Annotated in this window: 41 protein-coding genes and 3 pseudogenes (2 of these 44 only partly in view); 26 read left to right on the forward strand and 18 right to left on the reverse strand. The window is 67.7% G+C overall.

Features of this window, described 5'->3' with window-relative positions:
• Nucleotides 1-342: the 3' end of an AAA family ATPase gene (locus OG912_RS33080; RefSeq protein WP_327712486.1), read on the forward strand. The gene continues 456 nt to the left of window position 1, outside the view; the window shows 342 of its 798 coding nt (coding positions 457-798); the start codon falls outside the window, past its left edge; its stop codon occupies nucleotides 340-342.
• A 634-nt stretch (nucleotides 343-976) separates the two neighbouring features.
• Nucleotides 977-1,240 (forward strand): hypothetical protein, encoded by a 264-nt coding sequence (locus OG912_RS33085; protein ID WP_327712487.1) that lies wholly within the window; start codon nucleotides 977-979, stop codon nucleotides 1,238-1,240.
• A gap of 233 nt (nucleotides 1,241-1,473) precedes the next feature.
• On the opposite strand, the gene OG912_RS33090 is transcribed toward OG912_RS33085, so the two are convergent.
• The 9 genes from OG912_RS33090 to OG912_RS33130 form a co-directional block, all read right to left on the reverse strand.
• Nucleotides 1,474-2,004: a hypothetical protein gene (locus OG912_RS33090; RefSeq protein WP_327712488.1), complete on the reverse strand. Its 531-nt coding sequence runs from the start codon at nucleotides 2,002-2,004 to the stop codon at nucleotides 1,474-1,476.
• Between the two features lie 231 nt (nucleotides 2,005-2,235).
• Nucleotides 2,236-4,038 (reverse strand): DNA-binding protein, encoded by a 1,803-nt coding sequence (locus OG912_RS33095; protein WP_327712489.1) that lies wholly within the window; start codon nucleotides 4,036-4,038, stop codon nucleotides 2,236-2,238.
• A 51-nt stretch (nucleotides 4,039-4,089) separates the two neighbouring features.
• On the reverse strand, nucleotides 4,090-4,326 hold the full coding sequence (locus OG912_RS33100) for a transposase (RefSeq protein ID WP_307128255.1): 237 nt from the start codon (nucleotides 4,324-4,326) through the stop codon (nucleotides 4,090-4,092).
• A 254-nt stretch (nucleotides 4,327-4,580) separates the two neighbouring features.
• Nucleotides 4,581-6,038, reverse strand: coding sequence for a hypothetical protein (locus OG912_RS33105; protein WP_327712490.1), 1,458 nt, complete (start codon nucleotides 6,036-6,038; stop codon nucleotides 4,581-4,583).
• A 649-nt stretch (nucleotides 6,039-6,687) separates the two neighbouring features.
• On the reverse strand, nucleotides 6,688-7,968 hold the full coding sequence (locus OG912_RS33110) for a TIGR02679 family protein (protein WP_327712491.1): 1,281 nt from the start codon (nucleotides 7,966-7,968) through the stop codon (nucleotides 6,688-6,690).
• On the reverse strand, nucleotides 7,965-12,221 hold the full coding sequence (locus OG912_RS33115) for a TIGR02680 family protein (RefSeq protein ID WP_327712492.1): 4,257 nt from the start codon (nucleotides 12,219-12,221) through the stop codon (nucleotides 7,965-7,967). Before OG912_RS33115 ends, OG912_RS33110 begins: the two co-directional genes overlap by 4 nt.
• Nucleotides 12,218-13,543, reverse strand: a complete 1,326-nt coding sequence (locus tag OG912_RS33120; RefSeq protein WP_327712493.1) for a TIGR02678 family protein — start codon at nucleotides 13,541-13,543, stop codon at nucleotides 12,218-12,220. Before OG912_RS33120 ends, OG912_RS33115 begins: the two co-directional genes overlap by 4 nt.
• Nucleotides 13,540-15,168: a TIGR02677 family protein gene (locus tag OG912_RS33125; protein ID WP_327712494.1), complete on the reverse strand. Its 1,629-nt coding sequence runs from the start codon at nucleotides 15,166-15,168 to the stop codon at nucleotides 13,540-13,542. Before OG912_RS33125 ends, OG912_RS33120 begins: the two co-directional genes overlap by 4 nt.
• The gene (locus OG912_RS33130; RefSeq protein ID WP_327712495.1) at nucleotides 15,108-15,614 is read right to left on the reverse strand and encodes a transposase; all 507 of its coding nucleotides are present in this window, start codon (nucleotides 15,612-15,614) and stop codon (nucleotides 15,108-15,110) included. Before OG912_RS33130 ends, OG912_RS33125 begins: the two co-directional genes overlap by 61 nt.
• Nucleotides 15,615-15,955: 341 nt before the next feature.
• Here OG912_RS33130 and OG912_RS33135 point away from each other — a divergent pair, with 341 nt between their 5' ends.
• The 13 genes and pseudogenes from OG912_RS33135 (at nucleotide 15,956) to OG912_RS33195 (ending at nucleotide 29,739) form a co-directional block, all read left to right on the forward strand.
• The gene (locus OG912_RS33135; RefSeq protein ID WP_327712496.1) at nucleotides 15,956-16,876 is read left to right on the forward strand and encodes a hypothetical protein; all 921 of its coding nucleotides are present in this window, start codon (nucleotides 15,956-15,958) and stop codon (nucleotides 16,874-16,876) included.
• 305 nt (nucleotides 16,877-17,181) lie between these two features.
• Nucleotides 17,182-18,012, forward strand: coding sequence for a PIN domain-containing protein (locus OG912_RS33140; protein WP_327712497.1), 831 nt, complete (start codon nucleotides 17,182-17,184; stop codon nucleotides 18,010-18,012).
• Between the two features lie 350 nt (nucleotides 18,013-18,362).
• Nucleotides 18,363-19,085 (forward strand): hypothetical protein, encoded by a 723-nt coding sequence (locus OG912_RS33145; RefSeq protein ID WP_327712498.1) that lies wholly within the window; start codon nucleotides 18,363-18,365, stop codon nucleotides 19,083-19,085.
• Nucleotides 19,027-19,329, forward strand: coding sequence for a transposase (locus OG912_RS33150; RefSeq protein ID WP_371604326.1), 303 nt, complete (start codon nucleotides 19,027-19,029; stop codon nucleotides 19,327-19,329). Before OG912_RS33145 ends, OG912_RS33150 begins: the two co-directional genes overlap by 59 nt.
• Nucleotides 19,326-20,072 carry an IS3 family transposase gene (locus tag OG912_RS33155; RefSeq protein WP_327712499.1) on the forward strand — a complete coding sequence of 249 codons (747 nt, stop codon included), beginning with the start codon at nucleotides 19,326-19,328 and terminating at the stop codon, nucleotides 20,070-20,072. The genes OG912_RS33150 and OG912_RS33155 overlap by 4 nt, the downstream gene beginning before the upstream one ends.
• A gap of 57 nt (nucleotides 20,073-20,129) precedes the next feature.
• Nucleotides 20,130-20,198 (forward strand): hypothetical protein, encoded by a 69-nt coding sequence (locus tag OG912_RS33160; protein ID WP_327713599.1) that lies wholly within the window; start codon nucleotides 20,130-20,132, stop codon nucleotides 20,196-20,198.
• Between the two features lie 72 nt (nucleotides 20,199-20,270).
• A complete protein-coding gene (locus OG912_RS33165; protein WP_432762330.1) occupies nucleotides 20,271-20,489 on the forward strand; it encodes a hypothetical protein in 219 nt (72 codons plus the stop codon).
• A pseudogene (locus tag OG912_RS33170) lies at nucleotides 20,462-21,021 on the forward strand (transposase); the annotation flags it as partial. The gene OG912_RS33165 and the pseudogene OG912_RS33170, both read left to right, overlap by 28 nt.
• A 573-nt stretch (nucleotides 21,022-21,594) precedes the next feature.
• The gene (locus OG912_RS33175; protein WP_327713600.1) at nucleotides 21,595-24,510 is read left to right on the forward strand and encodes a helix-turn-helix transcriptional regulator; all 2,916 of its coding nucleotides are present in this window, start codon (nucleotides 21,595-21,597) and stop codon (nucleotides 24,508-24,510) included.
• A 101-nt stretch (nucleotides 24,511-24,611) separates the two neighbouring features.
• The gene (locus OG912_RS33180; protein WP_327712500.1) at nucleotides 24,612-24,752 is read left to right on the forward strand and encodes a hypothetical protein; all 141 of its coding nucleotides are present in this window, start codon (nucleotides 24,612-24,614) and stop codon (nucleotides 24,750-24,752) included.
• A gap of 49 nt (nucleotides 24,753-24,801) precedes the next feature.
• On the forward strand, nucleotides 24,802-28,839 hold the full coding sequence (locus OG912_RS33185; protein WP_327712501.1) for a S8 family serine peptidase: 4,038 nt from the start codon (nucleotides 24,802-24,804) through the stop codon (nucleotides 28,837-28,839).
• Nucleotides 28,840-28,924: 85 nt separating this feature from the next.
• Nucleotides 28,925-29,074 (forward strand): annotated as a pseudogene (locus OG912_RS33190) (IS630 family transposase); the annotation flags it as partial.
• Nucleotides 29,075-29,283: 209 nt separating this feature from the next.
• Complete coding sequence (locus tag OG912_RS33195) at nucleotides 29,284-29,739, forward strand: recombinase family protein (RefSeq protein ID WP_327712502.1); 456 nt, start codon at nucleotides 29,284-29,286, stop codon at nucleotides 29,737-29,739.
• Here the strand turns inward: OG912_RS33195 and OG912_RS33200 are convergent.
• Nucleotides 29,729-30,272: pseudogene (locus OG912_RS33200) on the reverse strand (transposase family protein); the annotation flags it as partial. The gene OG912_RS33195 and the pseudogene OG912_RS33200 sit on opposite strands and share 11 nt — an antisense overlap.
• 212 nt (nucleotides 30,273-30,484) lie before the next feature.
• On the opposite strand from OG912_RS33200, the gene OG912_RS33205 reads away from it, so the two are divergent.
• The 6 genes from OG912_RS33205 to OG912_RS33230 all read left to right on the forward strand — a co-directional run bounded on the left by OG912_RS33205 (nucleotide 30,485) and on the right by OG912_RS33230 (nucleotide 37,885).
• Nucleotides 30,485-32,860, forward strand: a complete 2,376-nt coding sequence (locus tag OG912_RS33205) for a beta-galactosidase (RefSeq protein ID WP_443061045.1) — start codon at nucleotides 30,485-30,487, stop codon at nucleotides 32,858-32,860.
• Nucleotides 32,853-34,181, forward strand: coding sequence for an ABC transporter substrate-binding protein (locus tag OG912_RS33210; protein WP_327712503.1), 1,329 nt, complete (start codon nucleotides 32,853-32,855; stop codon nucleotides 34,179-34,181). Before OG912_RS33205 ends, OG912_RS33210 begins: the two co-directional genes overlap by 8 nt.
• Nucleotides 34,178-35,149: a carbohydrate ABC transporter permease gene (locus tag OG912_RS33215; protein ID WP_327712504.1), complete on the forward strand. Its 972-nt coding sequence runs from the start codon at nucleotides 34,178-34,180 to the stop codon at nucleotides 35,147-35,149. The genes OG912_RS33210 and OG912_RS33215 overlap by 4 nt, the downstream gene beginning before the upstream one ends.
• Nucleotides 35,146-35,604, forward strand: coding sequence for a hypothetical protein (locus OG912_RS33220; protein ID WP_327712505.1), 459 nt, complete (start codon nucleotides 35,146-35,148; stop codon nucleotides 35,602-35,604). The genes OG912_RS33215 and OG912_RS33220 overlap by 4 nt, the downstream gene beginning before the upstream one ends.
• Nucleotides 35,583-36,029, forward strand: a complete 447-nt coding sequence (locus OG912_RS33225) for a carbohydrate ABC transporter permease (RefSeq protein ID WP_327712506.1) — start codon at nucleotides 35,583-35,585, stop codon at nucleotides 36,027-36,029. The genes OG912_RS33220 and OG912_RS33225 overlap by 22 nt, the downstream gene beginning before the upstream one ends.
• 263 nt (nucleotides 36,030-36,292) lie before the next feature.
• Complete coding sequence (locus OG912_RS33230) at nucleotides 36,293-37,885, forward strand: family 43 glycosylhydrolase (protein WP_327712507.1); 1,593 nt, start codon at nucleotides 36,293-36,295, stop codon at nucleotides 37,883-37,885.
• Nucleotides 37,886-38,219: 334 nt separating this feature from the next.
• Here the strand turns inward: OG912_RS33230 and OG912_RS33235 are convergent, their stop codons facing one another.
• From OG912_RS33235 to OG912_RS33265, 7 genes are all read right to left on the reverse strand, one after another.
• Nucleotides 38,220-39,920: an acyltransferase gene (locus tag OG912_RS33235; RefSeq protein ID WP_327712508.1), complete on the reverse strand. Its 1,701-nt coding sequence runs from the start codon at nucleotides 39,918-39,920 to the stop codon at nucleotides 38,220-38,222.
• A gap of 235 nt (nucleotides 39,921-40,155) precedes the next feature.
• Nucleotides 40,156-42,153 carry a DUF2264 domain-containing protein gene (locus OG912_RS33240; RefSeq protein WP_327712509.1) on the reverse strand — a complete coding sequence of 666 codons (1,998 nt, stop codon included), beginning with the start codon at nucleotides 42,151-42,153 and terminating at the stop codon, nucleotides 40,156-40,158.
• Nucleotides 42,150-43,235, reverse strand: coding sequence for a LacI family DNA-binding transcriptional regulator (locus OG912_RS33245; protein WP_327712510.1), 1,086 nt, complete (start codon nucleotides 43,233-43,235; stop codon nucleotides 42,150-42,152). The genes OG912_RS33240 and OG912_RS33245 overlap by 4 nt, the downstream gene beginning before the upstream one ends.
• 41 nt (nucleotides 43,236-43,276) lie before the next feature.
• The gene (locus OG912_RS33250) at nucleotides 43,277-44,923 is read right to left on the reverse strand and encodes an extracellular solute-binding protein (RefSeq protein ID WP_327712511.1); all 1,647 of its coding nucleotides are present in this window, start codon (nucleotides 44,921-44,923) and stop codon (nucleotides 43,277-43,279) included.
• A gap of 41 nt (nucleotides 44,924-44,964) precedes the next feature.
• On the reverse strand, nucleotides 44,965-45,852 hold the full coding sequence (locus OG912_RS33255; protein WP_327712512.1) for a carbohydrate ABC transporter permease: 888 nt from the start codon (nucleotides 45,850-45,852) through the stop codon (nucleotides 44,965-44,967).
• Entirely contained in the window at nucleotides 45,849-46,703 is an 855-nt protein-coding gene (locus OG912_RS33260; RefSeq protein WP_327713602.1) for an ABC transporter permease, read from the reverse strand. The genes OG912_RS33255 and OG912_RS33260 overlap by 4 nt, the downstream gene beginning before the upstream one ends.
• A 224-nt stretch (nucleotides 46,704-46,927) precedes the next feature.
• Nucleotides 46,928-47,935 (reverse strand): hydroxyacid dehydrogenase, encoded by a 1,008-nt coding sequence (locus OG912_RS33265; protein ID WP_327712513.1) that lies wholly within the window; start codon nucleotides 47,933-47,935, stop codon nucleotides 46,928-46,930.
• Nucleotides 47,936-48,610: 675 nt separating this feature from the next.
• Between OG912_RS33265 and OG912_RS33270 the strand changes: the two genes are divergently transcribed.
• The 3 genes from OG912_RS33270 (at nucleotide 48,611) to OG912_RS33280 (ending at nucleotide 54,674) form a co-directional block, all read left to right on the forward strand.
• Nucleotides 48,611-51,349 (forward strand): exo-rhamnogalacturonan lyase family protein, encoded by a 2,739-nt coding sequence (locus tag OG912_RS33270; protein ID WP_327712514.1) that lies wholly within the window; start codon nucleotides 48,611-48,613, stop codon nucleotides 51,347-51,349.
• 87 nt (nucleotides 51,350-51,436) lie between these two features.
• Nucleotides 51,437-52,540, forward strand: coding sequence for a LacI family DNA-binding transcriptional regulator (locus OG912_RS33275; RefSeq protein ID WP_327712515.1), 1,104 nt, complete (start codon nucleotides 51,437-51,439; stop codon nucleotides 52,538-52,540).
• Between the two features lie 238 nt (nucleotides 52,541-52,778).
• Nucleotides 52,779-54,674 (forward strand): rhamnogalacturonan lyase family protein, encoded by a 1,896-nt coding sequence (locus OG912_RS33280; RefSeq protein WP_327712516.1) that lies wholly within the window; start codon nucleotides 52,779-52,781, stop codon nucleotides 54,672-54,674.
• Between the two features lie 113 nt (nucleotides 54,675-54,787).
• On the opposite strand, the gene OG912_RS33285 is transcribed toward OG912_RS33280, so the two are convergent.
• A complete protein-coding gene (locus OG912_RS33285) occupies nucleotides 54,788-55,861 on the reverse strand; it encodes a rhamnogalacturonan acetylesterase (protein WP_443061046.1) in 1,074 nt (357 codons plus the stop codon).
• A 442-nt stretch (nucleotides 55,862-56,303) separates the two neighbouring features.
• Between OG912_RS33285 and OG912_RS33290 the strand changes: the two genes are divergently transcribed.
• Together OG912_RS33290 and dgoD are read left to right on the forward strand one after the other, a co-directional pair.
• Nucleotides 56,304-57,026, forward strand: a complete 723-nt coding sequence (locus OG912_RS33290) for an SDR family NAD(P)-dependent oxidoreductase (protein ID WP_327712518.1) — start codon at nucleotides 56,304-56,306, stop codon at nucleotides 57,024-57,026.
• A 90-nt stretch (nucleotides 57,027-57,116) separates the two neighbouring features.
• A protein-coding gene (dgoD, locus tag OG912_RS33295) for a galactonate dehydratase (RefSeq protein WP_327712519.1) crosses the window boundary here: on the forward strand, nucleotides 57,117-57,671 show its beginning. 591 nt of this gene lie beyond the right edge of the window; only the first 555 of its 1,146 coding nucleotides appear in the window; its start codon is at nucleotides 57,117-57,119; its stop codon lies off the right edge, out of view.

Below are 57,671 nucleotides of genomic sequence, written 5' to 3' on the forward strand. Positions count from 1 at the left end.
GAACTACTGAGGGACCGCAACGGCATCGCTATCATCGCTACCCACTCGCCCGTGGTACTCCAGGAGACCCCACGCGAGGCAGTTTGGGCCCTACGCAGGGCAGGCGACGACCTGCGTGTCGACCACCCTGAGATCGAGACATTCGGGGAAAACGTCGGAGTGATCACCCGGGAGATCTTCGGATTGGAGGTGCGCCGCACAGGGTTCAACCGGCTGATCCAATCCCTCGCCGAGGCTGGCATGTCCTTCGAGGACATTCTCGCTGAGTTCGATGACCAACTGGGTGCCGAAGGGCGAGCGCTGGCCCGCTCCGCGACCCGCCGCCGCGAAGGCGAACGCTGATGCGTCGACTCGATCCGCCCCGGACCAGCGCGCGCGAAGCCTTCCGCATGTGCACCAGCGAGGAGATCAGCCTCTCCACGAAGACCCTGCTCGAAAGTTACGAGCTGCGGGTAGAGATCGCCGCTGGCGATTACGAGCAGGCATGCCGCACTGCCACGGTTCACCACCTGAATCCTGGCGCTTTTGCACCCCTATCGGCTCAGAAGGACCACAAAAAGGCGCTGATCGCCATGTACAAACAGCGGATGCGGCCAGACCATCCTGGCCGACCGGTGTACGAAGAGACCCTCAACCGCGCGATCAAGTGCCCCAGCTGCGGTGTCGGCGCCGTACGCCAGGTCGACCACCACATGCCCAAGTCTCTCTTCCCCTACCTCGCTGTCGTACCGAGCAACCTGCTGCCGATTTGCTCGGACTGCAATTTCGCTAAGAACGACAACGCACCGACGTGCTATGAGGAACAGACCCTCCACCCCTACTTCGACAGCATCGACGACGACCGTGGGCGGAGGGCGCGACTCATAACCCGCTCTGCTGACGGCCGGGCCTATCGGGCAAAGCCACTGGACACCCAGCCGACTGGGAGATCGAGTTCTATGTTGATCCACCTTCAGCATGGAGCGCACAGCTCGCCATGCGCGTCCAGCATCACTTCGACACCTTCGGGCTCAGTCGGCTGTACGAGGACCAGGCCGCCGACGACCTGCCAGGCATCGAGCTTTCGATCGAGGAAGCCTTCCAGGCTGGCGGGGCACGGGACGTCCGTGTGCACTTGGAAGGGCAGGCACGCTCCCGTGCACGCCACTACAAGAACTCCTGGATGCTGGCCCTGTATGAAGCGCTAGCTGACGACCAATGGTTCTGCAGCGGCGGCTTTCGTCAAGTAGTAGCCGGTTGACGGCTTTCCCGTAGCAGGACCTGCGGCTACCGAGCGCTGCAGTTCACCAGCGCATGCCCAACCGACATGTCAGCCTCACGAGCGGGGAGAGAGGTAGCCGGGACAGGCACGGCATAGCCGTTCGGAGGCGACGGCTATGCCGCGCCCGCCCCACGCCCGCAGACGAACGCGATGACCGTCACCTCACCGGTGGCCAGGCGGCAGACAACGTACACGGCCGTTGCTGCCGCTCTTCACCGGATGCTTTGCAGGAGCGCCCCCGTGGTCGTGACGGTCCAGAACGACCACCCGTTGCGGTTCGGATTGACGTGCGGGTTGAGGGCCCGAACCATGGCCACTGCCGCCCCGCTGGGGGATTCGTACACACCGCGGCCCGGGCCGGAGGGGATCGTCACGGTGTGGGACGGCGGATCGTAGTAGGCGGTGGTGCGCCGGCCTTCGTAGACGGCGTGCAGCTCGATGCCTTGCTCCGTGCGCAAGGCCTGCACGTCTGCCTTGACCAGCGCGGGCGCGGAAGTATCCTCCGCTATCACGGTCTCGTCGGCGGGCATCTCGTCGGCGTCCTGACGGACGGCCCTCCCGTCGTAGGCGGGCAGACCCAGGAGCTCGTTGAGAACGTTGGCCAGCAGGCTCCTGCGCGCGGCCAGGAAGTCGGGGAATCGGTCCAGGGCCCGCAGCTCTTGGTCGCTGGGGATCCACTGTTCCGCCAGGCGCTCCGGCGCGATGCCCGCCATGTACTCGGCGGGCAACCTGGAGGAGATCATCTTGTTGGTCTGGCGGGTGACGAAGGCCAGGTTGGCGAGGCGTCCCAGAGAGTCAGAATCCCAACCGGTCGCTCGTTGGCGTGGTCGGCTAGCCTCAGGGTTGCCTTAACGGAGTTTGGTGGAGTCGACGGTCACCAACTCAGGCAACAGCGGTGCATGCGCCGAGCGCTTAATGGCGCACCCGTTCGGCGCCGTGTTGTACGCGCGGTGCTCCCCGGAGGCGGTCGCTTCTCAGATGTCGAGTAGTTGCCGGAGGGCGTCCGGGCCGAGGCGCTTGTCCGCATCGGCGACAGCCCCGTTGAAGCGGACTCCTTCGGTTCCGAGGATTTCTGCGGGGGTGTCCGTTCGGGTATGGTCCGCCCACTGGAAGCCGTTGCTGACGCGTCCTGCTGCATTCAAGACACGCCAGGGGCTGGGACATTGGCCGCAGGTACTCAGGTGTCTTCCGACCGGAACGGCGTGGCTGCCTATCACTGCTGCCACGTCACCGTAGGTGGTCCATCGTCCGGCAGGGACTGCGCCCAGCAGGGTGTGCAGCTCCGTCCAGTCTTTGCGGGTGCCGTTGAGTTGCTTGGCCAGCCCGGAGAGGTTGAGTCCTGCCAAGGTTGCCCATTCTTCGCTGTCGACATCGCTGGGAACCTGACTGGTGTCGACGTCCCACCATGTTGTGCCCTGTATGCCGTCGGCGGTGCGGCTCGTCACGCTCGTGAAGATGTGGTTGGCGAGTCCGGTGGGGGAGTAGGACGCGCCGTCGGCGTCCCAGATCAGTGGCTGGGCAGTGTTGTTGGTCCAGATGGCGGTTGCTCTGTTGCTGTTCTCTTCTACCCACGCGTTGATGGCATTGCGGATGGCTTCCGTAGTGCCGTGGCGCGGTGTCATGAGCAGTTTGGTGCCTTCGGGCAGCAGGCCAGCACTGACGAGTACGTGGACGGCGTTGCGTGAGCGTGCGCGTTCCTGCAGCTTCTTGGCTGCCGCCTCGCCTTCGACTCGGGCAGGTGCGAGCGTGAACTCCTCTACCTCCGGGGTCGGATAGACCTTGGTGAAGCCGGCGACGACGTGTCCCTCCACCTTCCACAGCCCCACCTGAATGAGGTCGATGTCGAGGCTCATTTCCGACAGCCAGACCACGGCGTGGGTGACCTGCTTGGGGAAGTCAGCGGCGATGATCACCTGTCGGGGGCGCTGGAGCAGCTCCGGGCTCCACTCCCCGTCCACATGATCGAGCAGGCGCTGCTTGCATGCATCCAAGTCGAGGTTTTGTCCCCTGCGCGACAGGAAGTCGCGGTGCGCCTGGGTCAGGGTGCTGAGGTCGAACCGGGACACCAGGGCGGCGTAGGTGATCGCCTGGAGGTGCACGTCCCGATCAGCCGTTCCGCGCTTCAGCTCGACCACGACGAGGCGCCCTGTTGCGTCCAGTCCCAGGACGTCCAGCCGGTCGCGCGCCGGTACGCCGTCCGTGTCGGCCCACCGGTCGTACTCCGCTGTAACGACGAGCACCGACTCCCCGAGCACCTGCGGATGGGCGATCACCCACTCCTGCAAGTGCTGCCTCTCAAGGAATCCTTCCGTAGCCAACCCGGTGCGCGCGACCGGTGTGGCCGCCTCGCCCATGACGGTGAAGAGATGATCCACGATGGCCTCCTGGTGCAACCGGCAGCGCGACGCTCGACGTTCAGAACTTACGTGGGCCGAAACCGGCGGGCCGGCCTTGACGCTCTTCCCGCGGCCCCGGCGCTTGCGGAACGCGCTCCACCAGCGGTTGTCGCGGCTGATCTTCCAGGCGGTCCGCTCGGTCATCGGCTCACCGGCCGCGCGGGCCTCGTGGGCTAGGAAACGGTGGCCGAACTCCGGGTCGTCGCGATGCGCGTCGAACAGGGCGTTCGCCCGGTACGCCTCGGCGAGTTCGGTGTCGGTGACCGGTGCGGCCAGCCACCGGTAGTAAGGCTGGCGGGCCATCTTGAGTACCCAGCACGTCACCGCCGCCGGCACCCTGTGAGGGGCAGCGGCCAGCTCGCGGGCGAGCGGGTACATCATTTTGACGGCAGGTTCGCCTGCGACAGGTACGCCCCAGCCCTGCGCAGGACCTCATTCTCCTGCTCCGGGAGCCGGATGCCTTGCGGGCCTCGCGCAGCTCGGCCGACTCGCCCGACACGGTGCGGGCCCGGCGTCCTGGTCGGTGTCGGCGCGGCGCAGCCACTTCGACAGGGTGATCGGGTGGACGCCGAAGTCGGCGGCGATCTGTTCCAGCGTGACGCCGGGCTCACGGTTACGCGCGACCCGCAAGACGTCCTCGCGGAACTCCTTGGGATACGGCTTGGGCACTGCAACATCCTTCCAGGTCGCCTCTCAGCAAGCCAGGTCAGGTGTGACCTGATCATGCAGCAGTCGCTTCTTCCTGTTCAGAGCGTCGGGGTGTCGCGGGCGCGGGTGGTTTCGAAGGGGCCCGGGAAGCGGGTTGGCTCCCCGATGGCTCCCAGGGATCGAACCGCCCGCACCCTGCCATTGACGCCTCTCCGCACGTGGCGCGGCGATCGGGTGTAGGTCCACGAGGCTGAGGCTGATCGACACGGAGGCCGTCAGCGTCCTGGCGGAGGTGCCGGCCACGCGACTCCGTCGACCGCCGCGCCGAGGAGGTCGCCCAGCCGATGCCAGGCGCCCGGGCCGGCGTGCGACATGGGGCTTGCTGCGAACCGCTGCCAAGCCGCGTCACTGTCGCCGAGCACCTCGGAGACGTAGGCCGCGACTGCAGGATGAGTGGTGTCATAGCGCGGGCCGCGTGCTTTGACTGCTGACCAGGCAGGCAGCAGCCGGAGCAGCTCCGGAGGGCACTCGGGCCGGGCCAGCATGATCTCGGCCCAGCTTCCGCGCAGTTCGGGACCGCCGCCCAGGCGCCTGCGCAGGTGCAGGGTGAGGTCGAGCAGAGTGTGCTGCGGGGCGGAGTGGCGGGCCAGTACGTCGTCGAAGGCCAGGGACTTTCGGTAGGAGCGGGCGGCGAAGGAGAGCAGGGCCTCCTCGACGAGCGCGTCGTTCCCCGTGTGCCGGTCCAGGTACGCGACGAGAACGGCCTCGTCGGCGTCGGCAAGCTGTCTGAACCGGATGCTTTGAGGGTCGCCGAGGGAGGCCGTGCGTCGGCCCGGCAGGGCAGGGACGGGATCCGTGACGAGCGGCATGATGGTGGCCATCAGTTTCTCGGCCCGTTGGTTCTCTTCCCACGCGGAATGGTTGGAGGGGTAGCCGTATGCGCTGGACCGGGTAGCCAGAGACCGCCTGGTGTCCTCAACTACAAGACGCGCCCTCTGCCGCGTCTCCTCCGTGACTTCGGGGAGATGGACGAGGAGTGCGTGCAACCAGCCGAGGTCGCGCACGACCCGATAGCGCGAGGCGGGTTCCGGTTCCCAGAGGTTCAGAGCAGAAAGGCAGATGGTTGCGAACCGCGTGGCGAGGGCGGCGACGAGCTCCTGGGACGCCAGCCATTCTCGGGGCCGGCCGTAACGCCGGGCCTCTCCGGGGTTGAGGAGGAACCGCCAGGTCTGACTTCCTGCCCGCTCCACCCAGTCGACGGCGAGGCGGCAAAGAACGGTCTGGATGGACTCGGACTGCATCTCCTCGTCGAGGAATCGTTCCACGTAGTCGCGCTCGTCCTGGGACGCGGCCGCCAACGCGTCGGCGTAGCGCTCCCGAGCCTGCGTGGGCGTCAGCCCGTCCCGGCAGGACCGGGAAATTCGGGTGACGAGGACCGCACGCTCGAAGGACTCCAGGTTGTGTGCCGCGACTTCCTCCAACAAGGCTGGTTCTACGTGCCACGGTATGGATCCGAGCAGGTGCTCACGCACCACGCGGTCGGCTGCGGGGTGCGTTGCGGACCATTCCAGCAGGCGGCGGTGATGTTCGGTCTGGACCCGTAGGACGCCGTCCCACATGCTTTCCCAGGCGTCGGATGCGGCGCGGTGACGCTCCATCCACGCGTCGACGTCTTCTTCGCCGTCAAGCTTGTCCGGCCCGAGCGGTAGGCAGTCGATGGCTGCGACGAACACGTCCTCGTGCAGGCCGTGTTCACCAAGAACGACCTGGGCGGGCGTCGGAACCTTTAGCAGCTCGGGGGCGATGGGCAGGCGCGATGTCGACCGCCGGCGGAGCTCAGCGACGACGGCGTGGATGAGTGCTGCGCCACCCTCTCTCCGGCCAAGGGCACCGAGTCGCGGCTCAGGGCACTTCTGCAGGACCTGCGCCCTGTATGCCTCCGGGCAGGCTTGGTGCGACAGAGCGACGCGGGTCAGGTCCATGCGCTCGGACGTCGTGTGCGGGCGCGGTTCGCGACTGAGATCGCTCTCCACTGCCATGGCCAACAGCCACTCGGGCGCGGACTTTGCGAGCGGTCCTGTAAGAAGGGACATGGCCAGGCCGTCCCGATCCGTGCCCGGGGGCGCCGCGCGAATCGCCTCGACAGCCATGCGGGTAGGCGGGGAATCGTCGGACGCCCGCGCGATGACCGTACGCAGGAAGTCGTGAGGAAGAGACAGGCGTGGTTTGGCCGCGGCCATCGGACTCCAATCGTCGGCACCGACCCGCGACGTGATCCTCTGGTCAGCGCCACCCGGGCACGGTGTCGTATCAGGTGTGAGCGTCAATGATGCCGAAAGGGACTGACAGTCCAGGTGAGTTCGGCATGATGCTGACGTCGCACTACACCTGGCATGACAGGTCTGCCACCAACAGATCGAGGGTGGCCTCCTCGTGGAGCGCGACGCCGAGGGCGGTCATGGCGGGGGCGAGGTCTGGGTCCCAGTCTGCGTCGACCGGCCCGCCGTCGAGAGCCAGTTGAGGGATGGCCTCGGATTGACTGCGAGCGGCCAGGCGCTCGTAGTCCGCAGTGTCCATGCGCCACGGCAGGGCTTCGTAGCGGCGGATCACCCGGTTGGCCAGCGCGATCCCCGGCCAGTCGAAGTCGCCATGGTACGCGAAGCGGCAACCCGTGGCGGCGAGGGCGTCGAGAAGCGTGAAGACCACGGTGGCGGCACTGCCGGAGGTGCACACGATGGGCCGGACGCAGGCGGCGTCCGCCGCGGCTTCCACAACACGCGGATTCTCACAGATGTGGATGAGCGTTGCGGCGGGGAGCTGCAGCCGGAAGTCACGGAGGTCGCGTGGTGTGACATGAACTTCGCAGTGATGGTCGGCCCGCTCCCGCAGAGCACGCTCCCGCCAGCCCTCGCCGACGGGTCGCAGCCCGTAGGTGAGCACCGTGCTGGAGACCTCGTCCGGCGTGACGGACACCAGCCGCCACAGAGCGCGTCGGCCGGCGGCGTCGTCGGGGAACTCGGTGCCATGGGCGAGGGCGACGCCGCGTTGGACGACGCGTGCGAGCCAGGTGCCGTCGTCAAGGCCGTGGGCGGAGCCGGTCGTCATGGCTGCGAGTTCTCCTCGGCCGCGCGTGCCGTTGCGTTCAGTGCCTTCGGGGCCGAGGAGAGCGGTGAGGACTTGGACCGCCTGCTGGAGTGTCCATATCGCCGCTTCAGGTGTCACTCCTCTCGGAACACCGGTACGGCGCAGCAGGTCGTACCACTGCTGAGGCCATTCCTGGTCAGCGAGCGGGGAGGCGTCCAGTGACGAAGAAAGGGACGACCACACCCGCTCCCGCCGCGCCGCCACGTCCGCGCGGGCGGCACGGCGGTCGGTGAGTGGCGGTCCGAGTTCTTCCAGAGTCCGTCTGAGTCCGAGTCCGGCGGCTGAAGCGCGTAGCCGTGCGTCGAGCACGTCGAGCCGTATGGTCGCAGCGGCACCTGTGAGGGGTTTGCCCAGTAGGAGGGACAGATCGTTGCGTTCCTGGGCGTTCATCGCGGTCAGCCGGAGCGAACCCGTGGCCTGTACGCCGTTGCTCTCCAGGCGTTTACGTGCTCCCTGCCACAGCCGGGCGAGTCCGGGTCCCTTCAGCCAGTCGCGCGTTGCGGCGGGCAGCCCGCTCATACGGACACCAGACGCCGGTGCCGACCGTTCCAGGTGTAGTGCAGGGTGGCCACCCCGCGTACGTGGGGATCACGAAGGCACTCGTAGATGTGCAGGGACGGAACCTCGGGCCAGTTGCCCATGAGCCGCTCGCTGGTGAGGACGAAGTCGAGATCGAGGTCGACGAGGATACGGCCCAGTCGGCCGTGGGTGGGTTCATCGACCTTGGCGAAGGCGTCGTCCAGGAGGATCAGGCGTGGTGCGTGAGGTGCCGATTCGGCGAGGCTGCTGAAGTGGGCCGCTGCTGCGGCGAAGAGCACGAGGTAGGAAAGCACGCGTTGTTCGCCCTGGCTGAGCCCCGTCCGGCCGGTCAGTTTCCTACGGCGGCCTGGGGCCGCGTCCTCGACCACGAAAGTGTGGAAGCGGAACCAGTCGCGGTAGTCCAGCGCGGTCCGCAGATGGGCGGCGTAACCGGCCGATGGGTCGGCACGACGGGCGTCCTCGATCCGGCGATGCAGCACCTCGCGCAGCTGCTCGGTCTGCTCCCGCGTCCTGAGGCTCGACGGACTGCGCAGCAGCTCGACGGCCGCGCGTACATCCGCGTCCACATCCTCGTCCAGCTTCCACAGCAGCTCGACGCCGAGGCCGTGGGAGGTGCGCACGGTCCGCAAGGTGGCGTTGAGAGCCGCGACCAGGTTCGCAGCGGTGATGACCTGCGCCGAGAGGTGGTCGCCTAGCTCGCCGGTCAGGAACCGCTGGAAGACCTCACGTTCGCGCTCGGTGAGCCGCCCTCGGGCCTCCGTGGCCTGAACCGCGATCCGCTCGCCCACAGCCGCGACGTCATGAGACCCGTGGTCGTCGACCAGCCGACACACTTTGATCCCGTGGCGCTCCTCCAGCTGCGCATCGAACCCACCGGCCAGTTGATCTCGAAGATCGGTGTGACGGTTGAGCAGGGTGCTGTCCGACACCTCGCCCTTCGGGCGGCCGAGGGCTTGCTCCACGGCGTCGGCGAGGGCCCGCAGCGCTCGCAGACGGCTGCGCACGTCCGCGCCGGGATCGTCCGACACGTACTCGGGCAGCGAGGACCGGTCGAGGCCGGCGCCGAGCACCACCTCCGGTCGGCCGAGAGCAGTGCGAAGAGCGCTGCCGGTGTCGATGACCGTCGTTTCCTGGTCCGCCAGGGTTCCGCGCAGGCGCTTCTCGTCCTCTTCCGCGCGCACGCGCTGGTCGTGGAGGTCGTCGCGGGCTTTCTGCGCCCCGGGCAGGGCGCGGTCGGCGTTCGCGATGCGCTGTTTGGCCTCCTGCTCGCGGGAGAGGATCTCTTCCTCGGACGATCCGATGGCCTCTTCGCGGGTACGCAGGTCCTGCTCAGCGGTGCGCAGTCCGGCGAGGTGGAGCCGGTAGCTCTCGTCCGCGGCCAGGCGATCCCCTTGGGCTCGTCCGTACCAGTCGGCATCGGCCTGGTTGGTACCGAGCCGCCCACCAGTGCCGCTGACGGCCCTGCGCAGATGCCCGATACCGCCAAGCAGGCCGGTCAGTGCGGTGCGCACACTGTCTAGGGTGGCCGGGTCGCCGGGCAGGTCGTGGGCGGTCGCAGTGGAATCCGCCTCGGTCCGTGCCGATACCGCGAGAGCGCGTGTCTCCTCGGCCAGCCGCGCCGCGCGGGTCGCCTTGGCGGTCAGGCCGCGCAGGGTCCGTTCTGCTGACTCGGTTCTGCTCCATGCGTCCGCGAGATTCCGTGCCCTGGGGAAATCCCGTTCTGCGAGCGTGAGAGCCCGACGCGTGGCATCGGCTACGGCGAGCGCTTCGCGAACGTCGGCCAGCCGCTGTTCCGTCTGCGTGGTTCGCTCCTCCAACTCGGCGAGGATGCGACGCCGAGTCTCGGCCCGTACGGCGGCCCCAACGTACTCGGTGTCGCCCTTGTCGTAGCGACCGGTGAGTACGCCCAGACGCCAACTGCCGTCGAAAAAAACCGCATTGTGTGCGGAAGTCTCTTGTGTCGATGCGAGTGCAATGCTGGCCAGCAGACCCTCAACCTGCTCGGTTGTGATGCCGCAACCCGGTTCAGGGGCTGGGCGCAAGGCCGAGGCGAGAGTCGGTCCGTCGGACAGCACGGGACCCTGCCGGAGAAGGGTGTCCCGGATGCGTGAATCGAGCAGGACGCCGTCCGCACTCACCCACGCGTCCAGGATTCCACTCGCCTCCAGCGCCCCTTCCAGACCAGCTCGGTCGGTCGGCGCCAGCTCGTCCACGAAGTCCACGAGCCGGTAGAAAGGTGCTCCACTGCCCGGCTTCCTCGCGGCGGCACGATGGTGTGGGGCCGGCGGCTCGGGGTCGGTACGCCGCTCCCAGTCCCGCTTCTGCTCCGCCAGACGGTCGAGTTCCTCACCGAGTCGGCCGACGTCGAGCGCCAATGTGTCCCGGCATCCGGTGAGTTCCTCGCCGTACGGCTCCAACGCGGCCTGAGCGGTCCGCCACGCATGGCTGTCGATGTCGGGCGGCAGTGTGCGGTCTACGAACGGCGCGTCAGTAGAGGTCTCGTGGCCGACAGTGGCGTGGACGGCGTCCAGCGACGGCAGGTCGGGACCCAGTGCAGTCCGAGTGCGCACCGCCCACTCGGCGACTTGACGGGAGTAGGCGCCGCTCTCCTCGGCGACCTTCTGACGGCTGCCGTCGAGGTGGCCGACGGCCTCTTCCGCCTCGCCCTCTAGCCGTTCGCGCTCGGCATCGGCCTGAGCTGCCGCGCCCCGGGCCTCGTCCGCCCGTGCGATGAGGCGGGTCACCTCCTGCACCATCCGGGCCCGATTTCTCGCGACCGTCTCGGCGTCCTGCAACTGGTCCTGCCAGGACCGCAGTCCTTCCTGAGCCGTGACCGTGTCCACGCGGGCCGCCGACCGGTGCCGTACGGCGCGCGTCTCCCCGTCCGGAGTCGTCAACGCGGTTTCGGTGGCCTGGGCGAGAACCGTTCGCGGCAGGGCCACCGCCTCGCCGAGATGGCCGGTGGGAAGTCCGGCCTTTTCCGCCTGCGTCAGCAGCTCCCGATGTTCGCTTCCCAGCTCGGCCAGTCGGCTTCCGAGGTGTTCGACGCCTTCGGCCAGTCGCTCGGCCGAGCCCTCCTCCGTATCGTGCGCGTTGCTCAAGGTCGTGAACGCAGCCGCGGCGGCGGTGTGCAGCGCCTCCACCGTGCTGCGGCGCTCCGATAGTTCGCGCAGGCTGCGGTAGGCGTGACTGGCGTGCAGGGCGGCCAGGTCGGTCCGGGCGTTCTGCTCTTCGTCGCGCAGGGTCTCCAGTCGGCCCTCCGACTCCTCCTCCTGCGTCCTCAGGTCGCTCGTCCGCTGTGCGGCGTCTCCGGCCGCCCGGCGCCGCTGTGCGAGGACGCCCAGCTCGTGGCTCACGCTCTGGGCGGAAGTGCGCAGGACCCCGGCCAGGTAGCCGCGGTAACTGGTGAGAAACGTGCGCAAGGCCGCGTCGGTGCGTTCAAGGCGGCCGAGTTCGTCCCGTACGGCGTCGAGGTCGTGGAGGTTGCGCGCTACCTTCTCGACCACGTCCTCGTCGAGCCCTGGCAGGGTCTCGCTCAGCAGGGAGACCAGACCCCCGTGTTCGATGCGGTCGCCGACTGTCGGGCGCCGCAGCCGGTGGAGGAGCTGTGTGAGGTTGCGGTAACGCGTCGCGTCGGTGATGCCGAACAGTTCCCGGGCCACTCGTGAGCGGTGCTGGACCGCACGGTCGGTCGTGTTGTCGGAGCCGACGATCTCCTTGAGCCGGTCGACCGGTAGCGGCTTGCCCGCCTCGACCAGATGCAGGTCCTCACCGATCCGCAGCGGGGTGACGAAGAACGTCGGCAGTGCCTTCTGCGTCGACTTCGAGGCGCGGATGGCGGCGCCGAGCGTCAGGTGGCGGTGACCGCCGTCGTCGGCTGTGCCCCGGAACTCCACCCACAGATACCCGAGACGGTTGGTCTGCTCGAACCCGTCCAGCATCAGCCACGCGAGCGTGGTGCGGCCGGTGCCTGTCGCGTCCAGTGCCCGGGAGTCGCCGTCCAGAAGGTACGGAAGCAGCGTCTCCAGGGCCTTGGACTTGCCCGCACCGTTCTTGCCACGCAGCAGCAGCCGTCCGTCGCCGAAGGAGAACTCCTGCTCGTCGTACTGCCAGACGTTCTGGATGCCCGCCCGGTGCAGCCGGAAGCGGGTGCCGCCGTCTCTTGTGGGGCCGACGGTTGTCGCAGCTCCGGAACGCGGCAGCGGAACGAGGCCACGCGCGTCGGTGGTCATAGCGGCAACTCCTCCTGAACGTCTGTGTCCTTGCCGACTGCGGTGGCCGGGCGCACCATGACTTGGGTGGCGTAGCGAGCCGCTGCAGCCAGCAGCACCCAGCCGTCGCCGCCGGGCCGTGCGCCATGGACATCGGTCACCGTGCGTCCTTCCGATGCCTCTTCGACGTACCCCTCCGGCAGTCCTTCGCCCTCGGCGCGCAGCCGGCCCGCGCGGGCCATCAGCCGCATGCGGACCAGCAGGTCCAGTACGGCCTCTCGCAGGGAGGGAAGGTCTTCCAGGTATCCGCGTTGCCAGTTGCTGCGTTGCCCGTACTCGGTGATGAGCTCGGCGAGGACCTCGTCCACCAGGCCGTCCGGGACGGCCACCCCGATGATGAGTGTCCCGCCGGTCGCCGGATGCCCCGGTTCCTGCGGCCGAAGGCGTTCCACGAGCCGTTCCGCCAGCAGCAGCGCGGCCTGTGCGACGGTCCCCGTGCCCGGCAGGTGCAGATCCGTGAGTTCTTCCTCGGGGTCCACCAGCGCCACGCCCTCGGCACGGATCTCCATCTCCAGACCAAGGAGTTCGGAGAAAGCCTGGGCCTCCCGGCGCTGCCGGGTGCGCAGCCAGTCCCGCTCGGCGTCCGTGAGCTCGTCGAGGTGGACGACGGGTGTCTCGACGAGCATCCGGCGCACGTAGGTGCGTGGTCCGCCGAAGCCCGGGTCCGCTGCCCGCCGGACCAGGTCGGCGCCGTTCCGAGCCTGGGAGAGCGGGCCGGCGACGACCACGCGTGCCAGCTCCCGGTCTATCGTGATCAGGGCTTCGCCGCCCGCCTCCTGCGCAAGTGCGGCCACCTGGCCCTCGGTCTCGATGAGCACGCCCCAGTCGACGAGCTGGCGCAGAGCCGCGACCAGGGTCCGCTTCCCAGCCGCCCGGCCCGTTCCCTCCAGCTCGATCCCGGCGTCGGCCGAGGCGGCCCTGATGTCGGCGACCAGGTGGGACAGCAGCATCTGCTCTGGCGCAGTCACCAGCACGGACAAGGCCAGCGCGAGGCAGGCGTACGTCTGTGGGGTGAACGGGGTGCCGGTGGAGCGCTCCAACCGATGACCCGAACCCGCCCCCAGCCCCGCCTTGAACAGCCGGGCGTAGGAGCTGTCGACCAGCAGGCGGTAGCCAAGCACCTGCTGGAACCGTTTGCCCAGCCAGTCGGCGTGCCGGCGGATCAGCGGGAAGAGGTCGGCGTGGGGGCCGTCCGACGCGACCAGCGGGTGAGCGAGCAGCAAGCGGGCAGCGGTGCGGCGCTCGGCTGCCAGGGCTACGTCGTGAGTCGAGGGGAGGGTCATGACACGCTCGCCTCCGCTTCGCCGTCGACCGCGGCGGAGGTGCGGCCGATGTCCAGCTCCAGGTCGTCCAGCAGCAGGTCGCCGTCGGCCGAGTACAGCATCGTTCGCGTGCCTGCCGTCCGGCGCACGGTGAGGCGGATACGCAGTTCGGCGTCTTCACTGCTGGCCGACTCGAGGTCGAACCCCGCCGTCCTCTCCCCGTCCGTGCTGACGGGCCTGCTGAGCTGTGCGTTTCCGAGCGCTGTGGCCAGCAGCTCCAGAAGCAGCCCGAGCGCCGCCGAGGTGAGTCGTACGTCGGCGAACCGGCCGGACGCACTGCGCAGTTCGTCGGCTGCCGCTGCTCTGGCCGCTGCCCGCTGACGGGCTGCCTCCCTCAGCAGCCGCTTCTGCGCGGAGTGGTCCTCTACCGCTGAGGCCCGCCCCCGCTGGGCCCGGCTGCCTCGCTCGCGCAGGGCCACCGGTACCTCGACCACCGGACCGGTCCACCAGCTCGTGTAGGCGGGCACCACCTCGTCGGTGGCCGGAGGTATGCCCAGATGGCGGGCGCCGTACAGCCCGAATGCGGCGACGGCGATGTCGTGTGCGTCCCGCGGAGCCGCTTCGTCGAACCAGCGGGCCAGCCGCAGCAGATCCTTGCGCCGGGACATCTCCCCGGTGGCTGACCGCAGCATTCGCTTGGCGTTGGCGAGCAGCGACTGCAACGCGCGCAGGGTGGCGTCGCGTAGCTGGTCGACCTGGCTGCCCTGGCCGTCGGTGTTGCAGAACCAGCCGCGCAGGCTCTCCCAGTCCGCGAATTCGCGGCCGCGGCTGCGCTGGATCCGGATGTCAGGGCGGCTTTCGCTCTGCGCCTGCGTCGAGATCCCGTTGAGTCCCTGGGCGTGGGAGTCCAGCCGGTCCAGCAGAGCCGGGATGTGCGGCCACAGCGTGTCCAACGCCGCCGAGATCCGGGGCGCTCGGAACGCCACGTCCTCCGTGATCGCCTCGACGTAGTCCAGGAGCAGTTCCTTGAAGCCCTGGTACTCGGCGCTGTCCAGGTCGTAGCGGGACAGCACCTGGCCGAGGTAGGCGTAGAAGTCGCGTATGGAGTCCGCGAACTCGGTGAACTGCACGAACAGCGTGCTGATTCGCTCCAGTCCGTCCTGCGGCTCGACGCCGCCCGGCGCGGTCACGAGGTCGGCCAGCTCCCGTAGTCCGCGCTCGACCAGGGCCAGCAGTTCGTTGCTGACCTCGCGGGCGGCGTCGGCCTCGGTCAGCACCCCGTCGGCGTCCCGCTGGATACGTTCGCCCAGCTTCGACAGCTGGTAGCGCGAGCGGGAACGCTGGTACTCGCTGATGCTGGACGCGTTCACCGTGTGGCTGCTGCGCAGCAGGTTTCCCCAGGCCACCAGCTGTTCCAGCCGGACTGTGAGGGTGTCGGCGTCGAGCCCCGCGGCGAAAGTTCCGGCCTGGCGCAGTTTCACCATGATGTCGGGGACGGCGAGATCCGCCAGCAGCGTTCCGCAGAAGACCCGCATGATCGCGACGTGCTCCAGCCGCTCGGGCGCGCTGAGGTACGTGTACGCGTTTAGCCGCCGCCGTGCCTCCTCGTGGGAGTCCTGGCCCGGACCGGATTCTGATGCCCCCATGCCGGTGAGGTTACGCGGAGCAGCCGGGCGCCGTCGTTGAGTGGCCGAAAATGCCGCGGACGTGTGCCAGGCTTGATTGTTGCGAAGTCCGGCTGCATCAACTGGACGTGACGGGCAACCCGCCCCCAGCCAGCTCTCTCACGAGCGGGTAGATCCTTTTCCGGCAGATTCGCTTGCGATAGATAGGCCGCAGCCCCCCGCAGGATCTCGTTCTCCTGCTCCAGCAGTTTGATCCGCCGCCGTGCTTCCTGAAGTTCCGTATTCTCCTGACTGGCTGTTCCGGGCTTGGTCCCGTCGTCGATGTCCGTCCGACGCATCCACTTCCAAAGCGTCATCGGGTGGACTTCAAAGGCGGTGGACACCCGTTCGACCGTCAGGCCCGCGCGGCGGTTCCTTGCGACCCGCACGACGTCTTGGCGGAACTCCTCCGGATGAGGCTTGGACACAGCGAAATCCGTCCCACCCGCCCCACAAGGCAAGCCAGTTCGGATGTCACCCGATTCGTGTGGCAGACCCGCTGAATATCTGCTTGCGAAGCGCAGGGTATGCGCTACCCTGCGGGCAGGAATGGAGCCTGGGACGGTGCCTGGGCCACCTCCGATCGTTTTGAGGTACGGAGCGTCGGAAAGCGCCCTCGCCCCCACCTCCTACCCGCTTCCTGCACACCTGTTCTGTCCGGCCGTCGTGTGCCGGACGGCCGAAAGGCGTTTCCTTGACCATCTACTCTCAGCATGCCACTCGTGGAAAGACTCAGATCCTGGCGACCTACCAAGGTCCGGACGGCGTAGTGTCCAAGACCCTGACAAGTCTTGCCGAGCCTTACCTTGCGGTTCCGGTCGTCGACGCCCTCAACAGGATCTCCGCCTTCGCTACCGTCCCTGTCAGCATCCACGACCGCCGGGAACGGCGTGTGGGCTACTACCCGCGCACGCACCTCGCCTCCCTGACCGATCCTGCCGCCCGCCCCAACCTTCTCGGCGGCGCCCACAGTCTCTGGTACGAGTACGTCTGCCTGCGGCTTCACCAGGCGCTGGCCGACCTGGAAAGTGCCGTGGCAGTTCTCCCCGGCACGGTTAGCAGGGCGATCCGATCCGAACTGGATGAAGAGAAGCACGGGTTGCAGACAGGACTCGCAGAGTTCTCGGGAGCTTCCACCGAGGATGAGCCGGAGACCGAGCGCTGCTGGGAGTTCAGCCACCCCTTCGTGAAGTACGACGACGGGCTGGACACGCTGAGCGACGAGACGCGCGAGCAGCTCGACCGACGCGAGTCGGGATTCACCTCGGAGGAACGGGAGAAGGCGGTCGCTGCCCTCCGGGTGCTGGTCACCGCGCACGCCCAGGGCGGCGACGTGGGGGCTTCACTCGACGACCCCAGCTGTCGCCTCTTCGTGGAGCCGTACGACTCCGACGGCTTCTACCTGACGATCGAAGCGCCGGAGCCAGGCGACGACGAGACTTCGTGGGAGATCGAGGTCGGCCGATGGGTGCCGGACGATCCCGAGGAGGAGCCCGGGAACCACACCAGCGCGACAGGCCACGACATGGTCGGCTGTGCCCTTCCGGTCGCGCCGACCGCCGAGGAGATCGCTCATCTGCTGAAGTCCGTGGACGAGAAGCCGCTGCTGCTCGCCGAGTGGGCTGAGTCGCGCGTGGGAGCGGTCCTCGCAGGGACGGCGATGGTGGTGACCGAACGCTACGTCTCGTGATCGAGTCGGCAAGGAAGGCGTGATGCTGACGTGGTGGGGACTGGGCACGGCTCGCCACGCATGCCGAGTGGATGCTGCAGCCGTGGTGGTCACCTCGCGAGGTGACCACCACGGCTGGGCAGGCGTGCGTTGGGATCCGGATAGGCTGGGGGTTGCCTTAACGGAGTTTGGTGGAGTCGAGGGTCAGCAACTTAGACAACTGCGGAGCATGCATACAGCCGCAAAGTGGGTCTGTTATCCCGGATGTCTGGCGGGGATGCCGAGAAAGTCCTGCAGTGGGCGGGTTGGCCTGACATCATCCGCTGATGATCGTCACTCCGATACCCGGAACCCACCGGGACAACGTGCTCAGCGCTCTGCGATCCGTCTCTGCGGCTGCGGGAAACCTGGAATCGCAGCACCACGGCTCGGCCTACGGCCGTCTCCTGGCTTACCTGGAGTGGGCCAACGATTCCCTGCGCCTGTTGGTCGGCCAGATCAGTGCGAGCGACATTGATCGTCTGATCAGGACTCGGATGTATCAGTCCCTGCTGGATGGTGTGGGGCATCTGGCAGGCAGCGACCAGCAGCGGTTGGTGAACGGGCTACTTACCAACGAGGTTAGGGAGCGCGTAGTCGCTCTGGATGCGGCAGTGGATGCTTTCCAAGGGCAGATGCAGCGTTGGCCGGCTATGACTTCCGTGCTTGTGCTCGACACCAGCGTGTTCATCAAGCATGAGACGAAGCTGGAGGACACTGACTTCTTTGTGCTTGCGGGCGCTGGAGCTGAAGCGGTTCGGGTGACGGTGCCGATGGTGGTTGTCGACGAGCTGGACCGGCTGAAGGAGTCGAGGGATAAGCAGGTCCGGTGGCGGGCCGGGTACAGCCTCGCGGTGCTGGACCGGCTCCTGGATAGCAATGAGCGCCTGGGTCGGGTGAAGGTCGAGGTGTTCTTCGACAACCCGGGGCATGTGCGGCTGCCAGACGAGGACGACGAGATCGTGGACCGGGCCCTCGCAGTGCACGCGATCGCGGCCGGGTCGGTGCAACTCGTTACGTATGACACGGGGATGTCGATGCGGGCGAAGTGGGCGAACTTGCCGGTTCTGAAGCTGCGGACGGACGCGGGTACGGGCCCGGAGCCGGAGACGAGGTGACCACGCAGGCCAAGGCGCAGGGCTCTTGCGTTCGTGCTCGGCAGCGTTCTTGCAGTAGCTGCCTGCTCTGCTACCTCAGGCGTGTCCGATCGGGTCGGGCGGTGCCCCGCTGCTTGTCTGGAAAACGTCGTGGCTGAGGTCTGCCGCATTGCCTAACTCGTAGTGCTCATGGACTCTGGAAGGCTTGCCACCGTGGCGGGCGTTTGGGGGATGTGATGGTACGCCCGGCAGTACGCGATGGCAGCGATCCCAAAGCTGTCCGTGACACTCGCGTGTTGGTCGACTGTCTTCAAGAGCTGGTGCGAGGTGCTTACCGGCCTGTCAGGAACTGCAGCAAATACCCCGAGGTGGTGTGGCTTGCAGATGTTCCAGAGGGGCTCGTCCGCCGCGCGAAGGACGCTGACTCCCGCATCATGGTGGTGAAGCACCGTCCGCCCCTGGGAGCACCGCGGTTGCCGGCGATTCTGCAGGGACGCGTATCAGTCGAGACCGCTGCGACCGCCGCGGCGGAGCCTCCCGAGCTGCTCGACGATGCGTCGGTCGTCAGCGAACAGGCAGACCCCTTCGCTGACCAGGACATGGACCCGAAGGCATTGGAAATCGGTAGCTCGGAGGTGCGCAAAGCCTACGAAAGCTGGGCCAGCCGATGGAAGCGGTGGGCGCAGGAAGAGCTGGCTGCTGTGCCGCACCGCCGTCTGCACCAGCAGTTGTACCGGATTGCCAAGAAGGTTCAGCAGGACGGTGACTCTTTCGAAACAGTCCTGGCAGTAGGCCTTCTGCAAGTAGGGGCCGAGCGAACGTCGGTTCGAGTGCGTAGGCACATTGTGACCGTCCCTGTCACCCTCACGGTTGATCCGAATTCGGTCAACGTCACTGTGTCTTTGGTGCCGGGTCAGTCGCGCCGCTTGGAGGACACCGAGTTTCTCAGCGAGTCCGATGGTTTGGGCTTGATCCGCTTTGACGGACATTCGAGATCTGGGGTTCAGCCCCGGGAGGATGTCCATCATGGAGAGCATGGGGAAGAAGAAGCCTCGCCGCCCACGTCGTTCGTTCACGCCGGATTTCAAGGCTGAGATCGTCGGTCTGTGCCGACGAGGCGACCGGTCGGTCGGTCAGGTCGCCAAGGACTTCGAACTGACCGAGACCGCGGTGCGGGACTGGGTGAAGCAGGCCGAGGTCGACGCGGGCGAGCGCAACGGGCTGACCAGCAGTGAGCGCGAGGAACTGGCCGCGTTGCGGCGGGAGAACCGTCGGCTGCGTGAGGATGTCGACGTCCTCAAGCGAGCCACAGCTTTCTTCGCGAAGGAGACCCGGTGACGGTGCACCCGTTCATCGAGGCGGAGAAGCGTGCAGGTCACAGCGTCAAACGGGCGTGTGAGCTGATGAAGGTCTCCAGGACCGCCTTCTACGCCCGTCGCTCCGGCCTGCCCGGCCCCCGGGCGGTGCGGGATGCGGAGCTGACCGAACAGATCACCGAGGTCCATGCGCGATCGCGCGGGACCTACGGGGCTCCGCGCGTGCATGCCGTGCTCACACGCGAGGGTGCCGGGTGCGGCCGCCGTCGTGTCGCACGACTGATGCGGGCCGCCGGGCTGCAGGGCCGGCACCGTAGACGACGGCAGGCGACCACGATCCCGGATCCCGGGGCTGCTTGGCGCCCCGACCTCATTGCCCGGGACTTCCAGCCCGACCGCACCGGGCTCGACACCCGCTGGTGCGGCGACATCACATACATCCCGACCGACGAGGGCTGGCTCTATCTGGCCACGGTCATCGACATCGCCTCCCGGCGCGTGGTCGGCTGGGCAACCGCCGATCACCTGCGAACCGATCTGGTGGCCGACGCGCTGAAATCTGCCTGCCGGCAGCGTCGCCCCACCCGTCCCGTGATCTTCCACTCGGATCGCGGCTGCCAATACACGAGCCGGCAATTCGCCTACCTGGCACACCAGTTCGGAGTTCGTCTATCGGTCGGCCGCACCGGTCAGTGCTGGGACAACGCGCTCGCCGAGTCGTTCTTCTCGACCATCAAACGCGAACTGCTCGGCACCTCCGCCTAGCCCAACCGGGTAACCGCCCGCACCGCGATCTTCGACTTCATCGAAGGCTGGTACAACTTGCACCGACTGCACAGCAGCCTCGGCTACCTCAGCCCCGCCGAATACGAGACCGCACTCGCAGCCTGACCACCACACCAATGGTGTCCGTCAAAGCGGAACAAGCTCAGGCCACCCTGCACCGTCTACGCGGTCACCAACCTGACTGCAGAGCGGGCAACGCCCGCCCGACTGGCGACCCTGATCCGCGGACACTGGTCAGTCGAATCGCTGCACCACGTCCGGGACACCACCTTCACCGAGGACGCCTCCCAGCTACGGACCGGCAATGCACCCCGCGCGATGGCCACTTGGCGCAACCTCGCCATCGGCGCACTCCGCCTCGCTGGCACCACACCGATCCCGACTCGCGGACCATGAAGGGCTGCGACGGTGCCTGCTTCCAGGCCCACAACGCCCGAGCCGTCGTCGACGAAGAACACCAGGTCATCACTGCAGCCGACGTGGCGACCAACGCCTCCGATGCGCTGAACTACACCACGGTGCCCGACCAGTCCGCTCAGAACACCGGCACCCACCTCGTGCAGGCAATGGTCGACGCCGCCTACTGCTCCGAGAGCAATCTTGAAGCCGAGAGGTAATGTCAACTGGCCTTCGGTACCTGCACGTTCATGGCCACCGGCTACCTGGCCCACGACAGCAGGTCCCCGCCCGCGCCGCGTGAACGGATACGGGCGAGCGCCACCCTGAGGGAGCGGATGGCCCGTAAGCCGCGGACCAGGCCTGACTGGGCCCCTTACAGCCGCCGCAAGGCCATCGTCGAACCCGTCTTCGGTTGGATCATGACCTGCCAGAACGGCAGCCAGCTCCTCTTGCGCGGCGAGGACGGGGCCCGCGGCGACTGCTGGCCGCCTGCCACAACCTCCGCAAGATCTTCCGAAACGCCGAAACGCCGAAACGCCGAAACGCCGAAACGCCGAAACGCCGAAACGCCGAAGCGCCGAAACGCCGAAACAACCGGACTTGCCGCCCTGGCCGGCTGGCCAACCCGGCCTCCCGGCCCCACCACGGGCCCCCGCCCAAGCCGAGCACCCGACGAACGGGACGCCGAGCACGGCCTCACAAGCGCCCACCGGCCGACCGCGACCGATCCCACCGATCACGGTCAGCCAACACTCCCGGTCCCGGCGAGGTCGTCGATGGCGGCGCGGTGGCGTGGTCGTCGGTGATCTGCCGCAGCGTGGTGATGCCGCTGTGATCCAGATGGTGAGGCCCGGCTCGAGGACGAAGAGGTAGCGGCGAATGCCGTCGTAGCCGAGGGCGGCGGATCGGGCGACAGAGCGCCGGGTCCCGCATGCCGACCGTCCTCGGCAGGTCAACGCTGCCCTGCCGAGGCATTAGTGTTCGGCACGGCGTGGAGGCGACCGGAATGATCCGATGACGGCCGGGGGAGCACGAGGCGACGAGTCGGCACGATGGCCGCCAGGACTTCGGCAGCAGTTCACCGAAGCGCGTCAAGGAGCGGCTGACGCCGGGTTTCGTCGGCCGGTCCGAGGTCCTCGGAGCGGTGCTCGACGCACTCCGCGAGGGGCCCGCTTTCGTCGTCATCGAGGGCGAGGCGGGGATCGGGAAGACCCGGTTGCTGCGGGAGGCTCTCGCGGCCCTCGTCCCATTCCCGTCCCAGGCGCGTCCGGTGGCACTGGTCGTTACCTGCCCGCCGGTCGAGGAACCCTTTCCGTTCGGCGCACTGGTGGACGCCCTGCGCCGGCTCCGCCCCTCGATCGACGGCCTCGTCCTGAGCCGGCTCGCCGGAGCACTGCAGCCGCTCTTTCCCGAATGGGCCGACGAACTGCCCCCACCGCTCCCGCCGTTGCACGACGCGCACGGCACCCGGCACCGGGTGATGCGCGCCCTCACCGAACTCGTCGAAAGGATGGGCGTCGAACTCCTCGCTGTGGAGGATGCCCAGTGGGCCGATCCGGCGACGTTGGAGTGGCTGCTGGCTCTGACGGCCGGCGGCGGCGCACACCCGTCGATCGTGGTCACCTACCGGCCCGCCGATGTCACCGACGGCTCCCTCCTGCGTCGCCTCACGGCCCGTCCGCCGGCCGGCGCGCGGCATGTGCGGGCCGAACTCGTCCCGCTGGACGCGGAGGCGACCCGGCAGCTCGTGATGTCGATGCTCAGCACGGAAGAGGTTTCGCGAGAATTCACCGAGTTTCTGCACGAGCACGCCGATGGAGTGCCCCTCGCGGTCGAGGAGACGGTCCGGCTGCTGCGGGACCGACGCGACATCGTGCGCCGCAAGGGCCGTTGGGCACGGCGGGCGCTGTGGGGCCTGGTGGTGCCACCGACCGTGCGGGACTCCGTCCTCGAACGTGTCGCCCGGCTGGATTCCGGCACACGCCACATGCTGGAGGCCGCGGCGGTGCTGGTCGAGTCCGCGGACGCCGACACGCTCACTGCCGTGGCCGACGTGGACAGGGCGACCGCGCGGAACGGAATCGCCGCCGCGTTGTCGTCGGGTCTCCTCCTTGAGGCAGCTCCCGGCCAGTACGCCTTCCGGCACGTCCTCGACGCGACCGCTGTGGGCGAAGCGATACCGGCCCCCCGGCGCCGTCAACTTGCCCACCGGGCGGCATGGACGCTCGAACAGCTCACCCACCCACCGGTCGCGAGGCTCTGCCGGCACTTCCAGGACGCCGCGGATGTACAGGGGTGGAGCCGGTACGCCGAGGCGGCAGCCGACCTCGCGCGGGAGTCCGGCGACGACCACACCGCCGTGACCATGCTGTACACACTGCTTACCACGGCGCCGTTGACGGACGGAGAACGTGCCCGCCTGGCGCGCAAGCTCGGCTCGGTGACCGTGCACCGCACCGAACCGCTCGGTGACCTGGAGCTCGCGGTGCGCAACGCACTGACCGAGATCCTCGCGGACGGCGCCCTCGCCGGGCCGGAGCGGGGAGAGATACGGCTGCTCCTCGGTTGGCTGCTGTTCCAGCTCGCCGAATTCGACGCGGGACACGACCAGTTCCGGGCCGCGGTCGACGAGCTGCACGACCGGCCGGCGAGCGCGGCCCGCGCCATGATCTTCCTCTCCCGTCCCGAAGCCCCCCGTGACTGGCCGGTGGCGCGCCACCTGGCGTGGCTGGACCGTGCGAGCGTGGTCATTTCCAAGGTCGAACCGGCCTCGGCACGCCGAGCCCTGCACATCGACCGCGCGGTGCGGCTCCTCGACCTGGGCGAGGAGTCCGGCTGGGCGGCCGCCGACGCGATTCCCGCGTCGGCCTCCTCCTTCGAGGAGTCGTACGACATCCTGCGTGGGCTGCTCAACGTCGCCCAGCACGCGATCGACTGGGGACGGTTCCCGGAGGCCCGCGAGCGCCTTGACGCGGTCATCGGCTCCGCCCGGGCCGTCGGCCACCTGCGGGCCGTCGAGTTCGCCGAGTTCGACCACGCGCTGCTCGACCTCTGGAGCGGGGAGTGGGGCGGTCTCTCCGACAGGGCGGCCCGGCTGGAGTCTGAGGGAACCCATCCGTTGATCCGCCTGGCGGGGGGTGCGATCCGAGGCACGCTCGAAGTCGCCGAGGGCCGGCGGGAGAGTGCGGTGACACGGCTTCGGACGATCCTTGAGAGGACCACGGCCGGCCCGGCGACATCTCCTGCCGTACTTGCCGCGGCGGCCCTGGGCCGGGTCGCCCTGGCGGACGGCAACGCGGTAGCGGCCCTGGAGTTCACCACACCGCTCATGACGGTCGTCGCCGAGAAGGGGACCTGGCTGGACGGGACCCTCGCGGCTCCCGTGCACCTTGAGGCGCTGACCGCCACCGGCAGGATCGACGACGCCGAGACGCTCCTCGACCGGATGGCCGCCTGGTCACAGCAGCGATCCGCCCCCGTACTGGCGGCAGTGGTCCTGACCGGCCGAGGGTACGTGGCCAGGGCTCGTGGCGAATTCGGCCGGGCCGCAACCCTGTTCGGTGAGGCAGCCGTCGCACTCGATGACCTGCCCGCCCGTCACGACGCACTCCTCGCGCGCGAACGGCACGGCCGGTCTCTGCTGGCCGGCGGCGACCGCGAGGCCGGCCTCTCCCTCCTGCGTGACGTGCGGCTCCGGTTCTCTGCCCTCGGCGCCCCGTGGGACGCGGCCAGAGTCGAACGAGTGCTGCACGACGCCGGGCCGGTCACCACGCGCCCCGGGCGCCGTGGCCCGCGTGGCTACGGGGACGAGCTCTCCCCCCGGGAGCAGCAGGTACTCGCTCTGGTGGCGCGCGGCATGACCAACCGGGAAGCCGCCGCAGCGCTGTTCCTGTCACCCAAGACGGTCGGGGTGCACCTGGGTTCGGCCATGCGCAAGCTCGGCGTGTCATCCCGCACAGCGGCCGCGATCACTGCAATGGAGAACGGTCTGATCCCGACCGGGCACAGCCCGGGGTGACGTGTTCGCCGCCCCTCGGGGCGGCGGCAGGCGGTCCGTGCACGTAACAACTAGGCATTCGCCTTATAGGTGTCGGCGGGCCGGGAGGGCAGCCTGGCCGGATGCAGCCCGATTCAGCCGCCCCCGGCGCGCCCGACGACGCGACAGGCGACTTGCACCCCCATGTCCACGACGGCCTCGACGACTTCCCCGATGACGACGACGTGGACGATGCGACGCACGACGCACTCGAACCGCTCTGAAGCCTGCCCGCCACCACCGACGCCGGCCGGATCCGACCTGGAGGACCAGTTGAATTCACGCGCAGAGAGCCCGCCCGGAAGATTCCGCAGGCCGCGTCTGGCGCTGCCGCTGGCGGCCGTGCTCGCAGCAGGGCTGCTCACCACCGGTGGCGCCGCGGCCGCGGCGCCGGATCCCGCAGACCCCGCAGGCCTGCCCCGGACCGCTGCCGTGACCGGCACGACCTCGGCCGACGTGCTCGGCGCCATCGCCGGTCTCGGCCTCGACAAGCCCGTCACCGTCACGCTTGTGACCGGTGACGCGGTCACCTTGCGTCCCGACCGGGCCCCCACCGTCAAGGCGGGCGACGACCGCGACGGGATCACCTTCGACGTCCGCGGCCAGGACGGAATGCTCCTGGTCGTACCCTCCGACGCGGACCCGCTTCTCGCGAGCGGACGCGTCGACGAGCGGCTGTTCGATCTCACGTACCTGGTCAGGGAAGGCTACGCCGACACGGAAAGGAACGAGCTGCCGCTCCTGGTGGAAGGTGACCCGGCCGCCACACGCGATCTGGCGGCGGACGCGGGTGCCGCGGTAACCCGTAAGTTCCCGGATCTGGGCGTGAGCGCCATCAGAGCGGACCGCGGCGACGGCGACGCGGCCCTGTGGGCGGGACTCTCTGCGCCGGACGGCTCCGCACGCCTGTCCGCCCAGGCCGGAGTCACCGGCTGGTGGCCCGAGGGCGTCGAGAAGCTGTGGCTGGACGGGACCGTGCACGCGGCCCTCGACACGGCCGCCCCGCAGATCGGGGCACCGAAACTGTGGGCAGAAGGAGTCGACGGCTCCGGCGTCACGGTCGCGGTTCTCGATTCCGGTGTGGACCGTACGCACCCCGACCTGAAGGACAAGGTCACCAAGGAGGAGGTCTTCAGCTCCTCGGCGACGTCAGGCGTCCTCGACATCGCGCAGCTCGACGAGCCGGTCGGCTACGTCGGCATGCCCGGCGGCCGGGCCGTGCCGAAGACCGGCGCGTCGGAGTCGTTGGTGTACGTCGGACGGGCGTGCGTCGACAGCGCGGGCGATGAGCTGCTCACCTCCCCGGCGGGCAAGGTCGCGCTCATCGACCGGGACCAGAAGGCATGCCCGCTTTCCGAGGAGTACGACGCGGCAGTGGAGGCGGGCGCCACCGGCGTGGTCGTGCGCAACGACGAACGGGGCCTCTTCTCGGGGCTCCTCCTCGATGCGGAGCACCGCAATTCGGTGTGGGCGGCCGGAATCAGCCAGGCCGACGGCACGAGCCTGAAGGAGCTCATCGGGAAGGGCGACACGGAAGAGGTCGTCATCGGCTTCAGCAGCGCCAAGTTCGCCGGTGACCTCCTCGGCCACGGCACGCACGTGGCGGGCACGGTCGCCGGCACGGGGGCCGCATCCGACGGGCGCTACCGCGGCATCGCCCCCGGCGCGAAACTGCTCAACGGCAAGGTGCTGTCCGACTCGGGCCAGGGGCAGGAGTCGTGGATCATCGCGGGTATGGAGTGGGCCGTCGCCAACGGCGCCGACATCGTCAACATGTCGCTGGGCGGCAGCCCGACCGACGGAAGCGATCCCCTGTCCCAGGCCGTCGACCGCCTCGCGAAGGAACACGACACCCTCTTCGTGATCTCGGCGGGCAACTCCGGTCCGTACGGCGCGGTCGGCTCTCCCGGCGCCGCGGACTCGGCCCTGACCGTCGGAGCAGTGGACAAGAACGACGACATGGCGTCGTTCTCGTCCCGCGGTCTGCGCCTGAAGGACTACGCGGTCAAACCGAACATCGTCGCTCCCGGCGTCGGAATCGTCGCCCCACGGGCCGGCGGCACCTCCATGGCCGGGAACGCCCAGGTGATCGACGACTACTACATGGGCGCGACCGGCACATCGATGGCCACCCCCGTCGTCGCCGGCGCCGCCGCGCTCCTCGCGCAGGCCCGGCCCGGTCTCCGCGGGGAACACCTCAAGAACGCCCTGACCTCGACCGCGGCCGACACCGGACACCCCGTCACAGATCAGGGCACCGGCCGGGTGGACGTCGCACGCGCCGCTGCTCAGGGCGTGTACGCGGACGCGGCCATCGCATTCGGCGCGCTGACCGACCGGAACGAGCCGGTCGAGCGTACGGTGACGTACACCAACGACACCGATGCGGCCGTCAGCCTCCGACTGGCGGCCGAGCCCGCAGGCAAGGTGAGGCTGTCCGCTGCGGAGCTCAGTGTCCCCCCTCACGCCGGCGCCACGGTGAAGGTCTCCGTCGATCCCGCGGCCGCCGGCCTGGGTACCGTCAGCGGTGTGGTCACCGCAACCGGTGCCGATGTCTCCCTTCGCACCGGATTCGGCTTCCGGGTCTCCCGGGTCATCGACCCCAGCCCCGACACATGGAGCGAGGACTGGGCAGCCGGATTCAACCCGGCGGCGGACGACGTGGGCCACGTCCTCGGAGACTCGGCGCTCAGCCCCGACGGCAAGCGGTTGTTCATGTTCGGCGGAGCCCACATCGAGCACGAGTTCACGACCGCAGCTGTGGACACGGCCACCGGCAAGACTGCCTGGACCGCGCACTACCCCGTGCCCGACTGGGGCGGCACCCGCGGAGCCGGCGTCGCCGTCAGCCCCGACGGCAGGACGGTCTACGTGTCCGGGGAGGAGTGGAACCCCGAGACGGAGCGCCTGGACCTGGTCGTCCTCGCGTACAACAACGCGCCCGCGCGCACCGCGGACGACCCCGAGCCGGGCGAGCAACTGTGGCGGGCCGTGCATCCGGGCGTCGCCATCCGCGGGCTGGGTCCGGGCGGCGGCTCACAGATCGCCGTGACCCCGGACGGCGAGAGTGTCGTCGTGAGCGGCACCGAGTGGACCGACTTCCCCGACGCCTCGATGATGATCCTCGCCCTGGACGCCGCAAACGGTGAGCAGCGGTTCGTGGCCCGTCACGGCGAGAAGGGGCGGACGTTCGCCGGGCTCGATCTGGCCATCGACGCGTCCGGCCGGCACGCGTACGTCACCGGGTTCGGGCAGATCAAGGAACGCGAGTACCCGGCGCACCCGGTCACCGTCGCCTACGCGCTCACCGGCGACGAGCAGGGGAAGGAGCAGTGGGTGGCCCGCCACGACTCCGTCACCACCAACTACCAGTCGTGGCACAACGCTCTCAGCGCCGACGGACACCGCTTGTTCGTCACCGCCACGGTGCAGGTGGACGACGAGCCGTTCGACGAGCGCATGGAGACGCACGCCATCGACACGGCCACCGGCAAGGTGCTCTGGGCCACCACCTACGGTGCCGCCGAAGAGGGCTGGCTCCCCGGTCTCACGGAGCCGAGCCGCGGGGCGAACAACCCGAAGACGCCGGCGATCGCGGTGAGCCCGTCCAACGACCTGGTCTACGTCACGGGCGGGCACTGCGAGGGCGCTTCGTGCAGCGGTGACTTCGCCAGTGTCGTCCTCGCCTACGACCAGCGGACCGGTAAGAAGGTGTGGTCGCACCTCGACGCCGTCGAGAGCCCGCCGATCGCCCGGACGCTGCACACGTCCGTAGCGGTCAGCCCGGACGGAACCCGGGTCTACATCGCCGCGACGTGCTGCGCGACACGCACCAGCCTGGCCCCCCGAGACCAGGTCGTGACCGCGTACGACGCGGCAACCGGCGCAAGGCTTGACTCGGCCCGGCACAACATCGGCGGCATCACGTCCGAGCAGGGTGGGTTCGTACTGGCGAGCCCGGACGGCTCCAAGGTGTACGGGGTCGCCCAGAGCGAGTACCTCAGCGCGGCATACCCGTACCGGTGGATCGTCACGTCGTACACGACCCCGGTGACGTTCCCAAGCCTCAGGTCCACGGTGGCGGCGCTCGCCGACGCAAACAAGGTGACACGGGCCGGTGAGGCCCGTCTCACGGCTGCGCTCCGTGCGGCCGAACGGGACCGGAAGTCCGGCGCGACGGACATTGAGCGCAAGGCGTGGGAGAGATTCCGCACGGTCGCCGCAGATGACCGGTTCGTACCGGACAGGTCCGCGCGGACCCGATTGCTGGACGAGGCCGAGCGTTTGAGCGCGAGAACGAGCGACCGGTAGCCCTACGATCGGCCGCTGCCTCCAAGGCAGCGGCCGATCGGGTTCCGCGAGGCGCGTTGCGGGCGGCACCGTGCGCCTGACTGCGGGCGGACGCTCCCGCAGACGGATCTCCTTCGCCGCCCTGGCCTGCTACAAACCCGGCCACCGTTCTCGGCTGATCTACCGGCCCCGCCGCGACGACGGCCGACGTGACGGACGCAAGAGCTTCTCCTGGCGCGACTACAGTGACCCGTTACTTCGGCAGTTGCCTCAACGGAGTTTGGTGGATACCAACAAGGACAATGCCAACCGTCAGGTCCGGCTGAGTTTCCTCGGCTGACCAGGATCGCTCCCAGGGGTCGTGCCGCCGATTCTCCGTGCCATGCGTGCGCGAACGGAGAGAATCTTGCACGGTACGACCCCACATGCGATCGAACGTCCCTACGAGTGCGGCGACTGTCGCGCGTGAAGCTGGCGACGTCGTCTCCTGAGCGTCAGCGGGAGAACGTCCTCACAGCCACAGCGTCGTCCGTTGGCGCGCACATCATTGGCTGGGCCGACGACTGGGAGGTCTCGGGCGCCGCCGACCCCGTGTCCCGCCCGAAGCTGGGCCCTTGGCTCCGGGACGAGAGGGGCCCCTACGACGGTCTCGTCGCGGCCGCCGTGGACCGGCTGGGCCGCAACGTCGTCGACTGCCTGAACACCGGATACAAGATGCGGGACGAGGAGAAGATGCTTGTCACGTACGGACACGACGGTCCGTGGGAACTGGACGACCCGGCTGACGAGAACCGCTTCACCATGGAAGCCTGGGGCGCGCAGATGGAACTCCGCGCGATCCAGCGCCGGAACCGCGAGGCCACGATCGAGATCAGGGCAGCCGGCCGGCCGAAGGGCAAGCCGTCAAGTCCCGGCGCTTGAGGGCGAAGTCGTCGATGCCGAGCACACGCGGGACGCGCGGTGGTGGCAATGCCTGGCGCATGAGCACATGCAGGGCGGTCGAGCGGGAGATTGCCCAGGTCAGCACACGGGAGAGGCAGGCGCCTGCCCGGCCCGTTAACTCTCTCACCACGGAACAGAGTTGCTTGGCCAGGCGATTGGTCCGCCGCCGGTAGCGCTCCACGACGCCGGGAACTTGCTCACGGAATGTCTGTCGCCGACAGCCGGGCTCCGGGCACAGCATCCGCCGCAACCTCACCGAGACGACGACCCGCTGTCCGTCCACCGGCACGCCCGCGACCCTCCGCCCGTGAAAACCGTGCACCCGCCCCGTCGGCTTCCCGCATACGGGACACGGCGCCGGGTCGTCCCGGGTCCGCCGACACCCGGATGACCTCGCCCTCGTCCGTCACGCCCTCGACGACCACTGCAGACAGCCATGAAAACACCACACGCACAAGCTCGTTGACATCACGGACGCCACGCCAACGAAACCCATCACTGTTGGTCGCCACCGATTACTGGACAGAGCCGATCCATCTGTGTGCGCGTCTGCCCTTGTAGGGCGCCGCGGTGAGCGGGGCTTCTCAAGGCTGAGTGGCACAGCAGAGGTGTCGAGGGGCGGTCGTTGAGTGAAGCATTAATTATGAATACATCTTGACAGGGTTGGTTGGCCCGCTCACGATGAACGCACTTCATTGAGCCGCTGTCGCAGGAGCCGCCTGTCATGTTGTCTCTGCAAGTCCGTGACCCCTCTGTGCCCTTGGTCGGTCACCTGCCGATGGGCAGTTCAGCCTCGGCGCCGCACTCTATGACGGTCGACAGCCGGAGCCTGTTCAGAGACGGACGCCCGTGGATCCCGGTGATGGGGGAGTTCCACTTCAGCCGCTACCCGGCTGCCGAGTGGCGCGAGGAGCTACTCAAGATCAAGGCCGGCGGTATCGATCTGGTGGCCACCTATCTGTTCTGGAATCAGCACGAGAACGAGGCCGGAGTCTTCTGCTTCGACGGCGACCTGGACTTACGCCGCTTCGTGACGCTGTGCGATGAGATCGGTCTGGCCGTAGCGATGCGGATCGGGCCCTGGTCGCACGGTGAATGCCGCAACGGCGGATTCCCGGACTGGCTGGAGGAGACCGGCTGCACTCCGCGCACCGACGACCCGGCCTACCTCGCCCTGGTCGAGCCCTACTACCGCCGAATTTCTCACGAGCTGCGGGATCTCTTCCATGACGATGGCGGGCCGATCGTCGCGGTCCAGGTGGAGAACGAGCTCTACGACCAGCCGGTGCACCTGGCCACGCTGCGCAGCATGGCCGAGAGCGCTGGCATGCGAGCGCCGCTGTGGACGGCGACCGGTTGGGGCGCGGCCGACATCCCGCGCGACAACCTGCTGCCGTTGTACGGCGGGTACCCGGAGGCGTTCTGGGAGGACGCGTACGACGGGTGGACGCGGGAGATGCGGCGGCATTACTTCTTCACGCCGATCCGCGACGATCACGCCATCGGCGCCGACCTGCGCTCCTCAGCGCCGACCGGTAGCGGCCCGGACGATCGCCGCTACCCCTACGCCACATGCGAGTTGGGTGGCGGCATGGCCATCGCCTACCACCGCCGTCCGATCGTGCCCAGCGAGGACATCACCTCGCTGGCACTGGCCAAACTGGGCAGCGGCTCGGTCTGGCAGGGCTATTACCTCTACCACGGCTGCTCGCAGCGCCTGGACCTCCGGGAACCCAACCAGGAGAGCCACGACACCGGCTACCCCAATGACCTGCCGATGGTCACCTACGACTTCCAGGCGCCGTTGGGGGAGTACGGGCAGGTCCGACCGGTCTTCCACGCGCTGCGACTGCAACACCTGTTCCTGCACGGATACGGCGCGGAACTGGCGCGGATGCCCCTGTCGCTACCTGATGCCGAACCTGAGTCGCTCGACGACCGTGCCACGTTGCGCTGGGCCGTTCGCGCGGCGGGCGAGCAAGGGTTCCTCTTCGTCAACAATCACCAGCCGCACGAGACGCTGCCTGATCACAAGGATGTCCAGTTTCGGATCCACCTCGACAGTGGTCGTACCGTCACCCTGCCCGCGCAACCGGTCAGCGTTCCCTCCGGCGCGCACTTCGTGTGGCCGATCGGCCTCGACCTCGGCGCCGGACTGCGCCTGGACTGGGCCAGCGCGCAGCCCGTCACTCGCCTGGACGTGGACGGCGTTCCGCTCACCGTGCTGGCGGCCACCGACGGCATCCCGGTGTCTCTGGCCCTGGCCGCGAACGTGGACGTCACCGGACCTGCCCAGGTGGTGCTCGACGCCGGCGCCACACTCGTCACGGTCGCCGAGCCGGGCACCGGGGCACTGCTGACCCTCACTGGGCCCACCGGCCGCGCACGCGTCCTGGTGCTGTCCCACACCGAGGCGCTCCGGCTGAACCGGGTACACGCCTTCGGGCAGGACCGGCTCGTACTCAGCGACGACCTGGTGCTCGCAGACGAGGACGAACTGCGCCTGCACATCACTTCACCGGCGCCCTCCGTCGCCATGCTGCCCGCACCGACTGCCCTGCGCGGAAGCGAAATCGGCGAGCCGGTACCCGACGGAATCTTCGCGCGTTGGCCGCTGAGCCCCGCACCACGGCTGCCGCAGCCCACCATCGAAACCCTGCAACCGCAGGCGGTCGCCCCGCCTGCACGCACCGGCGGCTCCCACCAGAGGGCCTCCGCGCCGCGCGACGAGGACTTCGAGAAGGCCTCCGTCCACCACATCGCCATCCCGGCATCTGTCCTGGACGGCGACGGGGAGGTGCTGCTGCGACTGCGCTACACCGGGGACGCGGCGCGGGCCTTCATCGGCGGAAAGCTTGTTGCCGACCACTTCTGGTACGGGCCCGACTGGGAGATCGGACTGCGCCGCTTCGCCGGCGCCGTCCTGCAGCACGGCGTGGAACTCCGCGTCCTGCCGCTGGATCGGGCAGTCCGCATCCACGTCGACGGTTCCGTACGCGAAGGACTGGACGCTGCCCGGGCCCACGCCGCGGTGGAGTCGGCGGAGCTGGCGGCCGTATCGGTGACGACCTTGGGGCCGGAGGACGACCGACGTGCCTGAACTCAGCCGTAGGGTTCTGATACGCGCGGCGGGCGGTGGGGGACTGGGGCTGCTCGCGGCCCCCGCCCTCGCAGCATGCGGTACGTCCTCGGCCGCCCCGCTCCGCTCAGGGCCCGCGCAGATCGGCTTGTGGACCCACGACCCCGACTACATCAACACGTTCCGCACCGCCATCAAGGACGCGGGCCTGATGCGTGGCTCCCGCTTCGACTTCGGTTTGAACGTCACCAGCTCGGCGCCCGCCGACATCGTGACGCGAATGATCGCGCAGGCCGTCGCGGACGGGAACACACCCGATCTCGTGGGTCTCAACGTCGACCAGTTCCCGCGGGTGATGCATTCGTCCATCGCGGAGAGCCTATTCGCGGACCTCTCCGACACGGTCCGTCCGTTCGGTGACGATCTGCTCAAGCTGTCGCCCTACTCGGTCGATGGCGTTCCGTACGGCCTGGAATCCGGCAACGCGATCACGGTTCTGTACTACCGGCAGGATTTGTTCGACAAGTACCGGGTTCCCGAAGCGCTTGAGACCTGGGAGGAGTTCCTCGACTACGGCGCCCGGCTGAGCACTGAGCACAAGGTGAGCCTTGGCATGATCTCGACCGGTGACAACGGTTCGATCGTCAACGGGTTCCTGCAGTTCCTGCTGCAGCGCGGCGGCGGCTTCTTCAACGCCGCCGGCGACCTGACCCTGGATTCACCCGAAGCCCTTGAGGTCCTCGAGTTCATGACACGCGGAGTCCACTCGGGCGCGCTGATAGCTCTCCCGGACCCCTACGGCAGCGCGTGCGCCGCTGCTCTGAAGTCCGGACGGCTCGCTGCCACCGCGATGCCCAACTGGTACAACGCTGCTGGTCTTCAGGCCAACGTTCCTGAGCAGAAGGGGCGTTGGCGGATCCGCACCCTGCCTCGTTTCTCGGGCGGCGGCCACATCGCCTCCACCATGGGTGGCACAGCCTTCGCTGTGCTGAAGGACAAACCCAACAGTGAGGCCGCGTTGGAGCTGCTGCGTCGCGTTTACCTGAGCCGCGAAGGGCAGATCCTTCGCTACCGCTTCGGTGGGTATCTGCCCACGCTCGAGCCGCTCTACAAGGACCCCGAGCTCGTGGGTACCAAGGACGAATACCTCGGCGGTCAGAAGGCCTTCGGTATCTACAGCGCGGCCGCTGCCGACCTCCCCCTCTTCTATCAGGACGCCAGCATGCAGGTTCTGTCCGACGTGCTCGGTGGCCCGGTCCTGGATGCGCTCAAGGGCCGTACGTCGCCCACCGCAGCGCTCAAGGCCGGCCTGAAGGCCTACCGACAGCAGGTGAAACGATGACCGCGCCCCCACCGACCCGTTCCGTTCCGATCGGGGCACCACGTCCCGCCCGTGCCCCGGGCAGGACCGCCCCGCCCCGTACCTCCTGGTGGCTGCGCCGTCAGCGGGCATGGGCCCCCTACCTGTTCATCTCACCCTTCTACCTTCTCTACGGGCTGTTCCTGCTTGTCCCGATCCTGGTCGGCCTCTATCTCAGCTGTACCGAGTGGGCGGGCCTGGGTACACCGCAATGGGTGGGCCTGCGCAACTACCGGGACCTACTGGGCGACCACAGTTTCTGGACTGCTGTCTGCAACACCGGCCTGTACGTCGTGTTCACCATGGGCGTCGTGATGCCGGCAGCTCTGCTCATCGCCCAGGCGCTGAACGCCCGCGGCCTTCGCGGCCGAGATCTCTTCCGGCTGGCCTACTTCATGCCCGTGGTGATCTCCCCGATCGTCATCACCCTGGTCTTCGGGCTCTTCTTCGACAACGAGTTCGGGCTTCTGAACGCGGTGGGGCACGCCGTGTTCGGGTTCGGTGGAATCGACTGGCTGGGCTCTCCCGGCTGGGCGCGCGTAACGGTGGTGATCCTCGTGCTCTGGCGATGGACCGGCTACCTGACCATATTTTTCCTGGCCGGACTGCAGAACGTCCCCAAGGAGCTTTACGAGGCAGCGGACATCGACGGCGCCGGTCCGATCAGTCGCTTTCGTAATGTCACCTTGCCGTGTCTGCGTCCCGTGACCGCGTTCGTCGCGGTAACGGTATTGGTCAGCGCTGTGCAGATCTTCGAAGAGCCGTACCTGCTCACCCAGGGGGGTCCGGGCGAATCCACTTTGTCCATCGCCCAGTTCATCTTCCGCGCAGGATTCCAGCGCCAGCAGCTCGGCTACGCGGCGGCGGCCGGCGTGCTGCTCTTCGTCGCCGTCTTCGCACTCGGTCAGGTGGCTATGCGGGTGCTCGGGGTCGGAAGGGATGACCGATGACAACAGCAACAGGTGAATTCGAGTCCACCGCACGGCTCGGCCCGGGGGCCCGCAGAGGTCGCCGCGGGGTGAGCCGGGCCCTGCTCTACACGTTCCTGATCGCCTTGCTGCTGGTGTTCGCCCTACCGCTGGTGTGGGCCCTGTCATCCTCCTTCAAGGCCCGCGGTGACATCTTCGGCTACCCGCCCAAGCTGTTGCCCTCACCGGCCACCCTCGACAACTACCGAGGGCTTTTGGACGAGAACCCGTTCTGGAGCTGGCTGCTGATCAGCACGGTGGTCGCCGTCATCTCCACCCTCGCGGCGGTTCTGCTGTGCGCGCTGGCCGGGTTCGCGTTCGCCAAGTACCGCTTCCGTGGCAAGAACGTCCTGTTCAACGTCATGTTCAGCTCGCTGGCCGTGCCCTTCGCGTCATCGTCGTCCCGCTGTTCGTCATGCTGGCCAAGGCCCATCTGACCACGCCCTACTTCGCACTGGTCGTGCCTTGGGTGGCACCTGCTTTCGGTATCTTCATGATGCGACAGTTCGCCGAACAGTCCATTCCTGACGCGCTGTTGGATGCCGCCCGCGTGGACGGCTGCACAGAGTTCGGGCTGTTCCGACGTATCGTCCTGCCGCTGCTGCGGCCGGCCCTGGGTGCCCTCGGTGTGTGGTCCTTCCTGAACAGCTTCAACAGCCTCATCTGGCCGCTCATCGTCGTGAGCGACCCGGGTGACTACACCCTCCCGCTGGGCATCCAGGCCCTGTTCGGTGCCACCAATCGACAGTACGACCTGGTGCTGGCCGGCTCCGTCCTCGCGGCCATTCCGAGCCTGTTGGTCTTCTTCCTTCTGCGCAAGCAGCTCCTGGAAGGCCTTACTGCCGGAGCCGTCAAGAGCTGACCCCGTTCTCTCCTCCTGCCGGCCTCACCGGAGTGGTCGCTCTCGCGCTCGGTGATGGTCATCGCGCGGAGAGTGTGTGTGCCGGAACAGCTGAGGCATGCCGACTTCCGGCGCCGACCCGACGAACACCCCCGGCCCGGAGCGAAGAGCAGCGCACAAGCAAGGGTCCCGCATCGTACTCGGCTTTCGACAGACGAAGTTCTCCAGGCAAAGGGACGGAATCAATGCCTCTCATCCGAAAACTCGGTCACGTGATATGTGGCATGGCGATCGCAGCGACGGCCCTCGTGGGGGCAGCCCCTGCGGATCCGGCGTCGGCCGCCGTCGGCGCCCCGGAGCCACTGCCTCGCGCACAGACCTTCCAGAACGACTCCTTCTGGAAGGACACCGACGGCAATCTGATCGCTTCGCAGGGCGGCGGGGTGTTCAAGTTCGGGGGCACCTACTACTGGTACGGCGTCCACTATGCGGAGGCCGACCTCTACGCGGTGTCTCCCACCCGCAAGCATCCGCGGGCCACGTTCGCGTCGATCAGGGTGTACTCGTCGAAGGACCTGGTGAACTGGAACTTCGAGAACGAGGTCGCCGACCGGTCGACGCCGCTCGCGATTCCGCCGTCCAAGGATGTCAGCGGGGACGCCTTCTCCCGGATGGCCTCCCTCGATGACGCGGGCTGGGTCGGTCGTATGGGGGTGGTGTACAACGAGGTCACGCACAAGTACGTGCTCATGACGCAGATGTCCACCACCTTCGACACGAACGGCAAGACGAACGGCGGTGTCCTCTTCCTCGAGAGCGATTCCCCGACAGGGGACTTCACGTACGCCAACCTCCAGACGCAGATCCCGGGAGTGCTCTACCAGGGCACAGGTGACCAGACCGTGTTCACCGACGACGACGGTGCCGACTACCTTGTCTTCTCCAACCAGAGCGGCCGCAATCACACTTACGTCGCGCGCATCGATCCTTCCGACTCGCTGAGCGTCGAACCCGCTGTCGAGGTGTCCTACAACGCGGCCGGCCGCGAGGGCAACGCGATGTTCAAGGCGAACGGTCACTACTACATCGCCAGTTCCGACCTGCACGGATGGAACGCCTCGGCCACGCACGTCATCAAGTCCGCCGGAGACGATCCGCAGGGGCCCTACGGTCCGGAGACCGTCATGGCGGGTACGGAAGCGGACCACAGCCATGTCACACAGTCCGGGTTCTTCCTCACGGTCCACGGGAGGAAGACCGATACGGTGATCTATGCGGGCGACCGATGGTCCGAGTTCGCGTGGAACGGAACGGGATACAACCAGTGGGTCCCGCTCTCGTTCGATAACGATGCGCCGGTGTTCAACTCGCTCAGCTCCTGGCGACTCGATGCCAGGACCGGGCGCTGGGCTGTGGGCAGGGACAACAACTTCGTTCTCAACCCGGACTTCGAGGCGGACCGTGTACCGGTGACGACTGTCACCGGATGGACCACAACCGTCGGTGACGCCTCACCGTCGACGCAGTTCGTCTCCAATCCGACGCCGGCCGGCAACGGCACCCGTCACGCTCTGCAGCTCGGCAATCCCGCAGGGTTCGCCGGCGGGGTCTCCCAGCAGGACGCGATTCCAGGCGGTGCCTACATACTGTCTCTGTCCGCGAAGGCGACACCAGGCCTTGATACGGCCCGTATCCGCATCACGGACGCGCGCGGAAAGGAGACGACGCTCGACCTCCGAGCTGTCGGTTCCAGCTGGACGAAGACTTCGTCGGAGCACATCGCATTGAGGCCCGGGAACGTCACGATCACGGTTGAAGCGACGGCAGCAGCAGGTGGAACACTGTCGGTGGACGGCCTCTCACTCGTGCGCTCGTAGCAGCGGAACCCGGACTCCTTCGGTTATGCCTCGCCCTGGGCAGGGCGAGGCATAACCGTGCCTGATCACTCCCGGCAGCCGTCGTGCCGGAGTGCCATCGTGGGCTCCGATGTCGCCCCCCGCTGCCCGCAGGACGCTAGAAGGGGCACGTGATCAGTGCCGAGTCGGGCTCTGGTCGCAGCGCCTCCGGCGCGCGTTCGGCGGCACCGGGGCAGACAGATGCTCGGCCGGATCTACCCAGCCGAGCTCTGTGTGATGGACATGGGTGAACCGACTCGCCCGAGGGCACGAGTACCTGGGCCCCAGGTGCACTCGTGCCCTCGGGCGAGTCGGTTCAGATCAGGGGCGTGGCCGGTTCGGGCCGGTGAACCCCGCGGGGGCGGTATCCCAGTGCGTCCGAGATGCCCGCGAGATCGGACAGGTACCAGATGATCGCCAGCCACATCTCGGTGCCTTGCAGGCCGGGTTGTGTCTCCCGGGCACTCCTGGTCGACGGGTGCTGTGCCTTGAAAGCGAAGCCCTGGCCATCCACCCAGCGGCCGAGCGCATCAGTCAGCAGGCGCCTGGCCAGGTTCACGGTCTCTTCCGTACGGTGGCCCGTCGTGCGCGTGAGCCACAACGGATGGGCGATGTCGAGGATGTTGCAGGCTGTCTGTCGGTCGGGCCGCGTGTAGCGAATGTCGCGCGAGTGCTCAAGGACAGTGTCGATGACTCGCTCGGGGTAGGGCACCGGAAGGCCGAACTGGGCGAACGTGCCCCGGCTGGCGCGGTAGAAACCGTTGACGGGGAGGAGGAAGCCGTCGACCGCGCTCTCCTTCCCCCAGAGGCCGGTGCGGGGGTCGGCGTGGGTGAGCAGCCAGCCCAGCAGCGCTTCCACGGCCCCGCTCTGCCCGGTCAGACCATGGCGTCGGTTCCACAGGAACGCGGTGCCCAGTGTGTCGACCCAGGCGCCGGAGTGCCAGGGCTCCTCGTGCCAGGGGAGTGCGCCGAGCGCGGTGGTGACGTCGGCAGCGCTCATCGTGCCGACGTTGCGGAGCGGGTTCGGGAAAGTGCTGCCGAGCAGGTCCAGGGCGTAGCCCACGCACAGGATGTGGTAGCTCGTCTCATTGCTGAACGGCGCTTTGCCGTAAGGGAGGTGGGAGCTTCCGGGGCCCAGCGGGCTGACGAGCCCGGTGTCCCGGTCCTGCCACGACTGCAGTCGCTCGCGCTGCCTGTCGGCGGAGAGGAGACCGGGAGCGTGCCCCAGCAGGAGGTCTGCGATCTCGATCGCGTCGCACTGGGCCCGTACGGTGGGTTCGCCGCCTGGTGCGTCCACGAACAGTCCGTCTTCCTCATCGGGTGCGAAGCACCGGGCGAGGATGTCCTCGGCTTGCGAGCGTGCTGTATCGGCGAACGCGGCCACCGCGCCGACCAAGTCCGTGCCGCCCGTTACCGGCGTCGAACTGCCGGCTCCCCGCCGACGAAGGACGCGGGCGGGGTTGCCGCCGACGACAACGGCCGCCGGTATGTCCTTGGTCACCACGCTGCCGGCACCGATCACGGCTCCGTCCCCGATGGTGATGCCGTCCAGGACGACGACGTGGGAGCCGATCCACACGTCGTTGCCGACACGTATGCCCTGCGACGTCAGCGGCTGGCGGAAGACCTCTGTGTCCGGGTCGTCGAAACCGTGGTTGAAAGCGAGGAGAGAGGTGTGAGCGCCGATACGGACGGCGTCGCCGAGTTCGATGGTGCCCCGCACCACCGTGTAGGCGTTGATCGTGCAGTCCCGTCCCGCGTCCAGGGTGCCTGTCAGATAGGCGCCGGCGGCGACGTAGCTGCGCGGTCCGAGCACCAGGCGCTCGTTCTGTACTGCGGCGAGGCGAGAGACGAAGCAGTCCTCGCCGAACCGGTAGCTGTCGTTGTCCTTCCGCAGGGCGAGCTGGATTTGTTGCTGCCGTTGGCGATCGTCATCGTCGGCGTCGGTCCAGTAGTTCCAGGGCGAGTGGTCGAACAGGTGGGGGCCCGGCAGGCCCTCGCCAGTGGCTTCGTTCATGCCGTCCGTTCCAAGTCGTGATCACGCGCCGCAGCGGCGTGGGCTGGGGGATGGTGGCTGATCCGCGGTTGCTGGAGGTGGACCGTCGTCAGTGCACGCGGGGGCGTGCCGGAGGTAAGGGCCCGGTGCCGCCGATGGGACTGCGGTCCACAGGGTTTATGCGGCACGCATGAGCGGTCGACGAACTGCGTCAATCGTCGACGCGGCCCTGCGGGATGTCAAGATGTATTCATAATTAATGCATGACCCTGGAGGTGGCTGGAGGGGTGGTGAGCAGATCACTTCCGATGCGGGCAGTGGCGCCGTCGGGGAAGGCGACCTCGATCGATCCGTCGGACGTCGGGTGGGCGTGGGCAAGGCGGGAGAGTTTGACCACGGCGTCGCGCAGTTCTGGATCAGCCGTGAGTACGACGAGCGTTGCCACCAGTCGTGATCCGCCGGGGTATCGAGAAAGACGCAGCAAGGGCGTGGCCGAGAACATTCCGACTGCGCTCCGGTTCCGCGCCTGGTCCACCGCACCGGCCGGCACACCGTCGTCCTCGTCCCAGCCGAGCATGCCGATGAGTGCGGTGGTCAACCCATCTGCCCTGCGGGCCAGTGCCCAGCCCGGGCCGGTCTCCTCGACCGGGGGAGCCTCGTCACCGGCCACGGCCCAGCCGCCTTCTTGGACGGATGCTCCGGGCGGTCCTTGAATACGGTGCACCCGCATCTCCCACGGGCCGTGTACGACACTGGTGGTGACGATGACTGACGGGTTCTCAGTGCCTTCCGGCGAAGTTGCATGCCACGACGCAGCTTGGCTACCAACGGCGTGAAGAGGATGGATCCGGCCCCGGACGGTTGCCGACCCAGCCGGCTCGACCAGCGCGATGTGATTGTCCGGCCCGTCGGGCTCACCCTCGGGCGGCGTTTCCGGTGCTGTGGCACTGGAGTAGGCGAACCGGCTGTAGTGCGGACTGTGGTGGGACGGTGCCGGTGAGGGAGGCAGCCGGTCGCTGCCGTGGTTGACGAGGCGAACGATTCCGTCGGACGCCGTTGAATGGATGAGCCAGCCTGGTACAGGCAGGGCGAGACACTGATCGGCGACATCGATAGGGGACGGCTCCTCCGGGGCGGTCCACGCCGGATGCTCGGCAGGCAGCAGGAGGCCAAGAAATGCTTTGCCCGCCCAATAGGGAGAGGCAGGCCCGGAGTACGCCTGCGTCACGGGCAGGAAGGGCCGGTACCACCCGAGACTCAGCACGCCTTCGTCGCCCGGGACGCCGCGGTCGATGAAGTGCTTCAGCGCTCCGGAGGCCAGGCGACGTGTACGGCCTGGAGGCAGGGGAGAGGCGTCCACCAGCGCTCCGGCCCACAGCGGGGCCGCGGTGGCATAGCGATACGTGAGTGAACGCCCTTGGTGGACGGGTGCGCCGTCGGAGCCGAAGAAGTGCTGGTGGGATTCGAGGAAGGCGCGCAGACGGGCCCGGTGGGAGGCGACCAGCGCGGTGTCCGCGCGGTCTCCGGCGATGCGTTCCCAGAACACTGGGTAGAGATGGAGTGCGAGGGCGTTGTAGTAGTCGAACTTGCGGCCGGCGCCGTCGGTGTACCACCCGTAGCCGCCGTACCAGTCGTCCAGTCGCGCGAGGCCGGCATCGATCTCGCACTGCCGGTAGGGGGCACCGATCGAGGCGAGGAATTCTTCGGTGATGACCTGGAAGAGGCGCCAGTTGGAGTCGTTTGGCCGTGCCCCCACGAAGCCTCCCAGCCACGCAGCGACCCGCTGCTTCACGGGGTCCGCCAGGTGGTCCCATAGCCAGGTGCGTGTCTCATGCAGGGCGATGGCGACGGATGCGGCCTCCACCATGGGCTGAGAGCGGTCGGTGATCCGCGGCCAGTGTTCCGGGTGGCGGGGATCGGTACCCGCTGCGAGGCCGGCCGCGTAACGGTTGACGAGGTTACTGATGACGGTTCGCCCCGGCACGTCACGGCCCTGAGCGCCAGCTATGCGAAAGGAGGCCAGCAGGAACGACCGCGCGTAGCCTTCCAGGCCGTCGGACCATGCGCCGGCTATTCCTGTGCGGCCGGGCAGCCGGTACTGGGCGAGCCCGGGTGTGGCGTGCGGCAGCAGACCGTCCAGCAGCTTGTCGGCGTGGGCCTCCCAGTGCGCGCGCGTGTAGCCCGTGAACGGGGACAGTCGCAGGTCCGGGCGCAGCGGAGAGGCGGAGTCGATCGGACGACGCGGTGCGGTCATGCGGGGGTGGTTCCTCCAGAGCTGAGGGCTTCACGGTGCGGTGCCGGAGGGCCGACGCTGTCCCGTACGACGATGTGCGTTCCGAGAACGTGATGGACGGGTGCCGACAGCCGTTCCGAGTCGCGCAGGGCGAGGCGCACTGCTGCTCGTCCCAGCTCCTCGGCGGGGGTGCGCACCGTGGTGAGCGGGGGGTTGAAGTCCTGGGCGAGAGGTATGTCGTTGTAGCCGACGACGGAGATGTCGTCGGGGACACGCAGACCGGCGTCGGCGATGGCGCGCAGCGCTCCTGCCGCGACCATGTCGTCGCCGGCGAAGACGGCGGTGAAGTCGCTGCGCCGGGCCAACAGCTCCGCCATGCCCCGATGTCCGGCGCTCCGTCCGAGTCCACAGTCGATGACGTGTGCGTCCTCGTCGGCAAGGCCGTGCGACGTCAGAGCCGCGCGGTAGCCGGCTACCCGGGCGTCCAGAGCGCTGTTGCCCGGCAGCCCGCCGAGGAACACGATGCGCCGGTGGCCTGCGGATATGAGGTGACTCGTGAGGGCGCGAGCACCTGCCTCGTTGTCGAATTCGACCACGATCGCGGGCAGTGCGGGGTCGGAGGACGGACGACCGCACAACACGAGTCGCGACCCTGTTCCTTGCAGCGCATGCGCGTAACGCGCCACCCGCTCACGGTAGGCCTCGTCCTCGACGATCCCGCCCACGAGAATCACCAGACCGGCACCCTCCTCACGCATGAGCTGGACCAGCTCCATCTCGCGACGCGGGTCCCCACCGGTGGAGCCGACCAGACAGAGCCTGCCGTGGTCGGAGGCCTCGGCCTCCACTCCCTCGGCCACCTGCGCGTAAAAGGGGTTCGTGACCTGCCTGAGAATCACGGCCACCATGCTGCGGCCACCGCCGACCAGAGCCCGTGCGTGGACATTGGCGACATAGTCCAGAGAACGGGCCGCCTTGATCACCCGCATGCGAGTAGCGGGCGGTACCGGGTAGTTGCCACTCAGTACGCGCGAAACCGTAGCGGGGGAGACCCCCGCTTGCGCTGCCACCTCGCGGATCGTGACCCGTTCCCTTGCCGCCATGCCGTTCCCTCTCGTCGCCCGGTCCGTCGCTCCTGCCGCCACTAGCTGTTGGCGGCGTACTCCTTCGCGAATTCCTCAGCCATTGTGTCGCCGCCCCGACTGCGCCACTTCTTGACCGCGGCATCGAAATCCGCCATGGACGACCGGCCCGCGATCACTGCCGTGATCGTGTCGTCCATCAGTGCCCGCAGGGTTGTGCCCTGCGTGACCTCGGTACCGGACACCAGCCCGAAGGAGGCGCTGCGTATCGCGACGGGCACCACCTTCTGCTGCCACGAGTGCAGGGCGCGGACGGCTTCGGGACGCCCTGCCACGAACAGCACCTGGGGTCCCTCAGCGAGGTAGCGGAACGGGAGATTGGTGATGTTCTCCACCTCCCCGAGCTTGTTGCGCTCCGGCGAGCCGTCCTTGCCGCGGGTGAAGTGAACGCCCTCCGAGCCGAACTGCAGCAGCTCCCACTCCTTGGAACCGAACGGTGCCGCCAGGAAGTCGAGGACCCGCAGCAGCATCTCGATGCGTTCCTTCTTGGCCTTCTTCAGGATGGTGTAGCCGAAGGAGCGCCGGGCGGCGACGACTCCGCCCGGGGTCCCGTCCACGCTGTAGGGCAGCGCCGGGGCCGGGGTGAACAGCCCCTTCGTGTCCGGGTAGAGGACCTGGTAGGCGCCGAAGCCGTTCTGCTGCGAGGCGACGGTCCCGTTGAGGAAGAGGGTGCTGAGGTCAGGGGAGGACATCGAGGTGGCGTCCGGGTGGTAGGAGCCGTTCTTGCGCAGCTGGGACTGGAACGCGACGGTGGCCTTGAGCCGCTCATCGGTGTAGTTCGCGTGGAACTTTCCGTCCTTGCCCACGGCCCAGGCCGCGACGTTGTGCGCGGCGGAGTGCACACTATTGCCGAACAGTGAACCGGCCGCCGCACCCAGGGCGTAGGTCTTTCCACGGGTCGCCTTCCGGGCGACGGCAGCGAAGTCCTGAGAGGTCCACCCCTCCTTCATGCCGGCGTCGGTGAAAAGACCCTGGTTGAGCCAGAGAGTGGAGCCCGTCACCGGGCGTTCGAGGGGTATGCCGTAGATCTGGCCGCCGACCCGGCCCATGTCGCGCCATGCGGGCGTGGGGATCCCGGCAAGGTTGGGGTAGTCGTGGATCGCTGCCCCGGACAGGTAGGAGGTGAGGTCCTGGGCCCGCTTCTGGACGAACTGCGCCTCGCGAGGCAGCACATAGCCGGAGAACATGTTGATGATGTCAGGCAGTGACTCGGCTTCGCCGGCCATGACCGTGGCCATCTTCTTCTGGTAGTCGGCCTGCGGGATGACCGTGAACTCGATCTTCACGCCGAGGGCCTTCTCGACAGCACGCCAGTACTGGTTCTCCGCTGCAGGCTTGGGGGGTGTGCCGAAGGTGACGGACATGACCCGGATGGTGCTCCCGTCGCCCGGTGTGCGCTTGACGGTGGTGGTCAGGTCCGCGGGGTAGCTGGTGTAGCCGGACTGGACCCCGGAATCCGTCGGGGCCAGGTCCGGCTTGGCGCCCGGTGCGGCCTTGTACGCGGGCCAGGCGGCGAGCTTCTTGCCCGCGTTGGACACGTCGCCGCCGCTCGAGGAGCTGGAGCAGGCGGTGAGGAGGGACGGCACGGCGGCGGCGACGCCTGTGGCCGCCATGGTACGCAGAACGGTACGCCTGGACATTCTGGGCATGGCTGTTCGACCTTTCGGAGTGCGGCTCGTGAAGGGGAAGGTCAGCTCTTGATGGCGCCGGTGAGCACGCCCTTGGTGAAGTACTTCTGAAGGAACGGGTAGACGAGCAGGATCGGGACCGTGGCGATGACCAGGACCGCCATCTGCACCGTCTGCGGAGCACTGACCGTGCCCTCACCTGTGGTCGTGTCGGTGAGGCCTTCACCGGCGACGACGTAGGTGCGCAGAACTTGCTGCAACGGCCAGTGGTCGCTCTCCATGTACAGCGAGGCGTAGAACCAGGAGTTCCAGTACGCCACGGCGTAGAACAGCCCGACGACGGCGAGCGCCGCCTTGGACAGCGGCAGCACGATGGTCCAGAGGATGCGCAGATCCCCGGCCCCGTCGAGACGGGCGGCCTCGTACAGCTCCTCCGGTATGCCCTGGAAGAACCCGCGCAGGACGACGAGGTTGAATACGTTGACCAGTACCGGAAGGACCAGTGAGGCGTAGGAGTCCAGCAGTCCGAGCTCTTTCACGACCAGGAAGCTGGGGATCATGCCGGGCGGGAAGAGGAACGTGAAGAGCACCAGCATCAGCACGGGCTTGCTGCCGTAGACATTGGGCCTCGCCAGAGCGTAGGCGAGGAAGACCGTGCAGAGCAGGCTGAGTGCGGTGCCAACCACGGTGACGCCGATGCTCACCCCCAGGGCGTGCGTGACGATGCCACCGTTCAGGATGTCGCGGTAGGCGTCGAGCGTGGGGTCCGTCGGCCACAGGACCCATCCGCCGTTGGCGACCACCTCGCGCTGCGAGGCGAGCGAGGTGGACAGGATCGTCAGGAAGGGAACGCACACCAGCGCCACCACGACGACCAGGGCGATCACCTTGCCGACCTGCGTGACCGGTTTGGGCTTCTCCATCCACCCGGGGCGTGTCTGCGTGCTCACCTGTAGACCCCCTGCTCGCCGAGGCGGTGTGCCACCTTGTTGGCCGCGTAGACGAGTGCGGCCCCGATGAGGCCCTTGAACAGGCCCGCGGCGGCGGCGAAGCCGTAGTTTCCGCCGACGATGCCCTGGTAGTAGACGAACGTGTCGATGATCTCGGCGGCCTGGGGGCCGACCGCGTCGCGTTGGAGCAGCATCTGTTCGAAGCCGACGGACAGGATGTCCCCCAGTCGCATGATGAGCAGAAGGACGACGACCGGTCGGATGGCCGGAAGGGTTACGTGCCAGAAGCGGCGCCAGGGGCCCGCCCCGTCGATGGCCGCGGCCTCGTACTGCTGCTCGTCGACCTGGGAGAGCGCTGCCAGGAAGATGATGGTGCCCCAGCCCGCGTCCTTCCAGATGACCTGGGCGACCACGAGGGGCTTGAAGGCGTCGGGGTTGCCGATGATGTCGACCGAGTGGATGCCGGCGTCCTGGAGGTAGCCGTTCACCATGCCGGTGTCACCCAGGACCTGCTGGAAGAGGGCGACGACGATCACCCACGACACGAAGTGCGGCAGGTAGGCGATCGACTGGACGAAGCGGCGGACCGTGCCCCACGTGAGGCTGTGCAACAGCAGGGCCAGGGCGAGCGGCACGGGGAAGTAGAAGACGAGCTGCAGGACCGCGATCGCGATCGTGTTGACGACGGAGTGCCAGAACTCCTCGTCGCCCAGCATCTGTTCGAAGTTGGCGCCACCGACCCAGGCGCTGCCCCAGATGCCGTCGAAGGGGACGTAGTCCTTGAAGGCGATGATGTTGCCGGCGAGCGCGCCGTAGTGGAAGACGACGAAATAGCCGAAGCTGCCGAACATGAGCAGCGACAGCGGGATGCTGCGCCTGCGTTGGAAACGTTTTTGCTTGGTCTGAGTGCCTGGTGGTGACTGGGAAGCGCGGCTGTCGGCCGATTTCCCGGGGCGCTCACGGAGCATCGCTGCCACGGAGCCTCCTCGGCTGTGGTCTGAGTGGACGGAAAGTTAAAACGTTTTCAGAGCGCGGTCAACACTCCTGGCAGGATCCATCACCCCGGGGTGAAGTCTCAGGCGCGCAGGAGCGAGGAGTCCGCCGAGACGGCGTGCAGGGGAGATGCCCCGTCGGCGACGCGACGGAGCTCTTCGATGACAAGGCGGCCCATGGCCCTGCGTTCACCGCTCACGGTTCCGGCGACATGGCCGGTGAGCATGACATTGGGCAGGGTGTACAGAGGTGAAGCGGGAGGCAGCGGTTCATGGGTGGTCACGTCGAGGACGGCGTACAAGTCCGGGCGCTCGCCCAGTACATCGATGAGCGCGTCCTCGTCCATCACGGCGCCTCGTGCCGTATTGATGACTGTCGCACCGTGGGGCAGACGTCGCAGGAGTTCACCCGTGATCAACTTTTCCGTCCGGCCAGGGATCAGAGGGGCATGGACGCTCAGCACGAGGGAGCGTGCGCACAGGTCCTCCAGTGCGTCGACGGGCTTGACGCCCAGGCGGCGAAGGTCTTCGGGAGGAAGGTATGGGTCCCAAGCCATCACGTTGGTTTCAAGGCTGTGCAGACGTGCAGCGACCTTGCGCGCGATCGAACCGAAGGAGACCAGGCCGACCGGCTGTCCGTAGATGCCCGGGATGCCGTCCAGTGTGGGCAGTTCCCTCCCGGTTTTGATCCGGTGTGCCCGGCGGTGCACGTCCTTGAGGGCCAGCACTGTCTGGGCGTAGACGTACTCGGCCACAGGTTCGTTGTTCGCTTCGGCCGCCGACACGACGACGATGTCCCGGGCCCAGACGGCTTCGCTGACGAGCCCCCGTACGGAGCCGGCGGCGTATGCCACGACCCGCAGCGCCGGAAGGTCCGAGAGGACTTGCTCGGTCAGACGAGGCATGCCCCATGACGTGACCAGTACCTCGGCCTCGTGACGGCGAGGATGCACACTCAGCGCCGCACTGTCCTCGCATTCGGCCACCACGTCAGCGATGCCGGCCAGGTCTGCCCAGTCGGCCGGACCGAAAAGTTCGTGCTTGAGCGCGCGGCTCAGCACAACGGCGGCGCGCGGGCGGGTGGTTCGCATCGGGGGCAAACTCGGCTCCTTCGAGAGGGGTTGCGGCCACATGTGTTGCGGCCGCTACATCGCCGACCGGGGATTCGCGGGGTCGGAGCACATCTGCGCGGGCGGGGAGCCAGCTGGATGCATCGGCGTCGTGGAACGATTCATAGAGCTCTCCGCCGGTGCGACGTCCTGCATTGTGCACGGCCATCGAGTTGTAAACAATAGTCTTCACAAAGATTCAAGTTGCTTCAACCTTGGGGTCGTGGGGGCTGTCGTAGTGACTGCGACACCGCGCGGTTCACGCAGTGCAATTCGGGCTGTTGGGGCCATGTTGTGCAGCCTCACGTCCTCCCGGATGCGCCTCAACGTCTGAGCGGGAGCGGAAGTGTGGGCAGCTGCTGCCTCAGTTTGCTTCAAGTCTGGTTCATATGAATCGTCTGGTGTAAGCATGTGACCGCGGCGCGGGCCGATGAAGACCACGGCCCGGCTCAGGGGAGAACTCTGCCTGACGAGCCGCTCCTTTCAAGCGACTTGGTCTGCGCCGCTGCGAGGTCAGTCGCCGGCTTGCGGGTAGCGGCGCACCTGATGGCCGAGCCATCAGCCCGCGACCACGCGTGGACCGATGCCCTACCTCTCATTCCCAAGCCGTCCAACGACGAGCGCCCAGGCGCCCGCTGCTCAGAGGAGTTGAACACCGTGGGACAGATCAGTCGACGGTCCGTGCTGGCATCCGCCGCTGCGGGAGGCGCGGCCGCATGGTTCAGTTCCACGACAAGTGCCGCCGCAAGCAGCCCACTTGAAGAGCCTTGGGCAGCCCCGGTCCGGGCCGACGGCCACGATCCGGTCACGCTGCGCTGGCTGGAGAGGGACGTGCCGGCCGAACTCGCGGCCGGCACTACCTGGGGCGTTCCCTGGCCGGCCGGCGCGTTCGCCGCCGACCAGGAGTTCTCGCTGACAACGGAGTCGGGGCAGGGCATCCCGGTGCAGAGCTGGCCGACCGGATGGTGGCCGGACGGTTCCGTGAAGTGGACCGCCCACGCCGTCAGCGGCGCGGTCGCACGGAGTGAGAGCTACCGGCTTGCGGCCGGCGCAGCGGCGAAGCCGGACTCCGCCCTCGAAGTGCACCGGGGACGCGACCAGATCACCGTGAACACAGGTGTGATCGAGGTGGTGTTCCCTCGCCAGGGCGGTCTGGTCATCAAGTCGATCCGGCGGGGAGGCACGGTGATCGCGGAGAACGGCCACCTGATCGCCTCTCGTCAGGACAAGCCCAGTACGGATCCCTCGCCGGTGGTCAAGTCCGAGTCGTTCACCGGCATCGTGAGTGAGGTGACCGTGGAGCAGGACGGGCCGGTGCGTGCCGTGGTCAAGGTCGAGGGGAAGCACAGGAAGGGCCGGCATGCCTGGCTGCCCTTTGTCGTGCGCTTCTATCTGTACGCCGGATCGGACGGCATCCGCACCGTGCACAACTTCGTGTTCGACGGCGACGAGAAGAAGGACTTCATCAACGGTCTCGGGATCCGTTTCGACGTCCCGATGCGCGGTGAGCTGCATGACCGGCACGTCCGCTTCGCGGGACAGGACCAGGGGGTTCTCGCTGAGGCGGTCCGCGGTATCACGGGACTGCGACGTGACCCCGGCGCGGCTGTACGTACGGCGCAGTACGAGGGCAGGGCGACTCCCGACCCGAGCACCTGGGACAGTCGTGTCACCTCCCGGCTGCAGTACATCCCGGCCTTCGGGGACTACAGCCTCAGGCAGCTCAACGCCCATGGCTTCGAAGTCCACAAGCGGACGAAGCCCGGCCACTCCTGGGTGCGGGTCGACGGCGGCAAGCGTGCCGAAGGCCTCGGCTACGTGGGCTCCCCGTCCGGCGGTCTCGCCTTCGGCATGCGCAATTTCTGGCAACTGCACCCCACTGAACTGGAGATCGCAGGGGCTGCCGGCACGAAGGCCCAGGTCACAGTGTGGATGTGGTCCCCGCGTGCGAACGCCATGGACCTGCGCTTCTACCACGACGGCATGGGGCAGGACACCTACCCCGAGCAACTCGAGGGCCTTGAGATCACCTACGAGGACTACGAACCGGGCTTCGGAACTCCCTACGGCGTCGCCCGCACCACCGAGATGACCTTCTGGGCCCTGGAATCCACGCCCAGCGCCGCGCGATTCGCTTCGCTCGCTGCCGCCAACTCCACACCTCCCCTGCTCGCCAGCAGCCCGGAACACAATCACAGCGCGAAGATCTTCGGGGCGTGGAGCCCGGTGGACCGCTCGGTTCCGGCGAAGGCGGTGGTCGAGGACCAGCTCCAGGCCATCCACCGCTATCACCGCGAGCAGGTGGACCAGCGATCCTGGTACGGCTTCTGGGACTACGGCGACATCATGCACAACTACGACGGCGACCGGCACACCTGGTCCTATGACGTCGGTGGCTACGCCTGGGACAACTCGGAGCTCTCCACCGACCTGTGGCTCTGGTACCACTACCTGCGCACCGGCGACGCGTCCGCCTTCCGTTTCGCGGAGGCCATGACCCGCCACACAGGTGAGGTGGACATGTACCACATCGGCAAGTACCAGGGCCTGGGGACCCGGCACGGCGTCATGCACTGGGGAGACAGCGCCAAGCAGGTACGCATCAGCAACGCCGGCTACAAGCGCTTCTACTACTTCCTCACCGCGGACGAGCGGGTAGGCGACATTCTGCACGACCTCGTCGACGCCGATCGCAGTTTCCTCGTCCTCGATCCCGTACGGAAGATCAGGGAGGGCGACCCCTTCGAACCCGAGCCGAAGGCCATGCCTGTCGGAACCACCACCGACTGGGGATCGCTTGCCATGGCCTGGCTCACCGAGTGGGAGCGGCACGGCAAGTCCATTGCCCGTACGAAGCTGGTCAACGGCGCAACGACCATTGCGGCCATGCCCAACGGATGGGTGCAGAGCGGGGCGATCACCTATGACCTCGCGGACGGCAGGTTCACCGGCCCCACGGAACCGAGCGTGTACGTAGGGGCCCTGAGCTCCGTGTTCGGGCTGATCGAGGTCATGACCGAGGTGGTGGAACTGGTCGACGACGACAACGTCAAGAAGCAGTGGCTGATGTTCTGCCGTCTGTACAACGCCACCAAGGACGAGCAGCGGGCCATCACCGGATCGGACTGGGGAAACCTCAATCTCCGGCAGGCCTACTCCCGAGCCACCGCTTACGCGGCCCACCAGCTCGACGACGACACCCTTGCCGTGCGTGCCTGGAAGGAGCTGCGCACCGGTCACGCGGGATACCCCGCAGACCACGACTTCACCTCTCATCGGGTGGAGGGCCCCGACGTACTCAACCCCGTGGACGAGGCCGGATTCTCCGCCAACGCCAGCGCCCAGTTCGGGCTCGCCGCCATCCAGTGTCTGGCCCTGGTCGGAGACAAGGCCTGAAGACTGCCACCGGGGTGCCCCAGCTCAGAGCAAGATCGATCATTCTCCTCTAGGATCGTTAAGATCTGTTCACCGGAGGGGGCCGCCATGACCGACATGCTCGTCGCCCAGCGACGCGAGCGGCTGCTCAGTGAGCTGAGGGCTTCCGGAGGCCTCAAGGTCGTCGAACTCGCCACACGTCTCGGGGTCTCCCGGGCCACCGTGCGGCGAGACCTGCTCGACCTGGAGAACGAGGGCGCGCTGAGTCGGGTGCGTGGCGGCGCGATGCTTGCCACGCCCCCACTCGGCGCCGTCGCGCAGCCGGCTTCGGCAGGCAGCTCGTTCGCCAGGCCGGAGCGGACGCTTGGGCTGCTTGTGCCGTCCGCCACTTACTACTACCCGCGCGTGGTCGCCGGTGTCCGGGAGGTGGCCACCGCGTACGACGCCAGGGTCGTCATCAGCCTGACCGACTACACCCGCGACAGCGATGCGCAGCGCATCGAGGAACTCGCCGAGTCGGGTGCGTCCGGCCTGCTGGTCGCCTCGCCGGGCGGACACGAGCTGCCCGACAAGACGCTGCACGAGCTGGAGCGAACCGGTCTCCCCTTCGTGCTGCTCGAGCGGCAGCCGCATGATCCTTTCGCCTCCTGCGAGTTCGTGGCCACTGACCACAGGCAGGGCGCCTTCGCCGCGGTACGTCATCTTGTGCAACTCGGACATGAAGCCGTGGCGCTGTTCACCAACGGCAGTCCCACCGCACCCCTGCTGCAGGCAGGCCATCAGGCGGCGGTCAGCCGACTGGAGTTGGATCAAGGTGCGCCCGTGCTCGACAGCGGGCGGCCGACACTCGGCTCGACGGAAGCGGCCGCGCAGTACGACCAGTTCATCGAGGAGTGTCTGGCCGGCGGTGTCCGTGCCGCTCTCGTGCACTCGGATCACGACGCGATCGAACTCATGCGGCGCATGCGCCTTCGCCACTTGCACGCCCCGAAGGACCTCGCGCTCATCGCCTACGACGACGAGATCGCGTCCCTCGCGGATGTGCCGCTGACGGCTGTCGCGCCTCCGAAACACGAGATCGGACAGCAGGCGGCGCGGCTCCTTCTGGACCGACTGGAGGCACCGGACCCGCTTTCGGTCCCCGTCCGGCAGTTGTTCATGCAGCCCCGTCTCACGATCAGGGCGTCCTGCGGTACGCGGGCCGGAGCCTGACCGTCGGTCCCTCGATCTATCCCTCCCCACGCCGCCGGTAGCCGCTACCGGCGGCTGAGGCATGCCACAAGACTGTTCCGACCTAGCTATTGACGTGTCCCGACCAAATGAGCAGCATGCTTCGAAACGAAGCAATATGAAGCGTCGGTGCGCCCACGTGCGCGACCGCTAGGCGGAACAGCGTTCGTCGACTGCACGAGTGGCGCTCCGGCATGTGTAGGTGTCAAAGGAGGCATACGTGCACCAGCAGCAGAAGCACCGCCGGAGCAGGGTCCGGTGGGCAGTGGGGGCCATAGCGGCGGTGGTTGCCGGAGCCGCGGCCGTGATCGCCGGCCCTCCCGGAGCAGACGCAACCTCCGCCACAGAGGGGCAACCCGCCGCAGCAGTCGTCGCGGCTGCGCGGACCATGGAGAACCTCGACCGGGCGGTCGTAGCCGTACGCAGCAGCGACACCGACGTACTCGTCACGTGGCGCCTGCTCGGGCTCGATCCCGACGGCATCGGTTTCAATCTGTACCGGTCAACAGGCGGCGCCGCCTCGACCAAACTCAACGCTGAAGTCCTGACCGGGGCGACGAACTTCGTCGATTCCACCGCCGATCTGACCAAGACCAACAGCTACCGCGTACGTCCGGTCAAGGATGGCAGGGAGCAGGCCTCCAGCAAGATCTTCACGCTGTCGGCGGATCATGCCAAGGAACCCGTGGTCCGCATTCCCCTTCAGAAGGGCGGTCCGATCAAGTTCACCTGGGTCGGCGACCTCGACGGTGACGGCCTGTACGACTATGTGGTGGACCGCCAGACCTCTCCTCAGCAGATCGAGGCCTACCGCAGTGACGGCACGCTGTTGTGGCGCATGGACATGGGTCACAACAGCACGGACCAGAACAACATCGAAGGCGGCTCGTCCACCATCGACGTGGGGCACTGGGACGGCGTCACGGTCCAGGACCTCGACAGCGACGGCCGTGCCGAGGTGGCCGTTCGCATTGCCGACGGAGTCACCTTCGGTGACGGTGAGACGTTCTCCTACGGCGACGACTCGCACCAGTTCATCGCGATCCTCGACGGCCGTACAGGAGCTGCGAGGGCCACTGCCCCCGTCCCCGACGACTACCTGACCGACGGCCCCATGTACGCCCGCTTCGGTGTGGGTTATCTGGACGGTTCCACGCCGAGCCTGGTCGCCTACATGAAGAACCGTGTCGGCAACGGCGGCTTCAACCTCATGATGACCGCCTGGAAGTTCGACGGCAGCGCTGTGAAGCGGCAATGGAAGTGGCTGCGCGGGAACCAGGACGCCCCCGACGGACACAACACGCGGATCGTCGACGTCGACGGTGACGGCAAGGACGAGATCGCCGAGATCGGGTTCGTCCTGAACGGCGACGGAACACTGCGGTACTCGCTTGCACCCGAAGGTGTCATCCACGGGGACCGCTTCTATCTGGCGAAAATGGATCCGGACCGCCCCGGCCTTCAGGGCTACGGCATTCAGCAGGACAACCCCAACGGTCTGCGCGAGTACTACTACGACGCCGCCGACGGGAGCATGATCTGGCAGCACGAGGCGGAAGGTGTCGCCGATGTGGGACGGGGGCTGGTCGGGGACATCGACCCGGGCCACCCCGGTATGGAAGCCTGGTCGTTCTCGGGCGTCTACAACGCGCCGACCGACAAGCTGACCGAGCCCGACACCTCGCTCAGCCCGTGGCCCGCTCTGGGGCTCTGGTGGGACGGAGACCTCACCATGGAACTGCTCAACAACCAGAAGCTGGAGAAGTGGAACCCGGAGGCGCCGGCGCCCAGCAACGGCCTTCCGAGGGTGCTGACCACGTCGAAGTTCGGGGCCGTGGGTGTGGGCAGCGCCGGCAACCCGACCATGGTCGGCGACATCATGGGCGACTGGCGGGAGGAAGCCGTCTACTCCAACGCCGACAACGACGAACTCATCGTCTTCACCACGGACCGGTCCACGAAGACGCGGCTGTACACCCTCGCCCACAATCCGGCCTACCGGAACGACATGACGGTCAAGGGCTACATGCAGTCCCACGAGGTCGACTACTTCCTCGGGGACGGCATGAGCGAGCCGCCTCCGCCCAGCATCGTCTACGCGCCGAGCGGGTCCTGAGAGTCCCTGCAAAATGAGAACCTCCAGTGTTCTGGCCGCCATACAGCCCAGAACACTGGAGGTTGCGTGACGCAGCCGGCCGACGTGGCTTCTCGCTCGTCGGCCGAACAGCGTCAGCGGATCAGCCGCGAGGGGACGAGGCGCTGAGCTTTCAGGTCCCCGAGCACGAGGGCGGCGTACTGGGTTGCTCCGTACACGGAGGTATGGGTGTTGTCACCGTTGACGTCCGTCAGGTAGATGCCGCGGGATTCCACGGGGCCGAGACGTTCCACGAGCTCCTGGGACATCGCCGTCAGGTCCACCAGAGGGACGTCGAGTTCCTGCGCCAGGGAACGCATTTCCACCGGCAGATTGGCCTGCCCGGTCACGTGGAGGGCGACATCGTTGAGCGTGCCGTCGCTGTTGAAGCGGCGCCGGACGATCGGGGTCACGAACACCGGCTGTCCGCCCTTGGCGGTGACCCGCTCCGCCATGGCGGTCAGGTTGGCACGGTAGGCGGCGGCCGTCGTTATCTTGTCGTTGTGAGCCAGTTGGATGAGCACCAGGTCCCCCCGCCGGATCCGGGCCTCCAGGGCCTCGAACAACACGGGATTGTCGAGGAAGCTCTGTGTCGACTCGCCGGAGTCCGCGTAGTTGGCGACCGAGATTCCGCGTCGCAGGAACTGGGTCAGTTCCTGCCCCCACCCCGCGTACGGGATGTACCACTGGTCGCACACCGTGGAGTCGCCGGCCAGGAGGATCTGTGGGGTGCGGTGGGCCGGCGTCACCTTGAGCCCCGACAGCTGCGGTGCGGCACCCTCGAAACGGATATCGAGGCCGGGGGTTCCGGCCGGGTCCGTGGGCTGTCCTTCGGGATCGCGCACGTTCACGGTGAAGCTGCGCATGGTTCTCCGGCCCGCCTCGGTGGGCGTTTCGGCGAGCATCGTCCGGCGTGCCTCGGCGGAGATGCTGGTGCTTCCGGGAACGCTGCCCCCCAGCAGGGCTGTGACCGTGTAGTTGCCTGGGGGCACGTCGAAGTGGCAGACGACGGGGGATGTTCCTGAGCACTCGCTCGGCACTGCCTGCCCCTGATCAGAGGGACTGTGGGCCTGAGCAGGGGTCCCGAGCAGGGTGGCAAACCCCAGCGCGGCGCTGAGGAGAGCGGTCCCTCGGGCTGCTCTGCGCTGACGAGGTACGGAAGAAGGCATAACTGTGTCCCTTCACTGACTCACTGAGCCCCGTGGGGGCGGGTGCGGGTGCCGGACATGCCTGGCGGAGTGATCACGACGCGCTGGTCCTGGCCCGCGCGACCGCTTGTGCAGCCCGTCGAGGCGGCATGGACTGCGACCGGTGGAGAGATGGGGTAGGCCCGGTCGAGCAGGCCGTGCCAACGCGAGCACTTTGGTGCAGAGTTGAGCGCTCGTCAATATCTTGAGACAGATTGCTTCAGCGTGTGACTGATGGCTCGGCTAGTTTCGGATCGCAGGCTCCGAGGCCGACGGCTGCTCGTCCGAACGCCACCGGGCTCTTGGCGCGCATCAATAATTAATATTTAATGTCGTTGACCTGTTCGGCCGCCGTACCTGGAGACTGCTCGTGGACCAACTGCATGCGACCTGCCGCAGGCGCTTCGAGGGACGTTGCGTCCTGGTGACCGGCGGTGCTTCCGGCATCGGTGCGGCGACGGCCCAGCGGCTCGCTCTCGAGGGCGCCGGTGTCCTGCTCGCCGACATCGATGCGCACGCCGGTCAGCAGGTTGCCGAAGGTATCCGCGATATCGGCGGCCGTGCGCTCTTCCAGCATTGCGACGTGTCCGAGGAATCCTCGTGGCAGACGGCGGTCCACGCAGCTCGCGAGGCGTTCGGCCCGGTCCACTCGTTGGTGAGCAACGCTTACACCGTGCGGATCGGGGCGGCCGATGTGATCGATGCGGCGGAATGGAACCGCCAGCTCGGGGTCTCGCTCACCGGTTCCTATCTGGGTTTCCGAGCTTGTCTCGACGACCTGCGTGCCACTGGCGGCAGCGCTGTCCTCGTCTCATCGGTTCACGCTCTCGTAGGGCTGCCCGGGCGCCCCGCCTATGCCGCCGCCAAGGCCGGTCTGACCGGTCTGGCCCGGCAGCTCGCCGTGGAGTACGGAGGGCAGGTCCGCGTCAACACCGTCCTGCCGGGGCCGGTGCTCACCCGGGCGTGGGAGGACATCGCCGAGGCCGATCGGCGGGCCGCGGCCGAAGAGACCGCCGCGAAGAGGATCGGCCGACCGGAAGAGATCGCGTCGACGATCGGCTTTCTCCTCAGCGACGACGCGTCTTTCATGACCGGTGCGTCGCTCGTGGTGGACGGCGGCTGGAGCGTCATGAAGAACTCATCTTGAACGGCTGTCTTCCGGAGCTCTTCTCGTGTTCCTGAACGTCCGGCCTCATCCGACGCCGCGCTGTCTGCGGCCATCTCCTGGAGCACCTTCTTGAAGATCGCACGCGTCGAGACCTTCGCTGTACCACCTCGCTGGCTCTTCTGCCGTGTGGAGACCGACGAAGGTGTCGTCGGCTGGGGCGAACCGGTCGTCGAGGGACGAGCGGCGACGGTGCGCACCGCAGTCCACGAGCTCGCCGAACTCCTCATCGGCAGGGACCCACTGCGCATCGAGGACCACTGGCAAGTCATGACGAAAGGCTCCTTCTACCGAGGAGGCCCAGTACTCGCGAGTGCCGTCGCCGGACTCGACCAGGCGTTGTGGGACATCGCCGGCAAGACGCTGGGTGTCCCCGTCCACGTGCTCCTGGGTGGACCGGTGCGAGAGCGGGTGCGGGCCTACAGCTGGGTGGGGGGCGACGAACCGGCGGAGGTCGCCGACGCCGTCCAGGAACAGGTGGAGGCCGGGTTCACGGCGGTGAAGATGAACGCCTCCGGCAGGATGAACCGGATCGCCAGTACCCGTGACATTGATGCCGTCGTCCAGCGGGCCGCGACGGCACGTGAAGTCCTCGGCCCGGACCGCGACTTCGCCATGGACTTCCAC

The sequence above is a fragment of the Streptomyces sp. NBC_00464 genome (assembly GCF_036013915.1).
In the GTDB taxonomy this organism is placed as follows: Bacteria; Actinomycetota; Actinomycetes; order Streptomycetales; family Streptomycetaceae; genus Streptomyces.

Excerpts from the sequence above, each read along its gene's own strand:
- OG912_RS33085 (WP_327712487.1), top strand. The coding sequence starts at position 977 with ATGCGCGTCCAGCATCACTTCGACACCTTCGGGCTCAGTCGGCTGTAC.
- OG912_RS33090 (WP_327712488.1), bottom strand. The coding sequence starts at position 2,004 with ATGATCTCCTCCAGGTTGCCCGCCGAGTACATGGCGGGCATCGCGCCG.
- OG912_RS33095 (WP_327712489.1), bottom strand. The coding sequence starts at position 4,038 with ATGATGTACCCGCTCGCCCGCGAGCTGGCCGCTGCCCCTCACAGGGTG.
- OG912_RS33110 (WP_327712491.1), bottom strand. The coding sequence starts at position 7,968 with ATGAGCGGGCTGCCCGCCGCAACGCGCGACTGGCTGAAGGGACCCGGA.
- OG912_RS33115 (WP_327712492.1), bottom strand. The coding sequence starts at position 12,221 with ATGACCACCGACGCGCGTGGCCTCGTTCCGCTGCCGCGTTCCGGAGCT.
- OG912_RS33120 (WP_327712493.1), bottom strand. The coding sequence starts at position 13,543 with ATGACCCTCCCCTCGACTCACGACGTAGCCCTGGCAGCCGAGCGCCGC.
- OG912_RS33125 (WP_327712494.1), bottom strand. The coding sequence starts at position 15,168 with ATGGGGGCATCAGAATCCGGTCCGGGCCAGGACTCCCACGAGGAGGCA.
- OG912_RS33140 (WP_327712497.1), top strand. The coding sequence starts at position 17,182 with ATGATCGTCACTCCGATACCCGGAACCCACCGGGACAACGTGCTCAGC.
- OG912_RS33150 (WP_371604326.1), top strand. The coding sequence starts at position 19,027 with ATGGGGAAGAAGAAGCCTCGCCGCCCACGTCGTTCGTTCACGCCGGAT.
- OG912_RS33180 (WP_327712500.1), top strand. The coding sequence starts at position 24,612 with ATGCAGCCCGATTCAGCCGCCCCCGGCGCGCCCGACGACGCGACAGGC.
- OG912_RS33205 (WP_443061045.1), top strand. The coding sequence starts at position 30,485 with ATGTTGTCTCTGCAAGTCCGTGACCCCTCTGTGCCCTTGGTCGGTCAC.
- OG912_RS33215 (WP_327712504.1), top strand. The coding sequence starts at position 34,178 with ATGACCGCGCCCCCACCGACCCGTTCCGTTCCGATCGGGGCACCACGT.
- OG912_RS33220 (WP_327712505.1), top strand. The coding sequence starts at position 35,146 with ATGACAACAGCAACAGGTGAATTCGAGTCCACCGCACGGCTCGGCCCG.
- OG912_RS33225 (WP_327712506.1), top strand. The coding sequence starts at position 35,583 with ATGCTGGCCAAGGCCCATCTGACCACGCCCTACTTCGCACTGGTCGTG.
- OG912_RS33230 (WP_327712507.1), top strand. The coding sequence starts at position 36,293 with ATGGCGATCGCAGCGACGGCCCTCGTGGGGGCAGCCCCTGCGGATCCG.
- OG912_RS33235 (WP_327712508.1), bottom strand. The coding sequence starts at position 39,920 with ATGAACGAAGCCACTGGCGAGGGCCTGCCGGGCCCCCACCTGTTCGAC.
- OG912_RS33240 (WP_327712509.1), bottom strand. The coding sequence starts at position 42,153 with ATGACCGCACCGCGTCGTCCGATCGACTCCGCCTCTCCGCTGCGCCCG.
- OG912_RS33245 (WP_327712510.1), bottom strand. The coding sequence starts at position 43,235 with ATGGCGGCAAGGGAACGGGTCACGATCCGCGAGGTGGCAGCGCAAGCG.
- OG912_RS33250 (WP_327712511.1), bottom strand. The coding sequence starts at position 44,923 with ATGCCCAGAATGTCCAGGCGTACCGTTCTGCGTACCATGGCGGCCACA.
- OG912_RS33260 (WP_327713602.1), bottom strand. The coding sequence starts at position 46,703 with ATGTTCGGCAGCTTCGGCTATTTCGTCGTCTTCCACTACGGCGCGCTC.
- OG912_RS33265 (WP_327712513.1), bottom strand. The coding sequence starts at position 47,935 with ATGCGAACCACCCGCCCGCGCGCCGCCGTTGTGCTGAGCCGCGCGCTC.
- OG912_RS33275 (WP_327712515.1), top strand. The coding sequence starts at position 51,437 with ATGACCGACATGCTCGTCGCCCAGCGACGCGAGCGGCTGCTCAGTGAG.
- OG912_RS33285 (WP_443061046.1), bottom strand. The coding sequence starts at position 55,861 with ATGCCTTCTTCCGTACCTCGTCAGCGCAGAGCAGCCCGAGGGACCGCT.